We start from the raw sequence: 55,660 nt of genomic DNA, 5'->3' as shown, positions 1-55,660 counted from the left end.
CGCTCAGTGCCGGGTTGTGCGCAGCGTCGATCAGGCGCTGGTGAAACACCAGGTCGCAGCTGACATAGGCATCGACATCCCCGTGAAAATGCCCGGCGCTGCCCGCCAGTGCCGCGCGCAGGCCTTGCAGGTCCTCGTCGGTACGGCGCAGCGCCGCCAGGCCGATCGCCTCGGATTCGAGGATGTGCCGGGTTTCGCGGGCCTGCTCCAGCGTGCAGCGCGACATGGCCAGCACGGCCTGCAGCGGGTCTTGGCAGGTGCGCAGGTAGCTGCCGTCACCCTGGCGGATTTCCACCAGGCCGCTGAAGGCCAGCACGCGCATGGCTTCACGCACGGTATTGCGGCTGATGCCCAGCTCCAGTGCCAATTCCGGCTCGGTCGGCAGACGCTGCCCGACTTGCCAGTGCCCTTGCAGGATGCGTTCGCGCATGCGTTCGACTGCCAGTTCGACCAGGGAGCGCTTGGTCAATTCGCTGCTCATTTCATTCAACCAATCATCCGATGAATTTGCAGAGCTTAATGGAACGCCTTCCAGACATCAATTCAACTGGCATTTCTACCAGTTGTCAGCCATGGGCGTGATTGCAACGCTTGCCTGACCTACATCAAGGCAGCCATTCATGTCCATTTCCAAGGTAGTGCGCCTGTTTGCACTGATTGCAGCTGGCCTGTTACTGGGTCTGCTGTTCAAAGGCTGCGACTCCAGACAAGCGCCATTGCAACCCAAGACGCTCATCATCGGGATGGACGGTGTACAGCTGCAGCGTTACGAAGAACTGGGCGGTAAAACCAACCTGCGGCGCCTGTTCTACGGCAAAGCCTATACCGGGAGTGTTACCGGCCACGCCAGCGAACAAGCGACTAACAGTGGGCCCGGCTGGATGACCCTGCTCACCGGCGTATGGGCCAACAAGCATAGGGTGACTTCCAATGCCGAATCTTTGCGGGTCGATCCGCTGTTTCCAAGCCTGTTCAAACGGCTTCGTCATGCCCTGCCAAACGCGTACATCGCCAGTATCGTCAACTGGTCCCCGATCAACACGGCTTACCTGCTGGAGGACGCGCGAGGTAACAATGTGCGCGAAAGCGGCCTTAGCGATGAGCAAGTCACCACCCGGACCCTGGACATCCTCGAACACACACCAGCCGACTTCACCTTCATCCAACTCGACGAGCCAGTTGAAGCTGGCAACGCCAGTAGTTTCGGCTCGGCCTACCTGTTCGCGCTGCGTGAAGCAGACGACAGACTGGGGCGGCTTTTGGACAAGGTCGAGGCGCGGGCGTACAAGAATCCGCAGGAGGACTGGCTGGTGATCGTCTGCAGCAGCGACGGCAGTGATTATCAGGATTCAAGGTACGGCGAAGTGACAGAACAGGAGAAGGCGGCGCTCATTGCCAGCAACAAGCCCTGGAACGAGGAATGGATCCGCCCCGGCATTGCAGATGACACCCCGCGTCATGGCTCTGCCGCGCTGACGTCGGTCGCCCCGACTGTGCTCAGGCACATGGGGCTCGACCTGCTGCCAGAATGGGAGCTCGATGGCACTCCACTCCCAGACGTTAGTGGTGCACGCAACGCACGGGCTACTGAAGGCGATGCCAAGGCACGGTGATCACAGAGAAAAATCACCGCGCGTCGAGAAAGTGCTGCCCCACCAGCAGGAGCGGCGCAACCGCTCCTGCTGCTCACAGCAATCAGCCCAGCGCGTCGACCAGCGCCTGGTTCATCTCTGGCGTGCCGATGGTGATGCGCAGGAACTGGGCAATCCGCTCCTGCTTGAAGTGACGCACGATCACCCCTTGTTCACGCAGGCGCGCCGCCAACTGCGCGGCATCCTGCTGTGGGTGGCGGGCGAAGATGAAGTTGGCCGCCGATGGCAGCACCTCGAAGCCCTTTGCAACCAGCTGCTCGACCAACGTTTCACGGCTGTCGATCACTTTGCGGCAGGTTTCCTCGAAGTAGGCCTGATCTTCGAACGCCGCCGCCGCCCCCACGATGGCCATGCGGTCGAGCGGATAGGAGTTGAAGCTGTTCTTGATCCGCTCCAGTGCCTCGATCAGGTCCGGATGGCCGACGGCTAGGCCCACTCGTAGTCCGGCCAGCGATCGGGACTTGGACAAGGTCTGGGTCACCAGCAGGTTGTCGTAGCGGTCCACCAGGCTGATCGCGGTCTCGCCACCAAAGTCGATGTACGCCTCATCCACCACCACCACCGAATCACGGTTGGCTTGCAACAGTTGCTCGATCGCTTGCAGTGGCAGCAGGCAGCCGGTGGGTGCGTTAGGGTTGGGGAAAATGATCCCGGCATTGGGCTTGGCGTAGTCGGCGATGCGGATCTGGAACTGCTCATCCAGTGCCACCTGTTCGAAGGCAATGCCGTACAGGCCGCAATACACCGGATAGAAGCTGTAGCTGACATCCGGGAACAACAGTGGGCCGCGATCATGCTGGAACAGACCGTGGAAGATGTGCGCCAGCACCTCGTCCGAGCCGTTGCCAACGAACACCTGGGCCGGGGTGACGCCGTAATACTCGGCCACAGCCTGCTTGAGCCGGTCGCTGTTCGGGTCCGGATACAGACGCAGGTTATCGTTCAGCTCGTCGCGCATGGCCTCCAGCGCCTTGGGCGACGGGCCATAAGGGTTCTCATTGGTGTTCAGCTTGACCAGGCGGGCCAGCTTTGGCTGTTCGCCCGGCACGTAAGGCACCAGCGCCTTGACGAAGGGGCTCCAGAATCGACTCATGCTCAGTTCCCCTTGTCTTGGGTCAGGATACGGTATTCAGCGCTGCGGGCGTGGGCGGTCAGCGACTCGCCACGGGCCAGGACCGAGGCGGTGTGGCCAAGCTCGGATGCGCCCTGTTCGGAACAGAAGATGATCGACGAACGCTTCTGGAAGTCATATACCCCGAGCGGCGACGAGAAACGTGCGGTGCCTGAAGTCGGCAACACGTGGTTGGGGCCGGCGCAGTAATCGCCCAGCGCTTCGCTGGTGTGGCGGCCCATGAAGATCGCGCCCGCGTGGCGAATCTGTGGCAGCCAGGCCTGCGGGTCGGCAACCGACAGCTCCAGGTGCTCGGGAGCGATGCGGTTGGCCACTTCGATGGCCTGCTGCATGTCGCGCACCTGGATCAGCGCTCCACGGCCGTTGACCGACTTCTCGATGATCTCGGCGCGTTCCATGGTCGGCAGCAGCTTGTCGATGCTGGCGGCCACGCGGTCGAGGAAGGCAGCATCCGGGCTGACCAGGATGGCCTGGGCGTCTTCGTCGTGCTCAGCCTGGGAGAACAGGTCCATGGCGATCCAGTCCGGGTCGGTCTGGCCGTCGCACACCACGAGGATTTCCGACGGGCCGGCGATCATGTCGATACCGACCTGGCCGAACACGTGGCGCTTGGCGGTAGCCACATAAATGTTGCCAGGGCCGACGATCTTGTCTACCTGCGGCACGCTTTCGGTGCCATAGGCCAGGGCGGCCACGGCCTGGGCACCACCGACGGTGAACACCTGGTCGACTCCGGCGATGCAGGCAGCGGCCAGCACCAGTTCATTGACCTCACCACGCGGGGTCGGCACCACCATCACCACTTCGGTGACGCCCGCGACCTTGGCCGGAATCGCGTTCATCAACACCGACGAAGGGTACGACGCCTTGCCGCCGGGCACGTACAGGCCGGCACGGTCCAGCGGGGTGACCTTCTGGCCGAGCACGGTGCCGTCGGCTTCGGTGTACTGCCAGGAGTCCTGCTTCTGCCGTTCGTGGTACAGGCGTACGCGATTGGCGGCTTTCTCCAGGGCTTCACGCTGGCTGTCGGTGATACGGGTCAGGGCCAGTTCCAGGCGCTCGCGGCCAAGGATCAGGTCATCGATGCTTTTGGCGTCAACACCGTCGAAGCGCTGGGTGAACTCCACCAGCGCGGCGTCACCGCGCTCACGCACCGCCTTGATGATGTCGAGCACGCGCTGGTTGACCGCGTCATCGGACACACTTTCCCAGCTCAGCAGATGATCCAGATGTCGGGCGAAATCCGGATCAGCGGCGTTGAGACGGGCAATTGCAGTGGACACGGTCATGGCGAGGGCCTCGATTATTAGCGAATGCTCAGGCGCCCTAGGCTACCAGTCCATCCGCGCGGGCACCCGAGAAAAATGGCTATGACGCGGATAGACGGGCGCGACAGCCGAAGCCGCGCGCAGTAGGTAGAGAATTAGCCGCGGTGTCGCGATTCGACCGCTCCGCGCAGCGTGTCGATCAGGCTCTGGATGCGGGCGTGCTGCATCTTCATGGAAGCTTTGTTGACCACCAGGCGCGAGCTGATCGTGGCGATCAGTTCCTGAGGCTCCAGGCCGTTGGCTCGCAAGGTGTTGCCGGTGTCGACCACGTCGATGATCTTGTCGGCGAGGTTGATCAGCGGCGCCAGCTCCATCGAGCCGTAAAGCTTGATGATGTCGACCTGGCGGCCTTGCTCGGCGTAGTAACGCTTGGCCACGTTGACGAACTTGGTGGCGACGCGCAGACGGCCCTTCGGCTCGGGCGCACCGACCGCACCGGCGGTCATCAGCTTGCACTTGGCGATCTGCAGGTCCAGCGGCTCATACAGGCCCTGGCCGCCGTACTCCATCAGCACGTCCTTGCCAGCCACACCGAGGTCGGCGGCACCGTGCTCGACATAGGTCGGCACGTCGGTGGCACGCACGATCAGCAGGCGCACGTCGTCCTGCGTGGTGGGGATGATCAGCTTGCGGCTCTTGTCCGGGTTCTCGGTCGGCACGATACCGGCCTCGGCCAGCAACGGCAGGGTATCGTCGAGAATACGGCCTTTGGAAAGCGCGATGGTCAACATTGGAACGTCGGTCCTTAAGCGGCTACTGCCGGCCGGGCTGCGACAGCCCGACCGCATTCAATTCGTTGTGGGAGCGGGCTTGCCCCGCGAACACCGGCAAAGCCGGTGCCATGCAACGCGGTGGCTTCTTCGCGGGACAAGCCCGCTCCCACATGCAGACTATCAGCCCGGTACGCGGCGGATCTTGGCGCCGAGCATCTGCAGTTTTTCTTCGATGCACTCGTAACCACGGTCGATGTGGTAGATGCGGTCGATCAGGGTATCGCCTTCGGCGACCAGCGCCGACAGTACCAGGCTGGCGGATGCACGCAGGTCGGTGGCCATGACCGGAGCACCCTTGAGTGCCGGCACGCCGGTGACGATCGCGGTATTGCCTTCCACCTGGATCTGCGCGCCCATGCGGTGCATTTCATACACGTGCATGAAGCGGTTTTCGAAGATCGTCTCGATGACCGCGCCAGTGCCTTCGGCGATGGCGTTCAGCGAGATGAACTGCGCCTGCATGTCGGTCGGGAATGCCGGGTACGGCGCGGTGCGCAGGTTGACGGCCTTCGGCCGCTTGCCGTGCATGTCCAGCTCGATCCAGTCTTCACCGGTGGTGAGGTCGGCGCCCGCTTCCTTCAGCTTCTCCAGCACGGCTTCGAGGATGGTCGGGTCGGTGTCCTTGACCTTGACGCGACCGCCAGTCACGGCAGCGGCGACCAGGTAGGTGCCAGTCTCGATACGGTCCGGCATGACGCGGTAGTGTGCAGATGCCAGGCGCTCGACGCCATCGATGGTGATGGTGTCGGTGCCAGCGCCCTGGACCTTGCCGCCCATGGCATTGATGAAGTTGGCCAGGTCGACCACTTCAGGCTCACGCGCGGCGTTTTGCAGCACGCTGCGGCCTTTGGCCAGGGCAGCAGCCATCATGATGTTCTCGGTACCGGTCACGCTGACGGTGTCGAAGAAGAAATGCGCGCCGCGCAGGCCGCCTTCAGGCGCCTTGGCCTTGATGTAGCCGCCTTCGACTTCGATCTTCGCCCCCATGGCCTCGAGCCCGCGGATGTGCAGGTCGACCGGGCGCGAACCGATGGCGCAGCCACCTGGCAGGGCCACTTCGGCTTCACCGAAACGCGCCACCATGGGGCCGAGCACCAGGATCGAGGCGCGCATGGTCTTGACCAGCTCGTAAGGGGCTACCAGGGTCTTGATGGTACGCGGGTCGATTTCTACCGCGAGCTTTTCGTCGATCACAGGCTCGATGCCCATACGCCCGAACAGCTCGATCATGGTGGTGATGTCGTGCAGGTGCGGCAGGTTGCCCACGGTGACCGGGCCATCGGCAAGCAGGGTCGCCGCCAGGATCGGCAGGGCCGCGTTCTTCGCGCCGGAAATGCGGATCTCGCCGTCGAGACGAGCGCCGCCAGTAATAATCAGTTTGTCCATTGGTGTCTCGCCGCCACGTTGGCTCAGGTGCGCTCAGCCCAGGCTGCGCTGCTGAAAAATTTCATGGTTACCGCATGGATGCTGCCATTGGCGATCCACGGATTCAGGTGAGCATAGATCGCCTGCTGACGTTTGACCGGGCTCAGGCCAGCCAACTCGTCGCTGATCACGTTCAACTGGAAGTTGCAGCCTTCGCCTTCAACTTCGACCCGGGATCCCGGCAATTTCTCTTCAAGGAAGCTCTTAACTTCTACGGCCTGCATGCTCAACCTCAATCGGCGCCCGATGCGCACGGGTCGGCCATCATACAAAAAAGCCCCTCGCCTGCGAAGCCCAACGAAAGGGCACGCGACCGAGGGGCCTCTCATCACTGCCAAGCCATCAGCTTGCCAGCACCTCATCGAGGTCATAGACCCCGGCGATTTCCCGCATGTCGTCAGGCATGCCGCGCACCTCGACGGCCTTGCCGGCTGCCTGGGCGTCACGAATGAACGCCAGCAGCAGCGACAGGCCGACACTGGTGGAGCGCGCCACGGCCGAGCAGTCCAGCAGCAGACGCGATTCACGGCAGGCGCCGATCAGGGCCTTACCCTGCTTGCGCAGGGCCGGCCCGCTGCGGTAATCCAGTTCGCCGGCCAGGCATAGCACGCCCGGCTCGGCCATGGTTACAGCGGCCTCGCTCATTTGACGGTCTTCTCTGGCGAATTATCGGCAGCTTCCTTGGCCTTGGCCACTTCGCCAGCCCAGCCGTCGATGGTCTTGTCCAGGTCGTTGCCATTACGCTGCATGGCATCGGCGAACTGGTCGCGGAACAACTTGCCGATGTTGATGCCGTTGACGATGACGTTGCGCACCTTCCATTCGCCGCCAAGGTTCTCGAGGGTGTACTGCACCGGATAGACCGCACCGTTGTTGCCGGTCACCTTCATGCCCACGCTGGCGCGCTTGCCGTCATCAGCCTTGGCCGGGTCGACGCTGATGCCCTGGTTGTTGTATTCCAGCAGCGCATTGCCATAGAACTGGAACAGGCTGCGCTTGAAGTTGTCCTGGAAGCGCTGAATCTGCGCAGGGGTGGCCTTGCGTGAGTACTTGACGGTCATGATGCTTTTCGAGATGCCTTCCGCATCCACGACCGGACCGAGAATACGATTGAGCGCATCGTAGAAGGCATTCGGGTTGGACTTGTACTGCTCCTTGTTGGCCTTGAGGTCGCTGAGCAGCGCATCGGTGGTGCTCTGAACCACCTCATGCGGCGACTGCGCAGCCAGGGCAAACAGGGGGAAGGCCGCCAGCAGCACCAGCAGGCCACGTCGCAGGATCGAAATCATGGAAACTCCTTAATTAGCCGGTTGCGCTTCTTTAGGTTCCTTGCCAACGGAGTTGAGCAGGAACTTGCCAATCAGATCTTCCAGCACCAGCGCCGACTGGGTGTCATGGATGGTCGAGCCATCCTTGAGCACGTCTTCTTCACCGCCCACGCTGATACCGATGTACTTCTCGCCAAGCAAGCCGGCGGTCAGGATCGAAGCAGTGGAGTCGGTCGGCAAGTTGTTGACCGCCTTGTCCAGCTGCAGCGTCACCCGACCGGTGTAGGAATCACGGTCCAGATCGATGGCGGTGACCTTGCCGATGGTTACACCGGCCATGGTCACTTTAGCTCTGACCGTCAAACCCGCGATATTGTCGAAGTACGCATAAACTTTATAGGTATCGCTGCTCGGGCTGGCCGACAGCCCGCTGACACGCAGGGCCAGCAGCAGCAGCGCCAGGATCCCGGCCAGGAGGAACAGGCCGACACCGATTTCCAGGGTGCGGTTTTGCATCAGAAATCTCCAAACATCAAGGCGGTCAAAATAAAGTCCAGACCCAGTACGGCCAATGAGGCATAGACCACGGTCTTGGTGGTGGCGCGGCTGATCCCCTCTGAGGTGGGTTCGCAGTCGTACCCCTGGAATACGGCAATCCAGGTCGTGACGAAGGCGAACACCAGGCTCTTGATCAGCCCGTTGAGCACGTCGTCGGTAAAGGAAACACTGTTCTGCATGTTGCCCCAGAACGAGCCTTCGTAGACGCCCAGCCAGTCGACCGCGACCCACGAACCGCCCCAGATGCCGACCACGCTGAAGATCAGCGCCAGCAGCGGCAGCGAGATGAAACCGGCCCACAGGCGTGGCGCAACGATGTACTTGAGCGGGTCGACGCCGATCATTTCCAGGCTCGACAGCTGTTCGGTGGACTTCATGTTGCCGATTTCGGCGGTCAGCGCGGAACCGGCACGGCCCGCGAACAGCAGCGCGGTGACTACCGGGCCGAGCTCACGCAGCAGGGTCAGGGCGACCATTTGCCCGACCGCCTGTTCGGAACCGTACTTGGTCAGGATGCTGTAGCCCTGCAGGGCAAGTACCATGCCGATGAACACGCCGGAAACGACAATGATCGCCAGCGACAGCACACCCACCGAGTAGAGCTGCTTGGTCAGTAACTGGAAACCGCCACCAATGCCGCCACGGCCGATCAGTGCATGGAACAGGAACAGGCATGAGCGCCCGAGCACGGCCAGCACGTCGATCGCCGAGCGCCCGAGCAGGCGGATACGTTCGAGTAAGGATTTTCTGCGCATCACCGCGCTCCCAGCAGATCGGCGCGGTAGTCAGGCGCGGGAAAGTGGAATGGCACCGGGCCGTCCGGGTCGCCTTTCATGAACTGGCGAATGCGCGGATTGTCCGAGCCCATCAGCTCGTCGGGCGTCCCCTGGCCCAGCACCTGGCCATCACCGACCACATAGATGTAATCGGCGATACTGGCGGTTTCGGCGAGGTCATGGGAAACCACGATGCTGGTGATGCCCAGCGCATCATTGAGCAGACGGATCAAGCGCACGAGCACACCCATGGCGATCGGGTCCTGGCCGACGAATGGTTCGTCGTACATGAGGATCTGTGGGTCCAGGGCAATCGCCCGGGCCAGCGCCACCCGGCGCTTCATCCCGCCGGACAGTTCGTCCGGCATCAGGTCGATGGCACCGCGCAGGCCAACCGCCTGCAGCTTCATCAACACGATGTCACGGATCATTTCGTCTGAAAGCTGGGTATGCACGCGCAAAGGAAACGCGACGTTCTCGAACACATCGAGATCGGTGAACAACGCACCGCTCTGGAACAGTACGCCCATCTGCTTGCGGGCGTCGAACAGGTCGCTGCGCGAGAGGCTCGGCAGGTTCTGCCCGGCCACCCAGACTTCTCCGCTCGAGGGCCGTAGCTGCGCGCCCATCAGGCGCAGCAGCGTGGTCTTGCCGCAACCCGACGGCCCCATGATCCCGGTGACCTTGCCACGCGGGATACGGATGTCGACATTGCTGAAAATGCTGCGCGAACCGCGCTTGAAGGTGACTCCCTTCAACTCGACCGCGTAGGCGCTATCCACACTCATCTAGACTCCTTGCTAATGCAGCCTCGCACTAATGGACGCTGGCCCTCATCGTGAAGGCACACGCGCCCTTGGCAGGCCGAATAGCGGCGAACTATAGCACTGCTGACCTCCCGCCCCCAAGGGCATGGAACAGGTCGTTCAGGCCATCGACAGGCATAGACGAGATCTGAGGGGGCAATCGAAAGGATGAGGCTTTTTTATATTGCAGCTATAATCGCCGCCTTTTAATCAGGCATTGCTTTTCGACATGAGCCAAACCAGCGAGCTGATCCACTCCGCCCAGCGCACCCTGCGCCTGGAACTCGAGGCCGTTCAAGGCTTGGTGGCCCGCATCGACGCCAATTTCGTCAAGGCCTGCGAGCTGATCCTGGCGAGCAAGGGCCGGGTCGTGGTGGTCGGCATGGGCAAATCGGGGCATATCGGCAACAAGATCGCCGCCACCCTGGCCAGCACCGGCACGCCAGCGTTCTTCGTGCACCCGGCCGAAGCCAGCCATGGCGACATGGGCATGATCACCCGCGACGACGTCATCCTGGCCCTGTCCAACTCGGGCAGCACTGCCGAGATCGTGACCCTGCTGCCGCTGATCAAGCGCCTTGGAATCCAGTTGATCAGCATGACCGGCAACCCGAACTCGCCGCTGGCCCTGGCCGCCGAGGTCAATCTCGACGCCAGCGTCACTCAGGAAGCCTGCCCGCTGAACCTCGCCCCGACCTCCTCCACCACTGCCGCACTGGTGCTGGGTGATGCACTGGCCATCGCCCTGCTCGAAGCGCGTGGCTTCACCGCCGAGGACTTCGCCTTTTCGCACCCTGGCGGCGCCCTGGGCCGCCGCCTGCTGCTCAAGGTCGAGAACGTCATGCACGCAGGTGACGAATTGCCCCAGGTACGGCTCGGCACACTGCTCAAGGACGCGCTCCTTGAAATGTCCCGCAAAGGTTTGGGCATGACCGTGATCGTGGGCAACGATGGCAAGCTGGCCGGGATCTTCACCGATGGCGACCTGCGCCGCAGCCTGGACCGCAACATCGATGTGCACACCACGCTGATCGAGCAGGTCATGACCGTGCATGGCAAGACTGCTCGCGCCGAAATGCTCGCCGCAGAGGCCCTGAAGATCATGGAGGACCACAAGATCAGCGCCCTGGTGGTCGTGGACAAGGACGAGCGCCCGACTGGCGCCCTGAACATGCACGACCTGCTGCGCGCCGGCGTGATGTAAAGGAGAACGAACCGATGACTGTAGACCTCATGCAACGCGGCAAGGCGATCAAACTGGCCGTTTTCGACGTCGACGGCGTACTGACCGATGGCCGTCTGTACTTTCTCGAAGATGGCAGCGAATTCAAGACCTTCAATACCCTGGATGGCCAAGGTATCAAGATGCTGATGGCCTCGGGCGTAACCACGGCGATCATCAGCGGACGCAAGACCCCGGTGGTCGAGCGCCGGGCGAAAAACCTCGGCATCCCTCATCTTTACCAGGGCCGTGAAGACAAATTGGTCGTGCTCGACGGCCTGCTCGCCGAACTGGGCCTAAGCTATGAACAGGTCGCCTATCTGGGCGACGACCTGCCCGACCTGCCGGTAATCCGCCGGGTAGGCCTGGGTATTGCCGTAGCCAACGCCGCACCGTTCGTTCGCCAGCACGCCCACGGCGTAACCCAGGCACGCGGCGGCGAAGGTGCTGCACGCGAGTTCTGTGAACTGATCATGCAGGCCCAGGGCACCCTGGACGCTGCCAACGCCAACTACCTTTAAGGCTGCCCATGTTCAGCAAGAAAGCCCGCAATTTTGCGCTGCTCGCGGTGATTGCCGCCCTGCTGGCGGCAATCGGCTACTGGAATGTCAGCCCTGAGAGCTTCCTCGACAAGCCAGTGGCCCAGGTTGACGAAAGTGCCATCGACTACTACGCGATCAACGCGCATAGCGTGCAGTTCATGCCCGATGGCAAGCTGCAATATGAAATGACCGCCGACAAGGTCGAGCACCTCAGGGTCAGTGAAGTCACCCTGCTGACCACGCCCGACCTGCACATGTACCGGGGTACCGAATACCCTTGGCATGTGCAAAGCGAACGCGCAGAGGTCAACCCGGACGGCACCGAGGTCGAGCTGATCGAGAAAGTCCGCGTGCAACGCATCGACGAAAAGCAGCGTGAACTGATCGTTACCAGCTCGCGCATGACCGTATACCCGCAGAAGCAATATGCGCAGACCGAGCAAGCCGTTAGAATCGACGGCGCCGGTGGCACGACTACGGGTAAAGGAATGAAAGCGTATTTGAAAGAAGGCAAGATGGACTTGCTCTCTAACGTAAGAGGACAGTATGAGGCTCGTTAAAACCCTCCCCCTTTTGCTCAGCCTGAGCGCAGCACTGGGAAGCGCGAGCGCCTTCGCCCTGCCGACCGACCGTGACCAGCCTATCCGCATCCAGGCCGACAACGCGCACCTGGACGACAAGCAGGGCGTGGCCACCTATACCGGCGATGTGATCATCACCCAGGGTTCCATGATGATCAAAGGCAACACCGTGACCATGACCCGTGCCGCCAATGGCGACATCGATGTGGTGACCTCGGTGGGCAACCTGGCCTACTTCGAGCAACAGCAGAGCACAGCCAAGCCCGACAAGATGAAAGGCTGGGCGGTGACCATCCAGTACCAGGCGCAGAAAGACACGGTGATCCTCACCGACCGCGCCAAGGTCGAGAACGAAGGCAACACCACCGAAGGCGAGAAGATCGTCTACAACACCAAGACCCAGGTAGCGACCGCTGGTCGTGGTGGCAACGTGACTCAACCACGTCAGCGCATCGACATGGTGATCCAGCCGAAGAAGAAGGCCGAGTAAATGGCAACCCTCAAAGCCCAGCACCTGGCCAAGAGTTACAAGGGGCGGCAAGTCGTGCGTGATGTCAGCCTGTCGATCGACAGCGGCCAGATCGTCGGCCTGCTCGGCCCCAACGGCGCCGGCAAGACCACTTGCTTCTACATGATCGTTGGGCTGGTCCAGGCCGACCAGGGGCGCGTACTGATCGACAACCTCGATGTCAGTCACCAGCCCATGCATGGCCGCGCCCGCGCCGGTATCGGCTACCTGCCGCAGGAAGCCTCGATCTTCCGCAAGTTGTCGGTAGCCGACAACATCATGGCCATTCTCGAAACCCGCAAGGACATCGATCGCGAAGGCCGGCGCAAAGAGCTGGAAAGCCTGCTGCAGGAGTTCCACATCAGCCATATCCGCGACAACCTCGGCATGAGCCTTTCCGGCGGTGAACGCCGCCGCGTCGAAATTGCCCGCGCCCTGGCTACCGCGCCGAAGTTCATCCTGCTGGACGAACCGTTTGCCGGCGTCGACCCGATTTCCGTGGGCGACATCAAGCAGATCATCCACCACCTCAAGGCCAAGGGTATCGGTGTATTGATCACCGACCACAACGTCCGTGAAACCCTGGACATCTGCGAGACCGCCTATATCGTCAACGACGGCAGACTGATCGCTGAAGGGGACGCCGAGACCATTCTGGCCAACGACCTGGTCAAGGAAGTCTACCTGGGCCACGAGTTCCGGCTCTGACCCCAGGGACCAGCCTGGAGCACTGGCATTAATGCCCTGCAGGGGCTTAAGTTGTTACAGCGCTCTAGGCAAACGCTACAATTTGAGGCATAAATCTTGCTTGAATTTGGCGCTTCGGCGCCCTCGTGTAGTGGATGGCGCATGCGCGCCGGCGAACAAGGTATTAAGCCCCTGCCATGAAACCATCGCTCGTCCTAAAAATGGGCCAGCAACTGACGATGACCCCGCAGTTGCAACAGGCCATCCGCCTCCTTCAGCTGTCCACCCTGGACCTCCAGCAGGAAATCCAGGAAGCGCTGGAGTCCAACCCGATGCTCGAACGTCAGGAAGACGGCGACGACTTCGACAACAGCGATCCGATGGCGGATAACGTCGAGAACAAGCCGGTCGCCGAAGCCCAGGACAACAGCTTCCAGGAAAGCACCGTCAGTGCCGAAACCCTGGAAGACGGTGAGTGGAACGAGCGAATCCCCAACGAGCTACCGGTCGATACCGCCTGGGAAGACATCTACCAGACCAGCGCCAGCAGCCTGCCCAGCAACGATGATGACGAGTGGGACTTCACCACCCGCACATCGGCCGGCGAAAGCCTGCAGAGCCACCTGCTGTGGCAGCTGAACCTGGCACCGATGTCAGATACCGACCGCCTGATCGCCGTCACCCTGATCGACAGCATCAACGGCCAGGGATACCTGGAAGATACCCTCGAAGAAATCTGCGCAGGCTTCGACCCGGAGCTGGATATCGAGCTCGACGAGGTCGAGGCGGTGCTGCACCGCATCCAGCAGTTCGAGCCAGCAGGCGTCGGCGCCCGCAGCCTGGGCGAGTGCCTGCTGCTGCAATTGCGCCAGCTGCCCGCCAGTACGCCCTGGATGAGCGACGCCCAACGCCTGGTCACTGACTTCATCGACCTGCTTGGCGGCCGCGACTACAGCCAGCTGATGCGCCGTATGAAGCTCAAGGAAGACGAGCTGCGCCAAGTGATCGAGCTGGTGCAGAGCCTCAACCCGCGGCCCGGTTCACAGATCGAGTCGAGCGAACCGGAATACGTGGTTCCCGACGTGATCGTGCGCAAAGACAGTGACCGCTGGCTGGTCGAGCTGAACCAGGAAGCGATCCCGCGCCTGAGGGTCAACCCGCAGTACGCCGGCTTCGTCCGCCGCGCCGATACCAGCGCCGACAACACCTTCATGCGCAACCAGCTGCAAGAGGCGCGCTGGTTCATCAAGAGCCTGCAAAGCCGCAACGAAACGCTGATGAAGGTCGCCACGCAGATCGTCGAACACCAGCGCGGCTTCCTCGACCACGGTGATGAAGCGATGAAACCGCTGGTCCTGCATGACATTGCCGAAGCGGTGGGCATGCATGAGTCGACCATTTCGCGGGTGACGACACAAAAATACATGCACACCCCGCGTGGCATCTACGAACTGAAATACTTTTTCTCCAGCCACGTCAGCACCGCCGAAGGCGGAGAATGCTCGTCCACGGCGATCCGCGCGATCATCAAGAAACTGGTTGCTGCGGAAAATCAGAAAAAGCCATTGAGTGACAGCAAGATCGCTGGTTTACTGGAGGCACAAGGCATCCAGGTAGCCCGTCGCACCGTCGCCAAGTACCGCGAGTCCCTCGGCATCGCACCGTCGAGCGAGCGCAAGCGACTGATGTAGCCCCCGGATGTGCCACAGCGTTTGTGGGGCAGGTGCAATACCTGCCTCTTTATGCACGGGCAACAAAGGAGAAGCTGTATGCAAGTCAATATCAGTGGACAGCATGTAGAAGTCACCCAGCCACTGCGTGATTACGTGCTTGAAAAGCTCGCTCGGGTGGAAAGTCACTTCGACAAGATCACCAACGTGCAGGTCATCATGAAGGTCGAGAAACTGCAGCAGAAGGTCGAGGCGACCCTGCAGATTCCCGGCGGTGAAGTGGTTGCCAACGCGGAACACGAAGACATGTATGCAGCCATCGACGCCTTGGCCGACAAGCTCGACCGCCAACTGAAAAAACACAAGGAAAAACAGCAAAGCCTGCTGCAAGGTGCAGCCGCCCGCTGATCCCTCTCATCCATGATCCGACTTGAAACCATCCTGACCCCCGGCCGTTCCCTGGTGAACGTGCCGGGCGTCAGCAGTAAAAAACGTGCGCTGGAAACGATCGCCGCTGCGGTCCACCGCGAAGTCCCCGAGCTTGATGAGCAAGATCTCTTCGAGAAGCTGATCGCCCGCGAAAAACTGGGCTCAACTGGATTTGGCAATGGCATTGCAATTCCACATTGCCGTCTCAAGGGTTGCGAGAGCCCGGTAAGTGCCCTGCTCCACCTCGCCGCCCCCATTGATTTCGACGCCATCGACGGCGCACCTGTGGACTTGCTGTTTGTCCTGCTGGTGCCAGAAGCCGCCACCGATGCGCACCTTGAACTGCTCCGCCAGATCGCCAGCATGCTCGATCGCAAGGATGTTCGTGATCGCCTGCGTGCCGCCGGTAGCAGCGAGGCCCTGTACCAGGTTGTCCTGGACGCACAGAACGAGCACTGAACATGCGCCTGATCATCGTCAGCGGCCGGTCTGGCTCCGGCAAAAGCACCGCCCTCGATGTCCTGGAAGACAATGGCTTTTACGTCATCGACAACCTACCGGCCGGGCTTCTGCCACAGCTTGCCGAGAATGCGTTGATCAATACCGAACTGCTGCAACCCAAAGTGGCGGTTTCGATCGATGCACGCAACCTGCCCAGCCACCTGTCGCGCTTCCCCGAGCTATTGGAGGAGGCCCGCGGGCGGCACATTCAGTGTGATGTGCTGTTTCTCGATGCCGACGAAGACACCCTGCTCAAGCGCTTCTCGGAAACCCGCCGTCGCCATCCGCTGACCAACGCCGACCGCTCGCTGGCCGAAGCCATCCGCGTTGAAAGCGAGCTGCTGGGGCCGATTGCCGACCTCGCCGACCTGAAAATCGATACCACCAACCTCAACCTCTACCAACTGCGCGATTCGATCAAGCTGCGCCTGCTCAACCAGCCTGAGCCTGGCACCGCCTTCCTGGTCGAGTCGTTCGGCTTCAAGCGCGGCATGCCGGTCGATGCCGACCTGGTGTTCGACGTACGCTGCCTGCCCAACCCCTACTGGAAACCGGAGCTGCGTGAACATTCCGGCCTGGAGCAGCCAGTCATCGACTACCTTGCTGCACAGCCAGACGTCGAAGAAATGTTCAGCGACATCTCCAGCTACCTGCTCAAATGGTTGCCACGCTTTGCCGCCAGCAACCGCGCTTATGTCACCATCGCCATCGGCTGCACTGGAGGCCATCATCGTTCGGTCTACATCACCGAGCGCCTCGGCCAGCTGTTGCAGCAATCCCTGAAAAACGTCCAGGTCCGCCACCGCGACCTCTAGCCCACAGGATCCACCGCACGATGCCCGCCCGCGAAATCACCATCATCAACAAGCTGGGCCTGCATGCCCGGGCGGCAGCCAAGTTCGTCGGCGTGGCTGGCAAGTATCCCTGCCAGGTCCGCATCGGCCGCGCGCCCGACAAGCTTGTGGACGGCAAGAGCATCATGGCGGTGATGATGCTGGCTGCGGGGAAAGGTACGCAGGTGCACCTGATGACCGAAGGTGAGCAGGACAACGAAGCCCTGGACGCGCTGGTGGCGCTGATCAACAACTACTTCGACGAAGGCGAGTGAAGGCCTCTGGGGGACCGACGATCCCTCACAGGCACCACGAATCCGCCGGCGGCCCCAGGCCAAAATCACGACATTGCCGTATCCATCACCATCATCAGGCAAAAACCGACGCAAAGCCCCAGGCTGGCCAGCCGGTGATGCCCATTGCTGCGCGACTCAGGAATGATCTCCTGGGTTACCACCAGCAACATTGCCCCGGCCGCACAGGCCAGGCCCACCGGCAACAGCAACTGCGCCATGTTCACCAGCCAGGCGCAGAGCACAGCAGCCAGTGGTTCGACCAGGCCGGAGGCGGCACCGATCAGGAACGCCTTGAACCGGGGCATGCCCGCCCCTGCCAGCACCAATGCTATCACCAGCCCTTCAGGCACATCCTGCAAGGCTATGCCCATCGCCAGGCTGTCGGCGTCGGCCATGCCGCCACCGGCAGATACACCGATGGCCATGCCCTCGGGGATGTTGTGAGCGATGATGGCGATCACGAACAGCCAGATTCGTGCGGCAATCACTGGCTGGTTCTGCGTACCGACCAAGGCCTGCGGCGAAGCACCAGCGACCTTGAGGTCAACCAGAAACAGGCACAGGGCACCGAGCATCAGGCCGAAGCTGATCAGGCCACCGGCGCCCCATGGGCTGAAGCCGATGGCCTGAGCGGCATCCAGCCCGGGGAGGATCAGCGAGAACGCCGTGGCCGCCAGCATCACCCCTGCCCCGAAGCCCAGCAAGGTGTCGGCCAGGGCTACCGGCATATTGCGAAGCACCAGCACCGGTACCGCGCCCAGCGCCGTACCCAGTGCGCACAGAGCGCCGCCTTCCAGCGCGCGCACCATGCGCGGTTCCAGATCCAGCCAGGCGATGCCTCGAGCCAGCAGCAACGCCGTGCCCGCCAGCAACAGCAAGGTGCCCAGTGCCAGCCGGAACAGCCGCACACTGCTGACGGACATCACCTCAGCGCGCATACCCGGCCGACTCACTTCAGGGCTTCGTGATAGCGGCGATCCACTTCCGCCCAGTCGATCACGTTATAGAAAGCGCCAATGTATTCCGGGCGGCGGTTCTGATACTTCAGGTAATAGGCGTGTTCCCACACGTCCAGGCCTAGGATCGGCGTGTTGCCGTGCATCAGCGGGCTGTCCTGGTTGCCACTGCTTTCCACCACCAGCTTGTTCTGCGGGGTGACGCTGAGCCACGCCCAGCCGCTGCCGAAACGGGTCAGCGCCGCCTTGGTGAACGCCTCCTTGAATGCCTCGAAGCCACCCAGCTCGGCATCAATGGCTTTGGCCAGCGGGCCTAGTGGCTGACCACCGCCCTTGGGCGACATGACCAACCAGAACAGACTGTGGTTGGCGTGGCCGCCCCCGTGATTGGTGACCGCACCGCGCAGATTTTCGGGCAGTTGCTTGACTGCGCCGACCAGTTTCTCGACCGGCCATTCGGCCCACTCGGTGCCCTCGATGGCCGCATTCAGGCCATTGACGTAGGTCTGGTGGTGCTTGGTGTGGTGGATTTCCATGGTTTGCGCATCGATGTGCGGTTCCAGCGCATCGTAGGCGTAAGTCAGAGCAGGCAAGGTATGCGGCATATCAATGGATTCCGTAGGCATGGGTTCTGGGCGCCACGTCCGGCTGGGCAGCAAGTTCGCTGGCCTCGGCGCCGTGGCGGTTGAGCAGGCGTTCGGTACGCGGATACTGGCCGTACTCGGCGATGAAACTCAGCAGTTCGGTGTAGGTGCGCCCGCTATGGCGCAGTGCGGCATCACGCAGCGCCTGCGGCAAGCGCGCTTGCTGGCTGGCCTGGAGCAAGCGCTGATGGGCGGCGCACAGGTAGTCGGCGCTCTCGTGCGGCTGGTTCAGGCGCAGATGCAGGTCGGCCAGGTTGTGATGGGCGATGACCATGGCGACCACCGCCTCGTCGACGTCATGCCAGCGCTCGAACAGCACTTGTGCCAAAGCCAGTGCTTGCAGGTAATGCTCTCGGGCGTCGACCAGCTCGCCCTGTTCGAACAGGCGATTAGCCGTCTCGGTCGTGCGTTTCCAGTGCTGCATGACGTTGTTTCCTCTGGGCGCTACGGCGTGTCAGATGCCGCCTGCGGTGAGCTTCTCCGGATCCAGCAGTGCTTCGAGCTGGTCGCGCGACAGGTCGGTGTGCTCCAGTGCCACATCAATGATCGGACGGCCCTGTTTGTAGGCGGTCTTGGCAATTTCGGCGGCCTTGAGGTAACCGATGATCGGGTTCAGCGCGGTGACCAGGATCGGGTTGCGCGCCAGGGCCTCCTTGAGCTTGCCCTCGTTGACCTTGAAGCCGGCAATGGCCTTGTCCGCCAGCAGGCGGCTGGCATTGGCCATCAGTTCGATGCTCTCCAGCAGGTTGCGGGCGATCACCGGCAGCATCACGTTCAGCTCGAAGTTGCCCGATTGCCCCGCCACAGCGATGGTGGCGTCATTGCCGATGACCTGGGCGGCGACCATGGCAGTGGCTTCCGGGATGACCGGGTTGACCTTGCCCGGCATGATCGACGAACCCGGCTGCAGGCCCTGCAGCTCGATTTCACCCAGGCCGGCCAAGGGGCCCGAGTTCATCCAGCGCAGGTCGTTGGCAATCTTCATCAGCGCCACGGCGGTGGTCTTGAGCTGGCCAGACAGCGCCACGGCAGTGTCCTGGGAGCCGATAAGGGCGAACAGGTTATGGCCGGGGGTGAACTCGACCTTGGTGAGACTGCTCAGTTGGCGGGCGAAGCCGGCAGCAAACTGCGGGTGGGCGTTGATCCCGGTGCCCACGGCGGTGCCGCCCTGGGCCAGTGCCTGGAGGCTCGGCAGGGTCGCTTCGAGGTGTGCCTTGGCGCCATTGATCTGCGCAGCCCAGCCATCGAGCACCTGGCTCATGCGCACTGGCATGGCATCCATCAGGTGGGTGCGGCCGGTCTTCACATACTGATGCACCTGGCGCGACTTGGCCTCGATCACCTGAACGAGGTGGCTCAACGCCGGCAGCAGTTGCTCGTGCAGCCCCAGCGCGGCGCTGACATGAATGGTGGTGGGGATGATGTCGTTGCTGCTCTGGCCACAATTGACGTGGTCATTGGCATTGACCGGCTCACCGAGCACGCGGCTGGCCAAGGTGGCGATCACCTCGTTGGCGTTCATGTTCGAGCTGGTCCCCGAGCCGGTCTGGAACACATCAACCGGAAAGTGCTGGATGAAATCCTCGGCCAGCATTTGCTCCACCGCCTTAACGATGGCCTGGCCCTGCCCTGGCGACAGCTGCTCCAGCTCGATGTTGGCCTTGGCCGCAGCGGCCTTGGCCAGTAACAAGGCGCGGATGAACTGGGCCGGCATGCGCTGGCCGCTGATCGGGAAGTTATCAACCGCGCGCTGGGTCTGGGCGCCATACAGGGCCTTGGCCGGCACCTGCAGCTCGCCCATGCTGTCTCGCTCGATACGGGTATCACTCATCTTCAAATCCTTGCATCAGTTCTTCGGGAGAAATCGAGGGCAGCAGCCGGCAGTTGGCCAGCTGCAAAGCGAAGGGCTGCCAGCGCTGGTTCCGCTCGCGACGATCGAGGTTGCGCAGGTCGAGCAGCGGTCGCCAGGCCTGGTCCAGGCACAGGCAGCGCCAGTGCCACGGCAACATGCGGTCGCAGGCGGTATCCAGCAGCAGGCGGAAGGAAGTCAGCGCCACGGTCCATGGCGAGGTTTCGGTGCAGCACACCAGATAGCGGCCTTCGGCCAGGTAGTGCTCGATCAGACGCGGCTCATCGGGTTCGAGAGCGCAGCGGATGCGTCGGCTGAGCCAGCGCCAGTTTTCCAGGTAGGGCAGTTCGCGCAGGACGGGTTTCATGAACATCATCGCCAGGTTGCCGGATAATGATATTCATTATTAATTGATAAATAGAATCACTTCAAGCACCAGGCAAGGAAAGAAAAACCCGGCACGATGGCCGGGCTTCATTGACGCTGGGCATTGCTGACCGCTGTCAGCTGCCAGCGACCGTCATCCGCTCGATCAGAACCGAACCCGTGTGGATATTGCTACGGGTTTCAAGATCACAGCCAACTGCCACGATTTGCTGGAACATGTCCTTCATATTGCCGGCAATTGTCACTTCCTGTACGGCATGCTGAATCTCGCCATGCTCGATCCAGAAGCCCGCCGCACCCCGCGAGTAATCGCCGGTCACCATGTTCAGACCATGGCCCATCAGCTCGGTCACCAGCAGGCCCCGGCCCATGCGCCGGATCAGCGCCGCCTGGTCTTCGACGCCATGAGTGACATACAGGTTGTGCACGCCCCCGGCGTTGGCAGTGCTCGGCAAGCCCAGTTTGCGCCCGGAGTAGGTACCCAGCAGGTACGACACCAGCTCGCCTTTGTCGACGAACGGCTTCGCGTAGGTCGCCAGGCCGTCACCGTCGAATGCGGCGCTGCCCAGCGCGCGAGGAATGTGGGGGCGCTCGTCGAGTGTCAGCCAAGACGGGAACAGGCGCTGACCGATAGCGCCATCCAGGAACGACGACTTGCGGTACAGGTTGCCACCCGAAATCGCCGACAGGAAACTGCCGAACAGGCCACCCGCCAGCTCGGCGGAAAACAGCACGGGGACTTCACAGGTCGGCACCGGCCGCGCACCCAGGCGGCTGGCTGCGCGCTGCGCGGCGCGCACGCCAATGCTGCGCGGGTCGGCCAGCAGGTGGCCCTGGCGGTTCACGTCATACCAGTAGTCACGCTGCATCTGGCCTTCGCCTTCAGCGATCATCACGCAGCTCAGGCTGTGCCGGGTCGAGGCGTAGCCACCGATGAAGCCGTGGCTGTTGCCATACACGCGGCAACCCTGGTGAGTATTCAGGGTGGTGCCATCGGCGTTGAGGATACGCTTGTCAGCGTCGAATGCCGCCGCCTCGCAGGCCAGCGCCATCTCGATGGCCTTCTCCGGCTCGATGTCCCAGTCGTGATAGAGGTCCAGATCGGGAATTTCGCGGGCCATCAGCGCGGCATCAGCCAGCCCTGAACACTCGTCCTCGGAAGTGTGTTTGGCAATCGCCAAAGCAGCGGCCACGGTTTCCCGGATGGCATCCGGGCCACTGGCCGAAGTGCTGGCCGAGCCCTTGCGCTGGCCTACATAGAGGGTGATGCCGAAGCCCTGGTCGCGGTTGAATTCGACCGTTTCGACCTCGCGCTGACGCACCGTGGTGGACAAGCCCTGCTCCAGCGACACCGCCACTTCGCAGGCACTGGCGCCTTGCTTGCGTGCTTCTGCAATGATCGCCTCGACCTGCTCTTGCAACGCTGGCAGGTCCTTGGGGCCTACGCTCTGGACTGCACTCATGGTTTTCTCCACTCAAATTCTGCGTTCGGCGAGGGTCATTCTACGACCGGGCACGGACAAGCGGCCCCCGACTGGTTATCATGGCGGCGATTTCTAGCGGACTGCCACCATGGTTGATTCATACGACGACGCCTTCGACGGCGAAAAAAGCAAAACCCAGATCAAGCGCGAACTGCATGCGCTGGTCGAACTCGGCGAACGCCTGACCACGGTCAAGGCCGACACCCTGGCGCGCCTGCCGCTTACCGACGAGCTGCGCAAGGCTCTGGCCGACGCCAGCAAGCACACCGCCCACGGCGCACGCAAACGCCACATGTCGTTCGTCGGCAAGCTGATGCGCGACCAGGACCTGGACGCCATCCACGCCGTGCTGGAGCAGATCGACAGCTCCAGCCGCCAGTACAACGAGCGCTTCCACAACCTGGAACGCTGGCGCGACCGTCTGATCGACGGTAACGACGAAGACCTCGAGCGTTTCGTCAACGAATACCCCGAGACCGATCGCCAGCAACTGCGTTCGCTGATCCGTCATGCCCAGCACGAAAAGGCGCGGAACAAACCGCCTGCCGCTGCGCGCAAGGTGTTCAAGTACATCCGCGACCTCGACGAGATGCAGCGCGGGCTGCGATAAAGACTGACGCGGTGCTCTTGTAGGAGCGGCCTTGCGCCGCGAATGGGCTGCGCAGCAGCCCCAGCTATTTCTGCAGTGTCGCTGAAACCCTGGGGCCGCTTTGCGGCCCTTTCGCGACACAAGGCCGCTCCTACAGGCAGCGCGCATCATCACGCGCCTGTACCGCCCACGGTAATCGCATCGAGCTTCAAGGTCGGCTGCCCGACGCCTACCGGCACCGATTGCCCGTCTTTGCCGCACGTCCCCACGCCACTGTCCAGCGCCAGGTCGTTACCGACCATCGACACCCGGCTCATGGCCTCCGGCCCGTTGCCGATCAGGGTCGCGCCTTTCACCGGGGCAGTGATCCTGCCGTCTTCGATCAGGTAGGCTTCGCTGGTCGAGAACACGAACTTGCCACTGGTGATATCGACCTGGCCACCGCCGAGGTTGGCGCAGTAGATACCCTTCTTCACCGAAGCGATGATTTCTTGCGGATCGCTGTTGCCGGCCCGCATGTAGGTGTTGGTCATGCGCGGCATCGGCAGGTGTGCATAAGACTCGCGGCGACCGTTGCCGGTAACCGCCATGCCCATCAGGCGTGCATTGAGCTTGTCCTGCATGTAGCCCTTGAGGATGCCGTTCTCGATCAACGTGGTGCATTCGGTTGGCGTGCCTTCGTCATCGACACTCAACGAGCCGCGGCGACCTTCGAGGGTGCCGTCGTCGACGATGGTGCACAGGCTCGAGGCGACCTTCTCGCCGATCCGCCCGCTGAATGCCGAGCTGCCCTTGCGGTTGAAGTCGCCTTCCAGGCCATGGCCGACCGCTTCATGCAGCAGCACGCCCGACCAGCCGGACCCCAGTACCACCGGCAAGGTGCCGGCTGGGGCCGGGACGGCTTCGAGGTTCACCAGCGCTTGGCGCAGTGCTTCGCGGGCATAGCCCATGACGCGGTCTTCAGTGAAGAAGCGGTAGTCGGTACGCCCGCCACCGCCCTGCCCGCCACGCTCGCGGCGGCCATTCTGCTCGACGATGACGCTGACGTTGAAACGCACCAGCGGGCGCACATCTGCGGCTAGGCTACCGTCGGCGGCGGCAATCAGGATGCGCTCCCAGACCCCGGCCATGCTTACGCTGACCTGCTGGATACGCGGATCGAGGGCGCGCGTGGCAGCATCCACACGCTTGAGCAGCTCGACCTTCTCGGCACGGCTGAGCACGTCCAGCGGGTTGTCCGGCGCATACAGCGCCGTCACGTCCTGGCTGCGGAACGCCTGGACCGTGCCGTTCTGGCCGGCGCGGGAAATCGAGCGGGCCGCACGGGCCGCCGAGGTCAGCGCCTCGAGGTTGATCGCGTTGCTGTAAGCAAAGCCGGTCTTCTCGCCGGACTGGGCACGCACACCGACACCCTGGTCCAGGTTGAAGCTACCCTCTTTGACGATGCCGTCCTCCAGCGCCCAGGTTTCCGAAATCTGGCCCTGGAAATACAGGTCCGCCGCATCGATGCCGGGGCCTGCCAGTTCGCCCAGCACGCTTTGCAGGCTGTCGAGGGTGAGTCCGCCCGGGGCCAGGAGTTGCTCGCTGACGGTGGATAACATCTGGCTCATAGTCACTCCGAGGTGTGCGCAGGCCGCAAGGCGTCCTGCGAGAAAAAGCGCCGGTGCGTGGTGACCGGCATGCGCGCCCGGATGGACGCCTGTTCATCAATGTCACGCTCGGCGAGCAAAACCGCTTCGCCTTGCGCCTGTTCTGCGACGATCCGCCCCCAAGCGTCGACGATCGCCGCGTGGCCGTGGGTTTCCCGCGGCCCTGGATGGGTACCGCCTTGAGCCGCCGCCAGTACATAACACTGGGTTTCAATGGCCCGGGCGCGGATCAGCACTTCCCAATGCGCTGCGCCTGTGACTGCAGTAAAGGCAGCCGGTGCCGTGATCAATTCCGCGCCTGCGCTGCGCAAGGCGCTGTACAGCTCGGGGAAGCGCAGGTCGTAACACACGCTGAGCCCCAATCGGCCTAGCGGCGTATCGGCCACCACCACCTGCGCACCATGGGCATAGTCATCCGACTCGCGGTAACGGCCACGGTTGTCAGCCACATCCACGTCGAACAGATGCAGCTTGTCATAGCGCGCCACCACTTCACCGTGTTCGTCGATCAGCAGCGAACAGGCATGGGCCTTGGCTTCAGGCTGGCCTTGTGGTGGCAGCGGCAAGGTACCGGCAACAATCCATAATCTGAGGTCGCGGGCGGTACGTTTCAACCACGGCAGGATCGGCCCTGCGCCCATGGCTTCGGCGCGACCGATGGCGGCGGCATCCTTGCGGCCCATTGCCGCGAAGTTTTCCGGCAGTACCGCCAACCGAGCGCCGCCCATGGCTGCCTGTTCGAGCAGGGCGCCCGCACGCTGCAGGTTGGCCAGCACATCGTCCTGGCTGACCATCTGGATGACCGCTGCCTTCATGGGCACTCCCGCAATTATTTATCGAACGGTTTCACAAACGTGATTTTAGGCTCTTTCACCGGGCCTTCGACGCGATAGTGCACGCTGGCAAAACGCGACACACGGTCGCCGATCAGTCGATCGACCAGGAACAGCGCGCCCCCGACCGCAGGCGCACCGACGATCAGCGCGGCCAGTGGCAGGTTGTTGGTCACCGGCAGGGTCACCTGCAGGTTGGCAGCGACCCGATCGCGCACCAGGTCGAGGGTGCCATCGAGTTCAAAGTTGCTCGAAGGCCCGGTCACGGCGATTGGCTCGCGGGTCACGTAGACGCCGCTGCTGGCCACCAGCAGGCCCTTGACCCGGTCATAGGCCAGGCCCTTGTCGAACAGGTCGGAGAAGTCCAGGCGCAAGCGCCGGCCAATCGAGTTGAAGTTGAGCAGGCCGAACACACGCAGGGCCTGAGCGCCACCTTCCACCTCGACGAACTGACCGCTGCGCAAGGCCGCATCCATGCTGCCAGAGAAGCGCTTGAGGCCGACCCAGGCGGGCGAACCCGGCCAGCGGCCATCGACATCCAGGCGGAAATCGCGACTGGTCACGGTCGGGGCGAACCCCCAGGCCTTGAGCACATCGGCCAGGTTCTTGCCGTCGAGCCGACCTTTGTACCAGCTGCTGGTAGCCCCCGTTTCGCCTTCCCAAGCGCCGCTGCCATCGACATGCAAGCCTTTGAAGTCGAGGTCGATATCCTGCGCAGCCACGCCCCGTGCGGTGGGGCGCAACTTCAGCGCGAGGTTGCCGAACAAGTCGTCGCCGCGGTACAGCTTGTCGATGCTCAGATCCAAGGCCGGCACCTTGCGCGGGTCGAACGAGGCCAACGGGTCGGGGCCCTCTTCCGATTGTGTTTCAGCGGGGTCGGCAGGCGGCAGGCGCAGTGTCTGCAGGCGCACCACCATCGGCGCAGCCTTGGCATCTGGCAGGCGCGCGTTACCGATGACTTCCTTGCTGTCCAGGCGCAGGTCCCAGGCAGGGCCGCCACGGGCCAGGCGCACAACGGCCTGGTTCAGGTTCATGCCGAAAGCCTTCAGCTGGCCGATGCTCAGGTCGACGCTCTGCAAGTTCTGCCGGGCATTGCCACCGGGGTCGTCACCGGCAAAGCGTGCGGCCTGTTGCTGCCAGGGGCCCAGGTCCAGGCTTTCCAGCCGCCCCTTGACCCGCAGCCCCTGAGCCGCTGGCAACTGCGCCTGCCCGGCGCCAAGCAACAGTTCGCCACGGCCCTGGCCCAGCTTGTCGGCCGGTGCGGCGTAGGCGAAACGGGCCAGGTCGGCGTAAGCCGCATCGAAGCGCCGCTCAGGCCCTTGCAGGCTCATGCTGAAACGACTGTCGCGGGTCTCCGCCGCCGCCTTGCCGAACGGAGCCGGCAGGTCGATGGTCAGGCCCTTGAGCGAAGAGCTGACGTTCAAGCTGTTATCACGGCTGCCCAGGCTGACCTGCAATTGGTATGGCAGGTCGCCTGAGGCGGGCAGGGCTTGCCTGAACTGCAACCAGTCGGTCAGAGACTTCAGCGAAGCCTGGCCACTGGCGTTGATGCGCGTCTGCATCTGCCCGGGCTGGCCCTCGGCGGTGATCTGCGCAGTGACCGGCTTGCCGAACACCTGCAAGCTGATGTTCTTGCCGCTCAGCCCCTTGTCGAAGTCAAAGCTGAAGTCGCCCTTGAGGCGCGTCAGGTCCAGGCTGGGCGGGGTCACCTTAAGGCGTGCATCGGCAGTGGCGAAGTCCACCAGCACTTTTGGCCGCTCGCCATGGGCCAAGGGTACGTCGAGCTTCACATTGCCCTTGAGTGGGCCCTCGCCTTCCCAGCCAGCGAAGATCTCGCCCGTTCCGATCGGGGCTTCCTTGAGGATTTTCAAGCCATCGCCAAGGCTACCGTCGAAATTGCCGTCGAGATACAGATGGCTGTGCTGGCCGCTGTCGACATGGGGAATATTCACGCTGACGTCGCTGACCTGAGTGTCGAGCAGCAGGCCCTTGCTGGCCCTGATGCGCACGCCGCTGTCTTCGATCAGCACATCGCCGTCCACCTGCTGCACCTGCGGCCAGCCTGGCTGGAAGTCGAGCGCGGCGTCATGCACCTTGAAGAACAGGCTGATGCTGCGAGCCTCCGGCGCGGCGCCGTGGTTCAACGAACCTTGGTACTGGAAGTAGCCCTGATCGACGTTGCCCTTGACGATGGCGCTGCGCAGCCATTCGTCGAGGGCCGGGCTCAGCACTTCGGGCAAGTACTTGGCGGTGTAGCGGCCATCGCCTTCGGTAAGGCCGACGCGCAGGTCCATGTAGCTTTCGGTGCCTTCATCGAAAAGCAGGCGAATCAGGAAGTCGCCGGCAATCTTGCCCTCCTCGCCCAGTACCTTCAGGTAGGGTGCGATCAGGGTGAAGCCGTGCTTGTCGAGCGCCCAGGTCAGGCGTGCATTAGCCTTTTGGTAATGCCAGGGTTTGGCGAAGATCGGGTACAGGTGCAGCATGAATGCGTCAGTATCCAGACGCAGCTCGCCATGCCCGAGGTCGCCGCTGATGCTGCCGCTGACATTGCCGGCCGCCGGTGCACCATGATAGGCATCGAAACCGACCCTCTCCAGGTTGGCGGCGAACTGCAGGCGCTGGTCGCCCTCGGCTTTTGGCCGTGCTTCCAGGCGAACGTTGCGCAGCGCCCCGGTGACGTTCAGCGCATCGACCACGGCCATGAACTTGTCCGGCAAGGGGGCCAGGCCATTGATCAGCGGGGTCAACGGGGTGAGGTCAAGGCGGTCGGCCTGCACCTGCCAGGTTTCATCCGCCGGGTCGTCGCCCAGGCGCTGGTTCACTTGCAGGTGCGATTCCCAACGGTTCTTGCCGATGCTGGCAGCGAGCGAATCCACGACTACATCAAAACCCTGATCGCGGCGCTGGAACCAGGCGTTCAAAGCGAGGTTGTCCAGGGTCACCGCCTTGCGCTCGGCGTAGGCCCCGCGCAGTTGCGGTGCATTGAGACGCACCACTGCCTGCTGCAACTGCCCCTTGCTCCAGTCGACCCAGAACTCGCCACCGGCCTTCAGCGCTTGCGCCCGCCACTGGCCCAGCAATGCAGGCGGCAACCACCGCGCCCAGTCGCTTTGCGGCAGGCTCAGGTAAGCCTCGACCTCGCCATCGCGCCAGGCCTTGGCATTTGCCCGGCTGCGCAGATTGACTGCCAGTGGCTGGCCGTCGGGCAAGGTCGCCCGCAGGTCCAGGGCCTGGCGTGAAGCGCCGGCCTGCAGGCCGACACTGACATAGGTAAGGGTCAACGGGTCACGCTGCCAGGGCTGCAGGGTGACCTGGCTGTCGAACACATCGATGCGGCCCAATTGACGCAGGCGCTGCAGGAGCTCGGCAGGGTCCAGCGGCGCGTCGTCCTTTTTTGGCAACCCTTCAAGGGCCCAGCCACCCTGCTCATCCTCACGCAGAATCAGTTGCAAGCCGCCGAGTTCGATGCGCGCCAGGCGCACCTCACGGGAAGTCAGGCTGGCCCACAGGTCGGGTACCACCTTGACGTCATCCAGGCGCAGGGCCGATGCGCCCTCGCCCAGTTGCAGGTCACGCACGCGCAATACCGGCGCCAGGCCGCTCCAGCGCCCTTCCAGAGCCCCTACATGCACGGGCAAACCAAGCGCCTGTTCGGCCTTGCTCTCGACGTCGCCACGGTATTCGGCAACCAGCGGCACCAGCTCGCGGCCGAGGCTGACATACAGTGCCACCAGTACCGCGAGCAGGGCACAGATGCCCAGCCCCCAACGGGTCAAGGCGACCAGAACGCGGTTCAGACGTCCCATGGCCATGGCCCTCCAGGTCGTTTATCCATGATGGCCCGGCGTGCCGTTTTTGCCAGCCAGCGCCATGCGGGGCGGGTATCAGAAAGCCTCAGAGCAGCACCACATCGTATTGTTCCTGCGAATACATCGACTCGACCTGAAAGCGAATGGTTCGGCCGATGAAGGTCTCCAGTTCGGCAACGTTGCCGGACTCTTCGTCCAGCAGGCGATCGACCACCTTTTGGTTGGCCAGCACGCGATAACCTTCAGCCTGGTAGGCACGGGCTTCGCGGAGGATCTCGCGGAAAATCTCGTAACAAATGGTCTCGGGGGTCTTCAACTTGCCACGCCCCTGACAGGCGATGCATGGCTCGCAGAGGACCTGTTCGAGGCTCTCACGGGTGCGCTTGCGGGTCATCTGCACCAGGCCCAGTTCGGTGATGCCGATGATGTTGGTCTTGGCATGATCACGCTCCAGCTGCTTTTCCAGTGTGCGCAGCACCTGGCGCTGGTGCTCTTCGTCTTCCATGTCGATGAAGTCGATGATGATGATCCCGCCGATGTTGCGCAGGCGCAGCTGCCGGGCGATGGCCGTGGCGGCTTCGAGGTTGGTCTTGAAGATGGTTTCTTCCAGGTTGCGGTGACCGACGAACGCACCGGTATTGACGTCAATGGTGGTCATCGCCTCGGCCGGGTCGACCACCAGGTACCCTCCGGACTTGAGCGGCACCTTGCGCTCCAGGGCGCGCTGGATTTCGTCCTCGACCCCGTACAGGTCGAAGATCGGCCGCTCGCCTGGGTAATGTTCCAGGCGATCAGCGATCTCTGGCATGAGTTCGACGACGAACTGCGTGGTTTTCTGGAAGGTTTCCCGCGAGTCGATACGAATCTTCTCGATTTTCGGGTTTACCAGGTCGCGCAGCGTGCGCAGGGCCAGGCCGAGGTCTTCATAAATGACCGTGGGCGCGCCGCAGGTCTGGATCTGGCTGCCGATCTGTTCCCACAGGCGGCGCAGGTAACGGATGTCCTGGAGGATTTCTTCAGCCCGCGCCCCCTCGGCAGCGGTACGCAGGATGAAGCCCCCGGCGTCCTTGATGTTCTCGCTGTTCATACAGTCGCTGACCACCTGCTTGAGGCGCTCGCGTTCGGCTTCGTCTTCGATCTTCAGGGAAATGCCGACATGGCTGCTGCGAGGCATGTACACCAGGTAACGCGAGGGGATCGACAGCTGCGTGGTCAGGCGTGCACCCTTGGTGCCGATCGGATCTTTGGTTACCTGCACCACCAGGGCCTGGCCCTCGTGCACCAGTGCGGTGATGTTCTCCACCGCCGAGCCTTCACGCTGGGATATTTCCGACGCATGGATGAACGCCGCGCGCTCCAGGCCGATGTCGACGAATGCCGCCTGCATGCCCGGCAGCACCCGCACGACCTTGCCCTTGTAGATATTGCCGACGATGCCGCGGCGCTGGGTGCGCTCGACGTGCACTTCCTGCAGCACCCCGTTTTCCACCACCGCCACGCGTGATTCCATCGGGGTGATGTTGATCAGGATCTCTTCACTCATGGCAGGCTCTCGTCAAAGGTCTTCGGTAATGATGGATCGCGCGTGCTGGGCTGGCTACCGCTGGTTTGTTACCTCTGGCAAAAGTGCCGGTATCTGCCAGCAGGCGATACCGAACCGGGCGAGCATTTCGGCCGTTTCGCTCAAAGGCAGGCCAACCACCGCCGAGTAGCTGCCGTCGAGCCCGGTGACGAATACCGCGCCCAGGCCCTGGATGGCGTAGCCCCCCGCCTTGTCCGCAGGTTCCCCGCTGGCCCAGTAGCGCTCGGCTTCTGTGGCATCGACAGGGCGAAAACGCACGACACTGCTGACACACCGGCTTTCGCAGTGCTGGCCATCGCTCAAGGCTACGGCGGTCAGGACCTGGTGCTCGCGGCCAGCCAGGTCGGCCAGCATCGTCAAGGCATGTTCACGGTTTTCAGGCTTGCCCAGGATACGGCCATCGAGCACCACCGCCGTGTCGGCGCCAAGCACCACGGCAGGGCCTTGAAGCGTGGCCAGGCCAGCTTCGGCCTTGGCCCGGGCCAGGCGCTCGACATAGGCCTCGGCGCTTTCGCCCGGCAGCGGGGTTTCATCGATGGGGGCACTGATGACGGTGAACGGCACGCCGATCTGGCCGAGCAGTTCACGCCGGCGCGGTGAGCCGGAGGCGAGGTAGAGTGGTTTCATCTGGACATCTCCCTGTCAGTGGCAGCGCCGTCAGTTGATACGCAAACGCCGGCGCAGGTCGCGCAGGGCGAAGCTGATCCATGGCCAGAGCAACGCACTGATCACGGCTGGCCAGACCAGCGCCAGGGTCGGCAGGCGATTGCCGGTGAGCGCACTGAGCCACAGCTGGATCAGCTGGGCGATACCGAAGATCACCAGGATCACCAGGCTCTGCTGCCACAGCGGGAACATGCGCAGGCGCTGCTGCAGCGACAGCACGAGGAACGTGATCAGGGTAAGGATCAGCGCGTTCTGCCCGAGCAAGGTGCCGTACAGCACGTCCTCGGCCAGCCCCAGAATGAACGCGGTGGTCATGCCCACCTTGCCTGGCACGTTCAAGGTCCAGAACGACACCAGCATCGCCAGCCACATGGGCCGGAACACTTCAAGGAACTGTGGCATGGGTGAAACGCTGAGCAGCAGGCCGATGGCGAACGTCAGCCAGATGACCCAACCGTGGTTACGACGCGACTTGGCCATCATTGCCTCCGGGGATGGGCAGGGGCCGCAGGTGCGGCGGCAGGGCTGGCGGGCGCTGCAGCCGGGGCCGCAGGCGCCTGACCTGCAGCGGCCGGGGCCGCTGGCTGTGCCGGGGCCGGGGCCGGGGCAACCGCCGGCTGCTCGGCATTGGCGGCGGGTTGGCCAGTGCCCTTGCGATCGGCCTCTTCCTGGGCGATGGCTGCTTCGGTGGCGCGCTGCTCCGGAGTCCGGCGGTCACTGAATACCAGCAACATGTAGCGGCTGCGGTTGAGCGCGGCGGTTGGAATGGCGCGGACGATGGCAAACGGCTGACCGGAATCGTGGATCACTTCATTGACCGTGGCCACCGGGTAGCCGGCCGGGAAGCGCTGGCCCATGCCAGAGCTCACCAACAGGTCACCCTCCTTGATGTCGGCGGTGTCGGCGACATGGCGCAACTCGAGGCGCTCCGGGTTGCCGGTGCCGCTGGCGATTGCGCGCAGGCCGTTGCGGTTGACCTGCACCGGAATGCTGTGAGTCGTGTCGGTCAACAGCAGGACACGCGAGGTATACGGCATGAGCTCGACCACCTGGCCCATCAGGCCACGGGCATCGAGTACCGGCTGCCCCAGAAACACACCATCGCGCTCACCCTTGTTGATCAGGATACGGTGGGTGAACGGATTGGGGTCGACGCCGATCAGCTCGGCCACTTCGACCTTTTCGTTGACCAATGCCGAAGAGTTGAGCAACTCACGCAGGCGCACGTTCTGCTCCGTCAGGGCCGCCAGCTTCTGCAGGCGCCCTTGAAGCAGCAGGGCTTCGGTCTTGAGTTTTTCGTTTTCAGCGATCAGCTCGGTGCGGCTGCCGAACTGGCCGGCGACGCCTTGCCACATCCGCTGCGGCAGGTCGGTGATCCAGTACGACTCCATGAGCACCAGGCCCATCTGGCTGCGCACCGGCTTGAGCACGTCGAAGCGCGCGTCGACAACCATCAGCGCGACCGACAGCACTACCAGTACCAGCAGGCGAACGCCCAGCGAAGGGCCCTTGGAGAAAAGCGGTTTAATGGGCCGTTCCTCGTGGACGACTCAGGAGGTCATTGGACATGGGACAACGCACCAGCCTGGTTGCGGGTTGACGGAAACGACGCCGCGATGGACGCCAGCCAGCGCATACAGGTAGCACTGCGCGTGCTACCTGTAAACCGGGCTTTCGAAAGCAGCGGGGATCACTCGCTGGAGAGCAGGTCCATCGCGTGCTTGTCCATCATCTCCAGGGCGCGACCACCGCCGCGGGCGACGCAGGTCAGCGGGTCTTCGGCGACGATCACTGGCAGGCCGGTTTCCTGCGCCAGCAGCTTGTCGAGGTCACGCAGCAGCGCGCCACCACCGGTCAGCACCAGGCCGCGCTCGGCGATGTCGGAGGCCAGCTCCGGCGGCGATTGCTCCAGGGCGCTCTTGACCGCCTGGACGATGGTCGCCAGGGATTCCTGCAGGGCTTCCAGGACTTCGTTGGAGTTCAGGGTAAAGGCGCGTGGTACACCCTCGGCCAGGTTACGGCCGCGCACGTCGACTTCGCGCACCTCGCCGCCCGGGTAGGCGGTGCCGATTTCCTGCTTGATGCGCTCGGCGGTGGATTCGCCGATCAGGCTGCCATAGTTGCGGCGCACATAGGTGACGATGGCTTCGTCGAAGCGGTCGCCGCCAACCCGGACGGACTCGGCATAGACCACACCGTTCAGCGAGATCAGGGCGATTTCGGTGGTACCGCCACCGATATCGACGACCATCGAGCCACGGGCTTCTTCGACCGGCAGGCCGGCACCGATGGCAGCGGCCATCGGCTCTTCGATCAGGAACACTTCACGGGCACCGGCACCCAGGGCCGACTCGCGAATGGCGCGGCGCTCTACCTGGGTCGACTTGCACGGCACGCAGATCAGCACGCGCGGGCTGGGCTGCAGGAAGCTGTTTTCGTGAACCTTGTTGATGAAGTACTGCAACATTTTTTCACAAACGCTGAAGTCGGCGATGACGCCGTCCTTCATCGGACGAATGGCAGCAATGTTGCCAGGCGTGCGGCCCAGCATGCGCTTGGCTTCGGTACCGACGGCGACGACGCTTTTCTGGTTGCCGTGGGTACGGATGGCAACAACCGAGGGCTCATTCAGGACGATACCGCGCTCACGCACGTAAATAAGGGTGTTGGCAGTCCCCAGGTCGATGGAAAGATCGCTGGAAAACATGCCACGCAGTTTCTTGAACATGGGAAAGTGACCCTGGGGAAAGCGTGGGTAAAAAAGTGCGGCAAACTCTAACAATGGCAGGGATTTTGGGCAAGGAGCCAATATGTTAAATTGGCTGTTTTTCCGAGCACGCCAGCAGATGATCGCGGCCGTTGGACCGCCAAAATGCTGACATGTTCCTCACCGCGGACCCTATTCGGTTCTTTGTTTCCCCTGGAGATCACCATGGCGCTTGAACGCAGCGACGTGGAAAAGATTGCCCATCTGGCCCGTCTGGGCCTGAATGAAGGCGAACTGCCACGCATTACTGACGCCCTGAACAGCATTCTCGGCCTGGTCGACCAGATGCAAGCGGTCGACACCAACGGCATCGAGCCCCTGGCCCACCCCCTGGAGGCCAGCCAGCGCCTGCGTCCCGACCAGGTCACCGAAAGCAACCAGCGCGACGCCTACCAGGCCATCGCACCCTCGACCGAAAGCGGTCTGTACCTGGTTCCGAAAGTCATCGAGTAAGGGATAGAGCCTGCCATGCATGAATTGACCCTGGCCGAGATCGCCCGCGGACTCGCCGACAAGTCGTTTTCCTCCGAAGAGCTGACCGCCGCCCTGCTGGCGCGCGTCAAGCAGATCGACCCGCAGATCAACAGCTTCATCAGCGTCACCGAAGAGCTGGCCCTGGGCCAGGCGCGTGCTGCCGACGCCCGTCGCGCCGCTGGCGAGACCGGTGCACTGCTAGGCGCACCGATCGCCCACAAGGACCTGTTCTGCACCCTCGGCGTGCGCACCAGCTGCGGCTCGAAGATGCTCGACAACTTCAAGGCACCGTACGATGCCACCGTGGTCGCCAAGCTGGCCGAAGCCGGCATGGTCACCCTGGGCAAGACCAACATGGACGAGTTCGCCATGGGTTCGGCCAACGAATCCAGCCACTACGGCGCGGTGAAGAACCCGTGGAACCTCGAGCACGTACCGGGCGGTTCGTCGGGTGGTTCGGCCGCTGCCGTGGCCGCGCGCCTGCTGCCGGCCACCACGGGTACCGACACGGGTGGCTCGATCCGCCAGCCGGCGGCACTGACCAACCTCACCGGCCTCAAGCCGACCTATGGTCGCGTGTCGCGCTGGGGCATGATTGCCTACGCCTCCAGCCTCGACCAGGGTGGCCCGCTGGCGCGTACCGCCGAAGACTGCGCCCTGCTGCTGCAAGGCATGGCCGGCTTCGACGCCAAGGACTCCACCAGCATCGACGAGCCAGTGCCAGACTACAGCGCCGCCCTCAACGGCTCGCTGCAGGGCCTGCGCATCGGCCTGCCGAAGGAGTATTTCGGTGCAGGCCTCGACCCACGCATTGCAGAGCTGGTCCAGGCCAGCGTCAAGGAGCTGGAAAAGCTCGGTGCAGTGGTCAAGGAAATCAGCCTGCCGAACATGCAGCACGCCATTCCGGCGTACTACGTGATCGCACCGGCAGAAGCCTCCTCCAACCTGTCGCGCTTCGACGGCGTGCGCTTCGGCTACCGCTGCGAAGAGCCGAAAGACCTGACCGACCTGTACAAGCGCTCCCGCGGCGAAGGCTTCGGTACCGAAGTGCAGCGCCGCATCATGGTCGGCACCTACGCTCTGTCGGCCGGCTACTACGACGCCTACTACGTCAAGGCGCAGCAGATCCGCCGCCTGATCAAGAACGACTTCATGGCCGCCTTCACCGAGGTCGACCTGATCCTCGGCCCGACCACGCCCAACCCGGCCTGGAAGCTTGGCGCCAAGAGCAGCGACCCGGTCGCCGCCTACCTGGAAGACGTCTACACCATCACCGCCAACCTGGCGGGCCTGCCAGGCCTGTCGATGCCAGCCGGCTTCGTCGACGGCCTGCCGGTCGGCGTGCAGCTGCTGGCACCGTACTTCCAGGAAGGCCGCTTGCTCAACGTCGCGCACCGTTACCAGCAAGTCACCGACTGGCACACCCGCGCCCCTAACGGCTTCTGAGGAATTCACACATGCAATGGGAAGTTGTGATCGGGCTGGAGATTCATACCCAGCTGGCCACCCAGTCGAAGATCTTCTCCGGCAGCGCCACTACCTTCGGTTCCGAGCCGAACACCCAGGCCAGCCTGGTTGACCTGGGGATGCCCGGCGTATTGCCGGTGCTGAACCAGGAAGCCGTGCGCATGGCCTGCATGTTCGGCCTGGCGATCGATGCCGAAATCGGCAAGCGCAACGTGTTCGCGCGCAAAAACTACTTCTACCCGGACCTGCCCAAGGGTTACCAGATCAGCCAGATGGACCTGCCGATCGTCGGCAAGGGCCACCTGGACATCGCCCTGGAAGACGGCACCATCAAGCGCATCGGCGTCACCCGCGCCCACCTTGAGGAAGATGCCGGCAAAAGCCTGCACGAAGACTTCAGCGGCTCCACCGGCATCGACCTGAACCGCGCCGGCACGCCGCTGCTGGAAATCGTCTCCGAGCCGGACATGCGCAGCGCCAAGGAAGCGGTGGCCTACGTCAAGGCCATCCACGCACTGGTGCGCTACCTGGGTATCTGCGACGGCAACATGGCCGAAGGCTCGCTGCGCTGCGACTGCAACGTGTCGATCCGCCCGAAAGGCCAGGCTGAGTTCGGAACCCGCTGCGAGATCAAGAACGTCAACTCGTTCCGCTTCATCGAACGTGCGATCAACAGCGAGATCCAGCGCCAGATCGACCTGATCGAGGACGGCGGCAAAGTGGTCCAGGAAACCCGCCTGTACGACCCGAACAAGGACGAGACCCGCTCCATGCGCAGCAAGGAGGAGGCCAACGACTACCGTTACTTCCCCGACCCGGACCTGCTGCCGGTGGTGATCGAGGACAGCTTCCTCGAAACCGTCCGCGCCGGCCTGCCGGAGCTGCCACCGCAAAAGGTCGAGCGCTTCCAGAGCCAGTACGGTCTGTCGGCCTATGACGCCAACGTGCTGGCTTCCAGCCGCGAGCAGGCGGATTACTTCGAAGAAGTGGTGAAAATTGGTGGCGACGCCAAACTGGCCGCCAACTGGGTCATGGTCGAACTGGGCAGCCTGCTGAACAAGCTGGGCATCGAGATCGACCAGGCGCCGGTCAGCGCCGCACACCTGGGTGGCATGCTGCTGCGCATTCGCGACAACACCATCAGCGGCAAAATTGCCAAGACCGTGTTCGAGGCCATGGCCGCGGGTGAAGGCGATGCCGACAGTATCATCGAGAGTAAAGGCCTCAAGCAGGTCACCGACACCGGTGCGATCGACAAGATGCTCGACGAGGTGCTCGCAGCCAACGCCGAACAGGTCGATCAATACCGTGCCGCTGACGAGGCCAAGCGCGGCAAGATGTTCGGCTTCTTCGTCGGTCAGGCGATGAAGGCGTCCAAAGGCAAGGCCAACCCGGGGCAGGTGAACCAATTGCTCAAGGCCAAGCTCGAAGGGTGATTGTTTTACCCCTGTAATGTTGCGAGGGCTTCGCCCTCGTTCGCGGCTAAAGCCGCTCCCACAGGTACGGCGTTGCTCTCACGGGCAGCGCCGTACCTGTGGGAGCGGCTTTAGCCGCGAATGGCCGCACTAGGAGAGCACCTGACTTGCTGAAACGATCCCTCGGCACCCTGGCCCTTTTCTCTTTCCTGGCCGGCTGTGCCAGCCATGACATCGACCCGCGCGGTTACAACGAAACCGGCACCGCTTCCTATTACGGCTCGCGCCATCACGGCAAACGCACTGCCAGCGGCGAACCGTTCAACCAGCACGGCCTCACCGCCGCCCACCGCAGCCTGCCGTTCGGCAGCCGGGTGCTGGTCACCAACCTGGCCAACGATCGCAGCGTCGTGGTCCGCATCAACGACCGCGGCCCGCATACCCGAGGCCGACTGATCGACCTGTCACGTGCTGCAGCAGAAAAAATCGGCATGCTCCGTAGCGGAACGGCGCGCGTCCGGGTACAAGGTCTGAGCGATTGACCTGTCACCTGCCCTGACTGGAGCACCACCATTTTCGACCTGGCCACCCTCCCCACCTTCAGCCTGCTGCTAATGGGCGTTGCCCTGCTGCTGCTGATCGCCGGTGCCGAACTGCTGGTGCGTGCGGCGCTGCGCCTGGCAGAGCGCCTGCGCGTGCGCCCGTTGATCATCGGCCTTAGCCTGGTGGCCTTCGGCAGTACCGCGCCGCAGCTGACCGTGAGCCTGCAAGCCGCCTATCAAGGGGCGCCCGACGTGGCCGTGGGCAGCGTGATCGGCAGCAACATCTTCAACGTACTGGTCATCCTCGGCCTGGCCGCGCTGATCATTCCACTGCGGGTCTCACGCCAACTGGTGCGCCTGGACATCCCGCTGATGATTGCCGCCAGCGGCCTGGTCTACGCGCTCTGTTCAAATGGCCACCTGGGCCGGGCCGAAGGGTTGCTGTTACTGCTCGCCCTGGTGGGCTACCTGGCCATGCTGTGGCACCAATCGCGCAACCATGCCCGCACCTATCCGGCCCAGGATACCGCTGCAGCCAGCGCTGGGCGCTTCTGGTCCGGGGCGCTGCTACAGGTGCTGTTCGGCCTTGGCCTGTTGAGCCTGGCCGGCCACCTGCTGCTGGAGGCGGCCATTGAAGTGGCCACCGATCTGGGACTGTCCGAGCGGGTCATCGGCCTGACGGTGGTCGCCGTGTGCACATCCCTGCCCGAGCTTGCCGCCGCGCTGATTGCCGCCATTCGAGGCGAGCGGGAGATTGCCGTCGGCACGGTAATCGGCAGTAATCTGTTGAACTTGCTGGGCGTGCTCGGCCTGACTGCACTGATCACACCCGAGCCGCTGACCATCTCGCCCAATGCGTTGGCATTCGACCTGCCGGTGATGCTGGGTGTCGCGGCCCTGAGCCTGCCGGTGTTCTATTCGGGCTACCGGATCACCCGCAGCGAGGGGCTGGTGTTCCTCTGCCTGTACCTGGTCTATGGCCTGCATGTGGCAGCCTTCACCATGGGCATGCCACTGGCCGGGCGGCTGGAGCGGTTGATGCTGTTCTATGTGCTGCCGGTGCTGGGCTTGGTGCTGTTGTTCACCACGATCCGTGCCTGGCGCCGGCAGCACTGAGAGATAAAAGAGGCCGAGCCTGCTTTACTTATCTCCCCTGCCGAGCCTTCTTCAGCTTGAAGGCCACCCACAGCACCGCAATCCATGCCGGGATCAGGATCACCGAGATGCGGATCGGCGGGGTCAGGTACATCACCACCAGGATCAGCACAATGAACGCCAGGCACAGGTAGTTGGTCAGCGGGTGCCCCCAGCTCTGGTAGAACGGGTTGATCCCGGCCGCCAGCTTGGCCTTGCGGAACTTCAGGTGGGTGATGCTGATGCTGGCCCAGTTGATCACCAGCGCCGACACCGCCAACGCCATCAGCAGGCCGAACGCCTCGCCAGGCATCAGGTAGTTGATCAGCACACACATGCCGGTCGCAAAGGCTGAAACAGCCAACGCCGTCAGGGGCACGCCGCTGCGGCTGACCTTGAGCAACTGACGCGGCGCATCACCCTGGCTGGCCAGGCCGAACAGCATGCGACTGTTGGCGTACACGCAGCTGTTGTACACCGACAACGCAGCGGTCAACACCACGATGTTGAGGATGGTCGCCACCAGGTCGCTGTCCAGTTCGTGGAAGATCATCACGAACGGGCTGCCGCCTTGCACCACCTTCTGCCAAGGGTACAGCGACAGCAGCACGGCCAGGGCGCCGATGTAGAAGATCAGGATGCGATAGACAACCTGGTTGGTCGCCTTGGGGATGCTCTGGCGCGGGTTGTCGGCCTCGGCGGCGGTAATGCCGACCAGCTCCAGGCCACCGAAGGAGAACATGATCACCGCCAGCGCCATCACCAGCCCGGTCACGCCATTGGGGAAGAACCCGCCGTATTGCCACAGGTTGGCCACGCTGGCATCCGGGCCGCCGTGGCCACTGGCGAGCATCCAGGCGCCGAAACCGATCATGCTGACGATCGCTGCCACCTTGACCAAGGCGAACCAGAACTCCATTTCGCCATAGACCTTCACCTGGGTGAGGTTGATCAGGTTGATCACCACGAAGAAGATCGCCGCCGTGGCCCAGGTCGGGAACCCCGGCCACCAGTACTGCACATAGATACCCACGGCCGTGAGTTCGGCCATGCCGACCAGCACGTACACCACCCAGTAGTTCCAACCGGAAACGAACCCGGCGAACTCGCTCCAGTACTGGTGGGCGAAGTGGCTGAAGCTGCCGGCGACAGGCTCCTCGACCACCATCTCTCCCAATTGGCGCATGATGAAGAAGGCCATCAGGCCGGCGATGGCGTAGCCCAGCAAAACGGCGGGCCCCGCCAGCTGGATGGTCTGGGCGATGCCCAGAAACAGCCCGGTACCGACGGCACCACCCAGCGCGATCAGCTGGATATGGCGATTCTTCAGCCCGCGCTTCAGCGGCTCGGGCGTGCTCTGGTCTTGCATGAAGTGTCCTTTGGCTCAGTGAGGCAGTGTTGTTGCTGTTGTTTTGCAGTCAAGGATCTAGATCCATCCGCCCCACTGCAAGATGAAAATACCAATATTGGTGGTGATCGCCGCCATTAACGTGGTTATCACGATGATCGAGGCCGCCAGTTCATGGTTGCCGTTCGCAGCGCGGGCCATGACGTAGCTGGCCGCTGCCGTCGGGCTGCCGATGTAGAGGAACAGGATGCCCAGCTCGGCGCCCCGGAAGCCGCACAACCAGGCACCCCAGGTGCCGAGCAGCGGCAGCAGGACCATCTTCACCATGCTCGCATCGATGGCCAGCTTGCCGCTGTCGCGCAGGGCCGCCAACGACAGGGTGCCGCCGATGCAGATCAGCGCCAGCGGCAAGGTCATCTGCGCCAGGTAGTCGCCCGAGGTCAGCAGCCAGTTCGGCAGCGGCACCTGGCCGTAGGCCAAGGGCGTGGCGACCAGCACACTGATGATCAGCGGATTGCTCAGGATGCTCTTGCAGATGCTCCACGGGTCGGACTTGAGGTCCGGGCTGTACACCGCCAGCACTACCGACGACAGGGAGTTGTACATGAGGATCACCAGGCCGGCGAGCACCGCACCCAGGGAGATGCCGTAATCGCCATAGAGGCTGGCAGCCAGGGCCAGGCCGATCACGCCGTTGTTGCCGCGAAACGCACCCTGGGTGTAGATGCCACGGTCGGCCAAAGGGCTGCGCCAGACGGCCATGCCCCAGGCCACAGCGAAGCTGACCAGGGTGGCGACTACGAAATAGAGGATTACCCTGGGCTGTACCGCGGTGGCCAGGTCGGCATGGTAGATGCCCAGGAACAGCAACGCTGGCATGCAGACGTTGAACACCAGTTGCGAGGCGACGCGATTGAAGTTGTCGTCGATCAGGCGAATACGTTTGAGCAGCACGCCCATGAACAGCATGGCGAAGACCGGGGCCGTGATGTTCAGCGTCTGAATAAGAAGGGCGAGCATGCGCAAGCGGTCCTGATGGGGTTGCCGTTAGGCGGCTAATGATACGCCAACGCGTCAGGAAATGCGGGGATCGAGCAGGACTTTAAACAAGCTTCTGTCTGTGCCGGCCTCTTCGCGGTTAAACCCGCTCCTACAGGGATCGCATATACCCTGTGGGAGCGGGTTCACCCGCGAAAGGGCCGGTACAGGCAGCAGAAGGTCAGCGGCGGACGGGGCGCTTCTGCAATTTGCGCTGCAGGGTACGACGGTGCATGCCCAGCGCCCGCGCCGTGGCGGAGATATTGCCCTCGTGCTCATTCAGCACGCGCTGGATGTGCTCCCACTGCAGACGGTCTACCGACATCGGGTTTTCCGGCACCAGCGAGTCCAGGTCGGCATGCTCCGACAGCAGTGCTGCCAGTACGTCGTCGGCGTCGGCCGGCTTGCACAGGTAATTGCAGGCGCCGCGCTTGACTGCCTCGACGGCGGTGGCGATGCTCGAGTAACCGGTCAGGATCACCACGCGCATCTCCGGGTCAAGCTGCAGCAGCTTGGGCAGCAGTACCAGGCCCGAGTCGCCCTCCATCTTGAGATCCAGCGTGGCGTAGTCCGGCAGGTCCTGCTGGGCCAGGATCAGGCCTTCCTCGGCAGAGCTGGCAGTGCTCACGCGGAAACCGCGGCGGCTCATGGCGCGGGCCATGACCCGGGTAAAGGTGGCGTCATCGTCCACCAGCAACAGGTGCGGCAGCTCTTCGCCTTCGACCTGGTTTTCTTCGCTCATCATTCATCTCCTCGCTTGCCATGGGGCAGGCGCAGTTCGGTCAGGGTGCCACCCTGTTCATGACTATAGAGTTTCACCGAACCGCCCGCACGGGTCACGCTGGCCTTGCTCAAGAACAGGCCCAGGCCGAAGCCTTTGCCTTTGGTGGTAATGAAGGGTTTGCCGATTGCTTCGGCGATGGCCGGCGGTACACCGGGGCCATGGTCGCGGATGCTGATCAGGATGTCCTGGGCGTCCCAGTCAAGGGTCACCTGCAGGTCATCGGGGCAGGCATCGGCGGCATTGTTCAACAGGTTCAGCAGCGCCTGGGTCAGGTCCGGCGGTGGCGTCAGGCGCGGCACCTGGCCGTCGCGCAGGCGCTGGAAGCGGTAGCTGGCCTCCGGGCGCATCAGGTGCCAGCGGTTCAACGCTTCGTCGAGCCAGGCAGTGACGTCCTGTTCGACCACCGCCAGACGGCGGTTGGCCTCGGCGGCGCGCACCAGTTGCTGCAGGGTTTCCTTGCACAGCTTGACCTGGTCCTGAAGGATTTGCAGGTCTTCCTGGAGCAGTGGGTCGGTGTGGTCCTGGCGCATTTCATTGAGCAGCACGCTCATGGTTGCCAAGGGTGTGCCCAGTTCGTGGGCCGCGCCGGCAGCCTGGGTGGCCACGGCCAGCAACTGTTCGTCACGCAGGCTTTCTTCGCGGCGCTCGGAGCGCAGTTGCTCCTGACGGCGCAGTTCCTCGGCCATGCGTGCGGCAAAGAAGGTGATCACGGCGGCGGCCAGGGCGATACTCAGCCACATGCCGTAGACCTGCATCTTGTCCCGCGCCATCGGCAGCCCCTCCAGCGGGTAGAACTGCACCAGCAGCAGGCTGTAGGCGGTCAGGGCGATCCCCGAGAGGATCAGCGAATACAGCCACGGCAAGGTCACCGCAGCGATGGCCAGCGGCACCAGGTAATAGGACACGAACGGGTTGGTCGAGCCACCCGAGTAGTACAGCAAGGCACTGTGGATCAGCAGGTCGCAGGCCAGCTGCAAGGCATATTCGGTCTCGGTGACCGGCAGCGACAGACGCAGGCGCAAGGCGGTGAAGGCGCAGAGCAGCGACGACAGGGCCAGGGTCGCAGCCAGCGAAAGCCACGGCAGTGGCAGCAGGTCGGTCCAGTAGGCGACGCCCACGGAGCCTGCCTGGGCGGCCAGGACCAGAACGCGAATGACAGTCAGGCGCCAGAGGTTCTGGCGTGTTGCGGACAACGGTTGTGCGGCGGCGAGCATGCGCTCTCCCGATGTGAGCTCCAGTAAAATCGGCTGGAGTATACCGAAGCCGGGCGCCCCACTGCAGCGATGCGGCAAAGCGCCACACTTTGTCACAGGTTCATGGTGGCACTTTTGAACCCACTACGCGGAGCCCGGTCTGATGGGCCATGCGTGGAAAGGATGACCTCGACCCACGCTCATTATTGCCAAGGAGTAACACATGCACATTCCACGTCGCGGCGCGGCCCTGATCCTGTCCTGTGGCCTGCTCGCCAGCCTGCCGGCCCTGGCGGCCGACGAACCGCGCTACAACCAGGTATCGCTGCGCGCTGAAGTCAGCAAGGAAGTGGCACGCGACCTGATGGTCGTGACCCTCTACAGCGAAGCGCAGAATACCGACCCCGGCAAGCTCGCCAAGCAAATCACCGAAACCATGAACAAGGCCGTGCAGCAGGCGCGCCAGATCAAGGACGTGAAGATCAGCCAGGGCAGCCGCAACAGCTACCCGGTGTATGACAGCAAAGGGCAGAAGATCACCGGCTGGCGTGAACGCGCCGAGCTGCGCCTGGAGGGTGCCGACTTCCCGGCCCTGTCCCAGCTCACCGCCGACCTGCTGCAGGACCTGAAGATGGGCAGCATGGACTTCTCCATCGCCCCGGCCACGCGCAAGGCCAGCGAAGACGAGCTGCTCAAGGATGCGGTCAATGCGTTCAAGGCGCGCGCACAGCTGGCCACCGAAGCATTGGGCGGCAAGGGCTATAAAGTGGTCAGCCTGAACCTGAACAGCTCCGGTTACCCGCGCCCTTACCTGCGCAGCGCGCCGATGGCGATGAAGGCCATGGGGGCTGACGAGGCCGCGCCAGCGCCGGATATCGAAGCCGGGACCAGTGAAGTCAGCATGAACGCCGATGGGCTGATCGAAGTGCAGATGCCTTAAGTACCTGCACAGCACCTGTGGGAGCGGGTTCACCCGCGAAGCAAGCGACCCGGTGCATGGCACCGGCTTCGCCCGTGTTCGCGGGCAAGCCCGCCCCGCAGGGATCGCGTCAAATTCAAGATTTTCAGAAATTTCCTACGCACCATAGAAGTGCGTCCTACACTCTTCCTCGCACCGAAACATCCCGCAAAAAGCCATCATTTCGCCCGCGCAAACGTTCAACTTCGCTGAAAGTTATACGAATGCGACATCCATGTACGCTCGTACTACTTTTCTGGCGCCAACTATCCTTCTCCCTGTTGCATTGGGAATACCCCCTGCATAAGTATCCGCAGGTCGGCTCACGAGGCCACCTCAACCCCAAAAATGACAACAATGAGGCCACCATGCTCAAACACGCAGTCATTCCGTTCCTGCTAGGTGCAGGCTTGCTCGCCGGTGCTCCACTGGCCCAGGCCGCGTCCAACCTGGTGTTCTGCTCCGAAGGCAGCCCGGCTGGCTTCGACCCGGGGCAATACACCACCGGAACCGACTTCGACGCCTCGGCCGAGACCGTGTTCAACCGCCTGTCCCAGTTCGAACGCGGCGGTACCGCGGTAATCCCGGGCCTGGCTACCAAATGGGACGTGGCCGACGACGGCAAGACCTACACCTTCCACCTGCGCGAAGGGGTGAAGTTCCACACCACCGACTACTTCAAGCCGACCCGCGAATTCAACGCCGACGACGTGCTGTTCACCTTCAACCGCATGCTCGACAAGAATCACCCGTTCCGTAAGGCCTACCCCACCGAGTTCCCTTACTTCACCGACATGGGCATGGACAAGAACATCGCCAAGGTGGAGAAGCTTGACGACCACACGGTGAAGTTCACCCTCAATGAAGTGGATGCCGCGTTCATCCAGAACCTGGCCATGAGCTTCGCCTCCATCCAGTCCGCCGAGTACGCCGAGCAGTTGCTCAAGGACGGCAAGGCCGCCGACATCAACCAGAAGCCGATCGGCACCGGCCCGTTCGTGTTCAGCAAGTACCAGAAGGACGCGCAGATCCGCTTCAAGGGCAACAAGGACTACTGGAAGCCCGAAGATGTGAAGATCGACAACCTGATCTTCGCCATCTCCACCGACGCCTCCGTGCGCATGCAGAAGCTGAAGAAGAACGAGTGCCAGGTCACCCTGTTCCCGCGACCGGCCGACATCGAGCCGCTGAAGGCCGACAAGAACCTGCAGATGCCCCAGCAGGCCGGCTTCAACCTCGGCTACATCGCTTACAACGTGATGGACAAGATCAAGGGCAGCACCGCGCCCAATCCGATGGCCCAGTTGCAGGTCCGCCAGGCGCTGGACATGGCCGTCGACAAGAAGAAGATCATCGAATCGGTCTACCAGGGCGCGGGCCAGCTGGCGGTCAATGCCATGCCGCCCACCCAGTGGTCGTATGACACCAGCATCAAGGACGCACCGTACGACCCCGAGAAAGCCAAGCAACTGCTCACGCAAGCCGGCATCAAGGAAGGCACCGAGATCACCCTGTGGGCCATGCCCGTGCAACGCCCCTATAACCCCAACGCCAAGCTGATGGCCGAGATGCTGCAGTCCGACTGGGCCAAGATCGGTATCAAAGCGAAGATTGTCAGCTACGAATGGGGCGAGTACATCAAGCGCTCCAAAGGTGGCGAACAGGGCGCCATGCTGATCGGCTGGAGCGGTGACAACGGTGACCCGGACAACTGGCTCGGCACTCTGTACGGCTGCGACGCCATCGACGGCAACAACTTCTCCAAGTGGTGCTACAAGCCCTACGACGACCTGATCAAGCAGGCCAAGGCGACGTCCGACCAGGCCAAGCGCACCGAGCTGTACCAGAAGGCCCAGCACATCCTCAAGGAACAGGTGCCGATCACGCCGATCGCCCACTCCACGGTCTACCAACCGATGAGCGCCAAGGTGAAGGACTTCAAGATCAGCCCGTTCGGGTTGAACAGCTTCTACGGCGTCAGCGTGGATAAGTAGGGTAGATCCCCCGCACCCGCCGCTCGACGGCGGGTGCGCCTCACCACCAAGCATTTCGTGCCTCCTCCGACGCTACCCGCGACGGAGTCGGGAAACTGTTGCCGCCATTCACACCCTGAAGCGGCTTGAACAGCTGGAAAAGGAATCGCCATGCGCCACGTCACTCGTCTTTCGACCCTGCTCGCCCTCGGGCTGCTGAGCCAGGCCCCTGCCCTTCAGGCCAAGAACCTGGTGTTCTGCTCCGAAGGCAGCCCGGCCGGCTTCGACACCGCCCAGTACACCAGTGCCACCGACAACGACGCCGCCGAGCCGATCTACAATCGCCTGGTGGAGTTCGAACGCGGCGGCACCGCCGTGCATCCGGCGCTGGCGACCGAATGGGAAATTTCCGAAGACGGCCTGCGCTACACCTTCCACTTGCGCCCCGGCGTGAAGTTCCACGCCAACAAGGCCTTCACGCCAAGCCGCGATTTCAATGCCGATGACGTGCTGTTCACCTTCAACCGCATGCTCGACAAGGACCAGCCGTTCCGTAAGGCCTACCCCACCGAATTCCCGTACTTCGTCAGCATGGGGCTGGACAAGAACATCACCCGGGTCGAGAAGACCGGCCCAATGACCGTGGTGTTCACCTTGAACAAGGTCGATGCCGCGTTCATCCAGAACCTGGCCATGAGCTTCGCCTCGATACTCTCGGCCGAGTACGCTGAAACGTTGCTGGCCAGTGGGCGCCCCAGCGACATCAACCAGCAACCGATCGGCACCGGGCCGTTCGTGTTCCAGCGCTACCAGAAGGATTCGCAGATCCGCTTCAAGGGCAACCGGGATTACTGGGCGCCTGATGAAGTGAAAATCGACAACCTGGTGTTTTCGATCAACACCGACCCATCGGTGCGCATCCAGAAGCTGCGCCGCAACGAATGCCAGGTCACCCTCCACCCGCGCCCGGCCGACCTGCCGGCGCTCAAGGCCGACAGCAAGCTGCAGGTCATGCAACAGCCAGGCTTCAACCTCGGCTACATCGCCTATAACACCCAGCACCCACCTTTCGACCGCCTCGAAGTGCGCCAGGCCATGGACATGGCGGTGAACAAGCAGGCCATCCTCCAGGCGGTGTATCAGGATTCCGGCCAACTGGCGGTCAACGCCATGCCGCCGACCCAGTGGTCCTACGACAACACCCTCAAGGACGCACCGTTCGACCCGGAAAAAGCCAGGCAGTTACTGCAACAGGCAGGGGTCAAGCCGGGCACCGAGATCACCCTGTGGGCCATGCCGGTACAGCGCCCTTACAACCCCAACGCCAAGCTGATGGCCGAGATGCTCCAGGCCGACTGGAGCAAGCTCGGCTTCAAGGTGCGCATCGTCAGCTACGAATGGGGCGAATACCTCAAGCGCATGAAGAGTGGCGAACACGACATCGCCCTGATCGGCTGGACCGGCGACAACGGAGACCCGGACAACTGGCTCGGCACCCTCTACAACTGCGACGCCATTGGCAGCAACAACTATTCGCTGTGGTGCGACCCGCAATACGACCGCCTGGTCAAGCAGGCCAAGCAGGTGACCGACCGCGAGCAACGCACGGCGCTTTATCAGCAGGCCCAGCAGCGCCTTAAACAGCAGGTGCCGATTACCCCGGTTGCGCATTCCACGGTGAACCAGCCGTTGAGCATCAAGGTGGCCGATTTCAAGGTCAGCCCGTTCGGGCGCAATGACTTTTCCGGTGTGAGTGTTGATTAGGCGATAGCCAGGACCGGCCTCTTCGCGGGCTCGCCCGCGAAAGGGCCGGCACAGCCAACACAACTCCCCCGACTTGGCCCGGCAACCCCGGGCAACCCTGGCAACACTGCAGCAAGCAACCCGGCCCACAAGGCCAGGTGATAACTAAAAGAACAGAAAGGGAGCTTTAACTTTGAGACTATTCACCTTGACCGCTTTGGCCTTATCCATCGGCACCTTTTCCGCCGTTGCAGAGGCCGACCCCCAGAGCCAGGACTACATCCCGTTCAGCCTGAAATCCAGCAGCGAACAGGACCAGGCCAGCGGCTTCATCGACGGCCAGAGCCTGTCCGGAAGCACCCGCAACTGGTACGCCCGCGAACGCGCCACCCGCGCACCGCTGTGGAAGTACTACAAGAGCGACGGCACCCGCCACGACACCCACAGCCGCGACAACTGGGTGCAGGGCACCATCCTCAACTACAGCTCGGGCTTCACCCAGGGCACCGTCGGCTTTGCCGTCGAGGCGGCCGGCTACAACGCAATCGCTCTGGAACAGGGCCGCGCCGCGATCGCCGGGCCGAACAACCGTACCTTGACCCACAGCGACGGCGACCCGGTCGGCCAGTGGAGCAAGATGGGCCTGGCCAACGTCAAGGCGCGTGTGTCCAATACCACTCTCACCGTCGGCCGCCAGTCAGTGGACACGCCGATGATCGCCTACATCGGCAACCGTGCATTGCCTTCGAGCTTCCAGGGCGCATTCCTGCACAGCGCCGAGTTCGACAACCTGTCGCTCGACCTGGGTACCTTCGACCGCGTTTCGCCACGCACCGAACAGAGCCTGAGCAAGTTCCGCAGCGAATACGGCGCTACCGGCGTCGAGACCGACCGCGCCAGCACCGCCGGGGTCAACTACCAGCCGTTCAAGAGCCTGACCACCAGCCTGTACGCCACCAAGGTCGACGACTTCTGGAACCAGTACTACTTCGGCGCCAGCCATGTACTCGGCGACAACGCCGTGCTCGCCCTGACCACCGGCCTGAACTACTACAAGACGGTGGACGAAGGCAGCAAGAAGATGGGTGAGATCGACAACGACACCTACAGCCTGTCGTTCGGCCTGACGCACCAGGCGCACACCCTCACCGCGTCGTGGCAGCAAGTCAACGGCAACGAGTATTTCGACTACCTGCACGAAACCAACGGCATCTACCTGGCCAACTCGCTGCTGTCGGACTTCAACGGCCCCAACGAGAAATCCCTGCAGATCTCCTACGTGCTGAACATGGCGCCATACGGCGTACCGGGCCTCAAGTTCAACCTGTACAACGCCCGTGGCTGGGGCATCGACGGCACCCATTACCGGGGCACCGCCTATGACGTCAACGGCCTGGATGGCGAAACCCACTACGAGTGGGGCATCGGCACCAGCTATGCCGTGCAGAGCGGGCCGTTCAAGGACACCAGCATTCGCGCCACCTACACCGCCCACCGCGCCAGCAAGGCGCAGGCCGATGGCAGCCTCGACGAGTTCCGCGTGGTGACCACCATTCCATTCAACATTCTTTGACCGATGGCGCCATGGCCTGCTTCAACCCGGGCCGTGGCGGCTACGCTGGAATCATTGCAAGCAGGGAGTTTCCATGACATCGCTACCGCTCCGCGCTGCCCTGGCAGCGGTCATCCTGGGCGCCGCCGGCAACCTCGCGGCCAAGCCGCTGGTGGTGTGCACCGAAGCCAGCCCGGAAGGCTTCGACATCGTCCAGTACACCACGGCAGTCACCGCCGATGCCTCGGCCGAGACGGTGTTCAACCGCCTGGTCGACTTCAAGCCTGGCACCACCGACATCCAGCCGGCACTGGCCGAACGCTGGGACATCTCACCGGACGGGCTGACCTACACCTTCCACCTGCGTGAAGGGGTGAAGTTCCACACCACCGACTACTTCAAGCCAACCCGCGAGTTCAACGCCGATGACGTGCTGTGGAGTCTGAATCGACAGCTCGACCCAAGCCATCCGTGGCACGACAAGACCAGCGTCGGCTACCCCTATTTCGAGAGCATGGCCTTCAAGGAATTGCTCAAGTCGGTGACCAAGACCGACGACCACACCGTGGTGATCACCCTGACCCGCCCGGAAGCCCCCTTCCTGCGCGACATGGCCATGGCCTTCACCTCGATCTACTCCGCCGAATACGGTGACCAGTTGCTCAAGGCCGGCAAGACCGGCGACCTCAACAGCAAGCCGATCGGCACCGGCCCATTCATCTTCCAGCGTTACAACAAGGACGCCCAGGTCCGCTACAAGCCCAACCCGGACTATTTCCGCGGCAAACCGCCGGCCGATGCGCTGGTGTTCGCCATCGCCACCGACAGCAACGTGCGCCTGCAGAAGCTGCGCGCCAACGAATGCCAGGTGGCGCTGTACCCCAAGCCCGATGACGTACCGCTGATCAAGAACGACCCGACACTCAAGGTCGACGAAATCGAAGCTCTGGTCACCGGCTACATTTCGATGAACACCGAACACAAGTACCTCAGCGACGTGCGCGTGCGCAAAGCCATCAACATGGCCTTCGACCGCCAGACCCACGTCGACCAGCTGTTCGGCAAGGGCAACGCACTGGTCGGCGTTAACCCCTACCCACCCACCATGATTGGCTACAACACCGAGAACAGGAACCCGCCACGCGACCTGGCCAAGGCCCGCGAACTGCTCAAGGAGGCTGGCGTGCCGGAGGGCACGGTGATCACCCTGTTCACCCGCAACGGTGGAGGCCCGACCAACCCCAACCCGCGGCTTTCCGCAGAAATGCTCCAGGCAGACCTCAAACAGATCGGCCTGAAGCTGGACATCCGCGTGATGGAATGGGCCGAGATGCTGCGCCGCGCCAAGAAGGGTGAGGCGGACCTGGTATCCACCGGCTGGGCCGGCGACAACGGCGACCCGGACAACTTCCTCAGCCCGCTGCTCAGTTGCGATGCCGCCAAAAGCGGCGAGAACTATGCACGCTGGTGCAACCCTAAGTTCCAGGAACTGATCACCCGCGCCCGCGAAGTGATCGACAACGACCAACGCGCCAGGCTCTATGCCGAGGCTTTGAAGGTGTACGATGACGATCAACCCTGGATCAGCATGGCCCATCCGAAGATGTTCACCGCCATGCGTGACAACGTGGAGGGCTACGTGATCAACCCTCTGACCAACAACAACTTCGCCACCACCCGGGTGAAGTAGAACAACAACGATCGCCGGGACCCCACACGGGCACCGGCGGCACTGCGTGACCCGTTGATGAGGTAACCCCGACAATGTTGAGTTTTATTGCCCGGCGCCTGGGCCTGCTGATACCGACCTTCTTCGGTATCACCTTGCTGACCTTCGCGCTCATACGCCTGATCCCCGGCGACCCGGTGGAAGTCATGATGGGCGAGCGCAGGGTCGACCCCGAAATGCACGCCCAGGCCATGGAGCGCCTGGGCCTGAACAAGCCACTGCCAGTCCAGTACCTGGACTACGTCGGCAAGCTGGCCCAGGGCGACCTCGGTGAATCGCTGCGCACCCGCGAGAGCGTGTGGACCGAGTTCCTCACCCTGTTCCCCGCCACCCTGGAGCTGGCCATGGCCGCCCTGCTGTTCGCCGGCATCGTCGGCCTGCTGGCCGGGGTGATCGCCGCGCTCAAGCGCGGTTCGCTGTTCGACCACGGGGTGATGGGGGTTTCCCTGGCTGGCTATTCCATGCCGATCTTCTGGTGGGGCCTGATCCTGATCATGTTCTTCTCGGTAAGCCTGGGCTGGACCCCGGTGTCGGGGCGTATCGACCTGCTTTACGACATCGAGCCGAAGACCGGCTTCATGCTCATCGACACGCTGCTCAGCGACGAGGAAGGCGCCTTCAAGGACGCGGTGATGCACCTGATCCTGCCGGCCATCGTGCTCGGCACCATCCCCTTGGCGGTGATCGCCCGCATGACCCGCTCGTCGATGCTCGAAGTGCTGCGCGAGGACTACATCCGCACCGCCCGCGCCAAGGGCCTGTCGCCGGCCCGCGTGGTGTTCGTGCATGGCCTGCGCAACGCGCTGATCCCGGTACTGACCGTGTTCGGCCTGCAGGTCGGCACGCTGCTGGCCGGCGCCGTGCTGACCGAAACCATCTTCTCCTGGCCGGGCATCGGCAAATGGCTGATCGAAGCCATCGGCGCCCGTGACTACCCCGTGGTCCAGAACGGCATCCTGTTGATTGCCTGCCTGGTGATCCTGGTCAACTTCGTCGTGGATATCCTCTACGGCCTGGCCAACCCACGCATCCGTCATCAGCGCTGAGGCCTTCCATGACTAGCCCGATTCCGAAATCCGTCGCACCGGCCAGCCCGGTGGACCAGAGCCTGCTCTACCCTTCACCGTACAAAGAGTTCTGGCATGCCTTCTCGCGCAACAAGGGCGCAGTAATGGGCCTGGCCTTCATGTGCCTGGTGGTGTTCTGCGCGTTGTTCGCACCGTGGGTCGCCCCCCATGACCCGAGCGAGCAGTACCGCGACTTCCTGCTGACCCCGCCGGTGTGGCTCGAAGGCGGCAGCTGGCAGTTCATCCTCGGCACCGACGAACTCGGCCGTGACCTGTTGTCGCGCCTCATCCAGGGCGCGCGGCTGTCGCTGCTGATCGGCCTGTCGTCGGTGGTGATGTCGCTGATCCCGGGGATCCTGCTGGGCCTGCTGGCCGGGTTCTTCCCGCAGGTCCTCGGCCCATCGATCATGCGCCTGATGGACGTGATGCTGGCCCTGCCGTCGTTGCTGCTGGCCGTGGCCATCGTCGCCATCCTCGGCCCAGGCCTGATCAACACGGTAATCGCCATCGCCATCGTGTCCTTGCCGTCCTACGTGCGCCTGACCCGCGCCGCGGTGATGGGCGAACTGAGCCGCGACTACGTGACCGCCGCTCGCCTGGCCGGTGCCGGGCTGCCACGGTTGATGTTCGTCACCGTACTGCCCAACTGCATGGCACCGCTGATCGTGCAGGCGACCTTGAGCTTCTCCTCGGCAATCCTCGACGCCGCCGCGCTGGGTTTCCTCGGCCTGGGCGTGCAACCGCCAACGCCCGAGTGGGGCACCATGCTGGCCTCGGCCCGTGACTACATCGAGCGCGCCTGGTGGGTGGTGAGCCTGCCCGGCCTGACCATTCTGCTCAGTGTGCTGGCAATCAACCTGATGGGCGACGGCCTGCGCGATGCGCTGGACCCGAAACTCAAGAACGCCGCCTGAGGAGAACGCCATGTCACTGTTGCAGATCAACAACCTGAACGTGCGCTTCGGCGACGCCAATGCCGTCCCCGTGGTCGATGGCCTGGACCTGGCGGTGGACGCCGGCGAGATCCTGGCCATTGTCGGTGAGTCCGGCTCGGGCAAATCGGTCACCATGATGGCCCTGATGGGCCTGATAGACGCCCCCGGGCGCATCACCGCCGATTCGCTGACCTTCGACGGCACCGATATGCTCAAGCTCAGCGGTCGCCAGCGGCGCAAGGTGGTGGGCAAGGACATCGCCATGGTCTTCCAGGACCCGATGACCGCACTCAACCCCAGCTACACCGTGGGCTACCAGATCGAGGAAGTGCTGCGCCAGCACCTTGGCCTGAAGGGCAAGGCTGCGCGTCAGCGCGCTTTGGAGCTATTGAAGAAAGTCGAGATCCCGGCCGCCGAAAGCCGCCTGGACGCCTACCCGCACCAGCTCTCCGGCGGCATGAGCCAGCGCGTGGCAATCGCCATGGCGATTGCCGGCGAACCCAAACTGCTGATCGCTGACGAACCGACCACCGCGCTGGACGTGACGATCCAGGCGCAGATCATGGAGCTGCTGGTCAACCTGCAGAAGGAGCGCAACATGGCGCTCATCCTGATCACCCACGACCTGGCCGTGGTCGCCGAAACCGCCAGGCGCGTGTGCGTGATGTACGCCGGCCAGGCCGTGGAAGTGGGCCAGGTACCGGAGCTGTTCGACGTACCCGCCCACCCGTACAGCGAAGCGCTGCTGGCGGCGATCCCCGAGCACAGCATCGGCGCCGAGCGCCTGGCCACCCTGCCCGGCATCGTCCCCGGCCGTTATGACCGCCCGGCTGGCTGCCTGTTGTCGCCGCGCTGCCCTTACGTGCAGGACAACTGCCGCCAACAACGCCCGCCCCTCGACCCGCAGGCCCACAGCCTGGTGCGTTGCTTCTATCCGCTGAACCAGGAGGTGGCGTGATGGCCGTCGTTCTCACTGCCCGGGAGCTGACCCGGCATTACGAAGTTTCCCGCGGGCTGTTCAAGGGCCACGCCCTGGTGCGCGCGCTCAATGGCGTGTCGTTCGAACTGGAGGCCGGCAAGACCCTGGCCGTGGTCGGTGAGTCCGGCTGCGGCAAGTCGACCCTGGCCCGCGCCCTGACGCTGATCGAAGAGCCCTCCTCCGGCTCGCTGCAGATCGCCGGCACCGAGGTGAAGGGCGCCAGCAAGTCCGAGCGCAAGCAACTGCGCCGCGACGTGCAGATGGTGTTCCAGAGCCCCTATGCTTCGCTCAACCCGCGGCAGAAAATCGGTGACCAGCTGGCCGAGCCGCTGTTGATCAACACCTCGCTGAGCAAAGCCGAGCGGCGCGAGAAAGTGCAGAAGATGATGGAACAGGTCGGCTTGCGCCCCGAGCATTACCAGCGCTACCCGCACATGTTCTCCGGTGGCCAGCGCCAGCGCATTGCCCTGGCCCGGGCGATGATGCTGCAACCGAAGGTGCTGGTGGCGGATGAGCCGACCTCGGCGCTGGACGTGTCGATCCAGGCGCAGGTGCTGAACCTGTTCATGGACCTGCAGAAGGAGTTCAACACCGCCTACGTGTTCATCTCGCACAACCTAGCGGTGGTGCGGCATGTAGCCGACCAAGTGCTGGTGATGTACCTGGGGCGCCCGGCAGAGATGGGGCCGAAGGAGGACATCTACGAGAAGCCGCTGCATCCGTATACCCAGGCACTGCTGTCGGCGACGCCGGCGATTCACCCGGACCCGCTGAAGCCGAAGATCCGCATTGCCGGGGAGCTGCCCAACCCGCTCAATCCGCCGGATGGGTGTGCGTTCCACAAGCGTTGCCCGTATGCGACCGAGCGCTGTGCCAAGGAGGTGCCGGCGTTGCGGCAGGTGAGTACGCGGCAGGTGGCTTGCCATTATGCCGAGCAGTTTCTCTAGATCACTGTGAAATCCATCGCGGATAAATCCGCTCCTACATCGGTACCTTTGTAGGAGCGGATTCATCCGCGAGGGGCCGCAAAGCGGCCCCGACAATTTCAATGCATAAAGAACCAGATCAGGATAATCACGGGGATTGGCACCCCAATCATCCAAAGCAGTATCGAGCGCATGGCGTTT

At 63.1% G+C, this 55,660-nt stretch carries 54 protein-coding genes and 1 pseudogene (1 of these 55 only partly in view); 26 read left to right on the top strand and 29 right to left on the bottom strand.

Annotated elements, in window-relative coordinates; all coding sequences use genetic code 11:
* Nucleotides 1-481, bottom strand: partial view of a FadR/GntR family transcriptional regulator gene (locus ACQKPS_RS09070; protein ID WP_254483388.1) — the 5' portion only. 170 nt of this gene lie to the left of the window's left edge; the window shows 481 of its 651 coding nt (coding positions 1-481); its start codon is at nt 479-481; its stop codon lies off the left edge, out of view.
* Between the two features lie 157 nt (nt 482-638).
* Between ACQKPS_RS09070 and ACQKPS_RS09065 the strand changes: the two are divergent.
* Nucleotides 639-1,610 (top strand): annotated as a pseudogene (locus tag ACQKPS_RS09065) (alkaline phosphatase family protein); the annotation flags it as partial.
* 85 nt (nt 1,611-1,695) lie between these two features.
* Here ACQKPS_RS09065 and hisC read toward each other — a convergent pair.
* The 10 genes from hisC to ACQKPS_RS09015 all read right to left on the bottom strand — a co-directional run bounded on the left by hisC (nt 1,696) and on the right by ACQKPS_RS09015 (nt 9,700).
* A complete protein-coding gene (hisC, locus tag ACQKPS_RS09060; RefSeq protein WP_254483386.1) occupies nt 1,696-2,745 on the bottom strand; it encodes a histidinol-phosphate transaminase in 1,050 nt (349 codons plus the stop codon).
* 2 nt (nt 2,746-2,747) lie between these two features.
* Nucleotides 2,748-4,073 carry a histidinol dehydrogenase gene (gene hisD, locus ACQKPS_RS09055; RefSeq protein ID WP_254483385.1) on the bottom strand — a complete coding sequence of 442 codons (1,326 nt, stop codon included), beginning with the start codon at nt 4,071-4,073 and terminating at the stop codon, nt 2,748-2,750.
* A 134-nt stretch (nt 4,074-4,207) separates the two neighbouring features.
* Nucleotides 4,208-4,843 carry an ATP phosphoribosyltransferase gene (hisG, locus tag ACQKPS_RS09050; protein WP_054885960.1) on the bottom strand — a complete coding sequence of 212 codons (636 nt, stop codon included), beginning with the start codon at nt 4,841-4,843 and terminating at the stop codon, nt 4,208-4,210.
* A 162-nt stretch (nt 4,844-5,005) separates the two neighbouring features.
* Nucleotides 5,006-6,271: a UDP-N-acetylglucosamine 1-carboxyvinyltransferase gene (gene murA, locus ACQKPS_RS09045; protein ID WP_054885959.1), complete on the bottom strand. Its 1,266-nt coding sequence runs from the start codon at nt 6,269-6,271 to the stop codon at nt 5,006-5,008.
* Between the two features lie 23 nt (nt 6,272-6,294).
* Complete coding sequence (locus tag ACQKPS_RS09040) at nt 6,295-6,534, bottom strand: BolA family protein (RefSeq protein ID WP_003255121.1); 240 nt, start codon at nt 6,532-6,534, stop codon at nt 6,295-6,297.
* A 118-nt stretch (nt 6,535-6,652) separates the two neighbouring features.
* Nucleotides 6,653-6,955, bottom strand: a complete 303-nt coding sequence (locus ACQKPS_RS09035) for an STAS domain-containing protein (RefSeq protein WP_176508693.1) — start codon at nt 6,953-6,955, stop codon at nt 6,653-6,655.
* Complete coding sequence (locus ACQKPS_RS09030; protein WP_254483384.1) at nt 6,952-7,599, bottom strand: MlaC/ttg2D family ABC transporter substrate-binding protein; 648 nt, start codon at nt 7,597-7,599, stop codon at nt 6,952-6,954. Before ACQKPS_RS09030 ends, ACQKPS_RS09035 begins: the two co-directional genes overlap by 4 nt.
* A 9-nt stretch (nt 7,600-7,608) precedes the next feature.
* Complete coding sequence (gene mlaD, locus ACQKPS_RS09025; protein ID WP_054885956.1) at nt 7,609-8,094, bottom strand: outer membrane lipid asymmetry maintenance protein MlaD; 486 nt, start codon at nt 8,092-8,094, stop codon at nt 7,609-7,611.
* The gene (mlaE, locus tag ACQKPS_RS09020; RefSeq protein WP_054885955.1) at nt 8,094-8,891 is read right to left on the bottom strand and encodes a lipid asymmetry maintenance ABC transporter permease subunit MlaE; all 798 of its coding nucleotides are present in this window, start codon (nt 8,889-8,891) and stop codon (nt 8,094-8,096) included. Before mlaE ends, mlaD begins: the two co-directional genes overlap by 1 nt.
* A complete protein-coding gene (locus tag ACQKPS_RS09015; protein ID WP_043213285.1) occupies nt 8,891-9,700 on the bottom strand; it encodes an ATP-binding cassette domain-containing protein in 810 nt (269 codons plus the stop codon). Before ACQKPS_RS09015 ends, mlaE begins: the two co-directional genes overlap by 1 nt.
* A gap of 247 nt (nt 9,701-9,947) precedes the next feature.
* Here ACQKPS_RS09015 and ACQKPS_RS09010 point away from each other — a divergent pair, with 247 nt between their 5' ends.
* The 10 genes from ACQKPS_RS09010 to ACQKPS_RS08965 all read left to right on the top strand — a co-directional run bounded on the left by ACQKPS_RS09010 (nt 9,948) and on the right by ACQKPS_RS08965 (nt 16,966).
* Entirely contained in the window at nt 9,948-10,922 is a 975-nt protein-coding gene (locus ACQKPS_RS09010) for a KpsF/GutQ family sugar-phosphate isomerase (protein WP_254483383.1), read from the top strand.
* A 14-nt stretch (nt 10,923-10,936) separates the two neighbouring features.
* Nucleotides 10,937-11,461 carry a KdsC family phosphatase gene (locus tag ACQKPS_RS09005; protein ID WP_254483382.1) on the top strand — a complete coding sequence of 175 codons (525 nt, stop codon included), beginning with the start codon at nt 10,937-10,939 and terminating at the stop codon, nt 11,459-11,461.
* An 8-nt stretch (nt 11,462-11,469) separates the two neighbouring features.
* Complete coding sequence (gene lptC, locus ACQKPS_RS09000; protein WP_427603695.1) at nt 11,470-12,042, top strand: LPS export ABC transporter periplasmic protein LptC; 573 nt, start codon at nt 11,470-11,472, stop codon at nt 12,040-12,042.
* On the top strand, nt 12,029-12,553 hold the full coding sequence (gene lptA, locus ACQKPS_RS08995; RefSeq protein WP_027595608.1) for a lipopolysaccharide transport periplasmic protein LptA: 525 nt from the start codon (nt 12,029-12,031) through the stop codon (nt 12,551-12,553). Before lptC ends, lptA begins: the two co-directional genes overlap by 14 nt.
* Nucleotides 12,554-13,279, top strand: coding sequence for an LPS export ABC transporter ATP-binding protein (lptB, locus tag ACQKPS_RS08990; protein WP_060511298.1), 726 nt, complete (start codon nt 12,554-12,556; stop codon nt 13,277-13,279). It begins immediately after the preceding gene.
* Between the two features lie 176 nt (nt 13,280-13,455).
* Nucleotides 13,456-14,949 carry an RNA polymerase factor sigma-54 gene (locus tag ACQKPS_RS08985; RefSeq protein WP_254483380.1) on the top strand — a complete coding sequence of 498 codons (1,494 nt, stop codon included), beginning with the start codon at nt 13,456-13,458 and terminating at the stop codon, nt 14,947-14,949.
* 78 nt (nt 14,950-15,027) lie between these two features.
* On the top strand, nt 15,028-15,336 hold the full coding sequence (gene hpf, locus ACQKPS_RS08980; protein WP_003255135.1) for a ribosome hibernation-promoting factor, HPF/YfiA family: 309 nt from the start codon (nt 15,028-15,030) through the stop codon (nt 15,334-15,336).
* 12 nt (nt 15,337-15,348) lie between these two features.
* Complete coding sequence (gene ptsN / locus ACQKPS_RS08975) at nt 15,349-15,816, top strand: PTS IIA-like nitrogen regulatory protein PtsN (RefSeq protein ID WP_254483379.1); 468 nt, start codon at nt 15,349-15,351, stop codon at nt 15,814-15,816.
* Between the two features lie 2 nt (nt 15,817-15,818).
* A complete protein-coding gene (gene rapZ / locus ACQKPS_RS08970) occupies nt 15,819-16,673 on the top strand; it encodes an RNase adapter RapZ (RefSeq protein WP_254483378.1) in 855 nt (284 codons plus the stop codon).
* 20 nt (nt 16,674-16,693) lie between these two features.
* Nucleotides 16,694-16,966: an HPr family phosphocarrier protein gene (locus tag ACQKPS_RS08965; RefSeq protein WP_176508700.1), complete on the top strand. Its 273-nt coding sequence runs from the start codon at nt 16,694-16,696 to the stop codon at nt 16,964-16,966.
* A 65-nt stretch (nt 16,967-17,031) separates the two neighbouring features.
* On the opposite strand, the gene ACQKPS_RS08960 is transcribed toward ACQKPS_RS08965, so the two are convergent.
* From ACQKPS_RS08960 to pmbA, 6 genes are all read right to left on the bottom strand, one after another.
* Nucleotides 17,032-17,925: a ZIP family metal transporter gene (locus ACQKPS_RS08960; protein ID WP_254483376.1), complete on the bottom strand. Its 894-nt coding sequence runs from the start codon at nt 17,923-17,925 to the stop codon at nt 17,032-17,034.
* Between the two features lie 11 nt (nt 17,926-17,936).
* Nucleotides 17,937-18,548, bottom strand: a complete 612-nt coding sequence (locus ACQKPS_RS08955) for a superoxide dismutase (RefSeq protein WP_254483374.1) — start codon at nt 18,546-18,548, stop codon at nt 17,937-17,939.
* 1 nt (nt 18,549) lies between these two features.
* On the bottom strand, nt 18,550-19,011 hold the full coding sequence (locus ACQKPS_RS08950) for a DUF2753 family protein (RefSeq protein ID WP_254483372.1): 462 nt from the start codon (nt 19,009-19,011) through the stop codon (nt 18,550-18,552).
* Between the two features lie 30 nt (nt 19,012-19,041).
* Nucleotides 19,042-20,418, bottom strand: coding sequence for a class II fumarate hydratase (locus ACQKPS_RS08945; protein WP_427603691.1), 1,377 nt, complete (start codon nt 20,416-20,418; stop codon nt 19,042-19,044).
* Entirely contained in the window at nt 20,411-20,812 is a 402-nt protein-coding gene (locus tag ACQKPS_RS08940) for a FagA protein (protein ID WP_254483368.1), read from the bottom strand. The genes ACQKPS_RS08945 and ACQKPS_RS08940 overlap by 8 nt, the downstream gene beginning before the upstream one ends.
* Nucleotides 20,813-20,939: 127 nt before the next feature.
* Nucleotides 20,940-22,286: a metalloprotease PmbA gene (pmbA, locus tag ACQKPS_RS08935; protein WP_427603689.1), complete on the bottom strand. Its 1,347-nt coding sequence runs from the start codon at nt 22,284-22,286 to the stop codon at nt 20,940-20,942.
* 109 nt (nt 22,287-22,395) lie between these two features.
* On the opposite strand from pmbA, the gene yjgA reads away from it, so the two are divergent.
* The gene (yjgA, locus tag ACQKPS_RS08930) at nt 22,396-22,917 is read left to right on the top strand and encodes a ribosome biogenesis factor YjgA (RefSeq protein WP_027920225.1); all 522 of its coding nucleotides are present in this window, start codon (nt 22,396-22,398) and stop codon (nt 22,915-22,917) included.
* A 149-nt stretch (nt 22,918-23,066) separates the two neighbouring features.
* On the opposite strand, the gene tldD is transcribed toward yjgA, so the two are convergent.
* The 8 genes from tldD to mreB all read right to left on the bottom strand — a co-directional run bounded on the left by tldD (nt 23,067) and on the right by mreB (nt 34,163).
* Nucleotides 23,067-24,506, bottom strand: a complete 1,440-nt coding sequence (tldD, locus tag ACQKPS_RS08925; RefSeq protein ID WP_427603687.1) for a metalloprotease TldD — start codon at nt 24,504-24,506, stop codon at nt 23,067-23,069.
* Nucleotides 24,507-24,508: 2 nt separating this feature from the next.
* Entirely contained in the window at nt 24,509-25,360 is an 852-nt protein-coding gene (locus tag ACQKPS_RS08920) for a carbon-nitrogen hydrolase family protein (RefSeq protein ID WP_254483363.1), read from the bottom strand.
* 14 nt (nt 25,361-25,374) lie between these two features.
* The gene (locus ACQKPS_RS08915; protein ID WP_427603684.1) at nt 25,375-29,190 is read right to left on the bottom strand and encodes a YhdP family protein; all 3,816 of its coding nucleotides are present in this window, start codon (nt 29,188-29,190) and stop codon (nt 25,375-25,377) included.
* Between the two features lie 82 nt (nt 29,191-29,272).
* Nucleotides 29,273-30,730, bottom strand: coding sequence for a ribonuclease G (gene rng, locus ACQKPS_RS08910; protein WP_254483361.1), 1,458 nt, complete (start codon nt 30,728-30,730; stop codon nt 29,273-29,275).
* Nucleotides 30,731-30,784: 54 nt separating this feature from the next.
* Complete coding sequence (locus ACQKPS_RS08905; RefSeq protein ID WP_254483360.1) at nt 30,785-31,396, bottom strand: Maf family protein; 612 nt, start codon at nt 31,394-31,396, stop codon at nt 30,785-30,787.
* Nucleotides 31,397-31,426: 30 nt separating this feature from the next.
* Nucleotides 31,427-31,915: a rod shape-determining protein MreD gene (gene mreD / locus ACQKPS_RS08900; RefSeq protein WP_054887193.1), complete on the bottom strand. Its 489-nt coding sequence runs from the start codon at nt 31,913-31,915 to the stop codon at nt 31,427-31,429.
* Nucleotides 31,915-32,964, bottom strand: coding sequence for a rod shape-determining protein MreC (gene mreC / locus ACQKPS_RS08895; protein WP_427603845.1), 1,050 nt, complete (start codon nt 32,962-32,964; stop codon nt 31,915-31,917). The genes mreD and mreC overlap by 1 nt, the downstream gene beginning before the upstream one ends.
* Nucleotides 32,965-33,125: 161 nt before the next feature.
* On the bottom strand, nt 33,126-34,163 hold the full coding sequence (gene mreB, locus ACQKPS_RS08890) for a rod shape-determining protein MreB (protein ID WP_003255163.1): 1,038 nt from the start codon (nt 34,161-34,163) through the stop codon (nt 33,126-33,128).
* A gap of 204 nt (nt 34,164-34,367) precedes the next feature.
* Between mreB and gatC the strand changes: the two genes are divergently transcribed.
* From gatC to ACQKPS_RS08865, 5 genes are all read left to right on the top strand, one after another.
* Nucleotides 34,368-34,655: an Asp-tRNA(Asn)/Glu-tRNA(Gln) amidotransferase subunit GatC gene (gene gatC, locus ACQKPS_RS08885; RefSeq protein WP_313201347.1), complete on the top strand. Its 288-nt coding sequence runs from the start codon at nt 34,368-34,370 to the stop codon at nt 34,653-34,655.
* Nucleotides 34,656-34,670: 15 nt separating this feature from the next.
* Nucleotides 34,671-36,122, top strand: a complete 1,452-nt coding sequence (gatA, locus tag ACQKPS_RS08880) for an Asp-tRNA(Asn)/Glu-tRNA(Gln) amidotransferase subunit GatA (RefSeq protein WP_254483358.1) — start codon at nt 34,671-34,673, stop codon at nt 36,120-36,122.
* A gap of 11 nt (nt 36,123-36,133) precedes the next feature.
* Nucleotides 36,134-37,579, top strand: coding sequence for an Asp-tRNA(Asn)/Glu-tRNA(Gln) amidotransferase subunit GatB (gene gatB / locus ACQKPS_RS08875; RefSeq protein ID WP_254483357.1), 1,446 nt, complete (start codon nt 36,134-36,136; stop codon nt 37,577-37,579).
* A 146-nt stretch (nt 37,580-37,725) separates the two neighbouring features.
* On the top strand, nt 37,726-38,100 hold the full coding sequence (locus tag ACQKPS_RS08870; RefSeq protein ID WP_082433675.1) for a septal ring lytic transglycosylase RlpA family protein: 375 nt from the start codon (nt 37,726-37,728) through the stop codon (nt 38,098-38,100).
* A gap of 72 nt (nt 38,101-38,172) precedes the next feature.
* Nucleotides 38,173-39,216 (top strand): calcium/sodium antiporter, encoded by a 1,044-nt coding sequence (locus ACQKPS_RS08865; RefSeq protein ID WP_427603680.1) that lies wholly within the window; start codon nt 38,173-38,175, stop codon nt 39,214-39,216.
* A 28-nt stretch (nt 39,217-39,244) separates the two neighbouring features.
* Here ACQKPS_RS08865 and ACQKPS_RS08860 read toward each other — a convergent pair whose 3' ends face one another.
* From ACQKPS_RS08860 to ACQKPS_RS08845, 4 genes are all read right to left on the bottom strand, one after another.
* The gene (locus tag ACQKPS_RS08860; RefSeq protein WP_254483354.1) at nt 39,245-40,603 is read right to left on the bottom strand and encodes an amino acid permease; all 1,359 of its coding nucleotides are present in this window, start codon (nt 40,601-40,603) and stop codon (nt 39,245-39,247) included.
* Between the two features lie 57 nt (nt 40,604-40,660).
* Nucleotides 40,661-41,602, bottom strand: coding sequence for an AEC family transporter (locus ACQKPS_RS08855; RefSeq protein WP_427603678.1), 942 nt, complete (start codon nt 41,600-41,602; stop codon nt 40,661-40,663).
* 199 nt (nt 41,603-41,801) lie between these two features.
* A complete protein-coding gene (locus ACQKPS_RS08850) occupies nt 41,802-42,362 on the bottom strand; it encodes a response regulator transcription factor (protein ID WP_254483352.1) in 561 nt (186 codons plus the stop codon).
* Nucleotides 42,362-43,618, bottom strand: coding sequence for an ATP-binding protein (locus ACQKPS_RS08845; protein WP_027920241.1), 1,257 nt, complete (start codon nt 43,616-43,618; stop codon nt 42,362-42,364). Before ACQKPS_RS08845 ends, ACQKPS_RS08850 begins: the two co-directional genes overlap by 1 nt.
* 202 nt (nt 43,619-43,820) lie before the next feature.
* Here ACQKPS_RS08845 and ACQKPS_RS08840 point away from each other — a divergent pair, with 202 nt between their 5' ends.
* The 9 genes from ACQKPS_RS08840 (at nt 43,821) to ACQKPS_RS08800 (ending at nt 55,480) form a co-directional block, all read left to right on the top strand.
* Nucleotides 43,821-44,537: an SIMPL domain-containing protein gene (locus ACQKPS_RS08840; protein WP_427603675.1), complete on the top strand. Its 717-nt coding sequence runs from the start codon at nt 43,821-43,823 to the stop codon at nt 44,535-44,537.
* A 386-nt stretch (nt 44,538-44,923) separates the two neighbouring features.
* A complete protein-coding gene (locus tag ACQKPS_RS08835; RefSeq protein ID WP_254483350.1) occupies nt 44,924-46,549 on the top strand; it encodes an ABC transporter substrate-binding protein in 1,626 nt (541 codons plus the stop codon).
* Between the two features lie 150 nt (nt 46,550-46,699).
* Entirely contained in the window at nt 46,700-48,292 is a 1,593-nt protein-coding gene (locus tag ACQKPS_RS08830; protein ID WP_427603672.1) for an ABC transporter substrate-binding protein, read from the top strand.
* Nucleotides 48,293-48,464: 172 nt separating this feature from the next.
* Nucleotides 48,465-49,844 carry an OprD family porin gene (locus ACQKPS_RS08825; protein WP_254483349.1) on the top strand — a complete coding sequence of 460 codons (1,380 nt, stop codon included), beginning with the start codon at nt 48,465-48,467 and terminating at the stop codon, nt 49,842-49,844.
* Between the two features lie 73 nt (nt 49,845-49,917).
* The gene (locus ACQKPS_RS08820) at nt 49,918-51,513 is read left to right on the top strand and encodes an ABC transporter substrate-binding protein (protein ID WP_254483348.1); all 1,596 of its coding nucleotides are present in this window, start codon (nt 49,918-49,920) and stop codon (nt 51,511-51,513) included.
* Between the two features lie 74 nt (nt 51,514-51,587).
* A complete protein-coding gene (locus ACQKPS_RS08815) occupies nt 51,588-52,598 on the top strand; it encodes an ABC transporter permease subunit (RefSeq protein WP_254483347.1) in 1,011 nt (336 codons plus the stop codon).
* A gap of 8 nt (nt 52,599-52,606) precedes the next feature.
* Nucleotides 52,607-53,533: an ABC transporter permease subunit gene (locus ACQKPS_RS08810; RefSeq protein WP_254483346.1), complete on the top strand. Its 927-nt coding sequence runs from the start codon at nt 52,607-52,609 to the stop codon at nt 53,531-53,533.
* Between the two features lie 10 nt (nt 53,534-53,543).
* Nucleotides 53,544-54,512 (top strand): ABC transporter ATP-binding protein, encoded by a 969-nt coding sequence (locus tag ACQKPS_RS08805; RefSeq protein ID WP_254483345.1) that lies wholly within the window; start codon nt 53,544-53,546, stop codon nt 54,510-54,512.
* Nucleotides 54,512-55,480 carry a peptide ABC transporter ATP-binding protein gene (locus ACQKPS_RS08800; protein ID WP_054886978.1) on the top strand — a complete coding sequence of 323 codons (969 nt, stop codon included), beginning with the start codon at nt 54,512-54,514 and terminating at the stop codon, nt 55,478-55,480. The genes ACQKPS_RS08805 and ACQKPS_RS08800 overlap by 1 nt, the downstream gene beginning before the upstream one ends.
* Nucleotides 55,481-55,660 lie beyond the last annotated feature (180 nt).

The sequence above is a fragment of the Pseudomonas sp. NPDC086566 genome, from assembly GCF_050280885.1.
GTDB classification, from domain to species: Bacteria; Pseudomonadota; Gammaproteobacteria; order Pseudomonadales; family Pseudomonadaceae; genus Aquipseudomonas; species Aquipseudomonas vlassakiae.
The sequence above is the reverse complement of the archived record's forward strand: the minus strand, read 5'-3'. Positions and strand labels throughout refer to the sequence as shown.

What these genes read in the sequence shown, in the direction of transcription:
- ACQKPS_RS08920 (WP_254483363.1), bottom strand. Translation starts at nt 25,360, where the DNA reads ATGAAGGCAGCGGTCATCCAGATGGTCAGCCAGGACGATGTGCTGGCC.
- ACQKPS_RS08860 (WP_254483354.1), bottom strand. Translation starts at nt 40,603, where the DNA reads ATGCAAGACCAGAGCACGCCCGAGCCGCTGAAGCGCGGGCTGAAGAAT.
- ACQKPS_RS09030 (WP_254483384.1), bottom strand. Translation starts at nt 7,599, where the DNA reads ATGATTTCGATCCTGCGACGTGGCCTGCTGGTGCTGCTGGCGGCCTTC.
- mreB (WP_003255163.1), bottom strand. Translation starts at nt 34,163, where the DNA reads ATGTTCAAGAAACTGCGTGGCATGTTTTCCAGCGATCTTTCCATCGAC.
- ACQKPS_RS08845 (WP_027920241.1), bottom strand. Translation starts at nt 43,618, where the DNA reads ATGCTCGCCGCCGCACAACCGTTGTCCGCAACACGCCAGAACCTCTGG.
- ACQKPS_RS09035 (WP_176508693.1), bottom strand. Translation starts at nt 6,955, where the DNA reads ATGAGCGAGGCCGCTGTAACCATGGCCGAGCCGGGCGTGCTATGCCTG.
- ACQKPS_RS08855 (WP_427603678.1), bottom strand. Translation starts at nt 41,602, where the DNA reads ATGCTCGCCCTTCTTATTCAGACGCTGAACATCACGGCCCCGGTCTTC.
- ACQKPS_RS08940 (WP_254483368.1), bottom strand. Translation starts at nt 20,812, where the DNA reads ATGATGTTCATGAAACCCGTCCTGCGCGAACTGCCCTACCTGGAAAAC.
- ACQKPS_RS08815 (WP_254483347.1), top strand. Translation starts at nt 51,588, where the DNA reads ATGTTGAGTTTTATTGCCCGGCGCCTGGGCCTGCTGATACCGACCTTC.
- pmbA (WP_427603689.1), bottom strand. Translation starts at nt 22,286, where the DNA reads ATGAGTGCAGTCCAGAGCGTAGGCCCCAAGGACCTGCCAGCGTTGCAA.
- ACQKPS_RS08915 (WP_427603684.1), bottom strand. Translation starts at nt 29,190, where the DNA reads ATGGCCATGGGACGTCTGAACCGCGTTCTGGTCGCCTTGACCCGTTGG.
- mlaE (WP_054885955.1), bottom strand. Translation starts at nt 8,891, where the DNA reads ATGCGCAGAAAATCCTTACTCGAACGTATCCGCCTGCTCGGGCGCTCG.
- hisD (WP_254483385.1), bottom strand. Translation starts at nt 4,073, where the DNA reads ATGACCGTGTCCACTGCAATTGCCCGTCTCAACGCCGCTGATCCGGAT.
- lptB (WP_060511298.1), top strand. Translation starts at nt 12,554, where the DNA reads ATGGCAACCCTCAAAGCCCAGCACCTGGCCAAGAGTTACAAGGGGCGG.
- gatB (WP_254483357.1), top strand. Translation starts at nt 36,134, where the DNA reads ATGCAATGGGAAGTTGTGATCGGGCTGGAGATTCATACCCAGCTGGCC.
- tldD (WP_427603687.1), bottom strand. Translation starts at nt 24,506, where the DNA reads ATGAGCCAGATGTTATCCACCGTCAGCGAGCAACTCCTGGCCCCGGGC.
- ACQKPS_RS09040 (WP_003255121.1), bottom strand. Translation starts at nt 6,534, where the DNA reads ATGCAGGCCGTAGAAGTTAAGAGCTTCCTTGAAGAGAAATTGCCGGGA.
- lptC (WP_427603695.1), top strand. Translation starts at nt 11,470, where the DNA reads ATGTTCAGCAAGAAAGCCCGCAATTTTGCGCTGCTCGCGGTGATTGCC.
- ACQKPS_RS08945 (WP_427603691.1), bottom strand. Translation starts at nt 20,418, where the DNA reads ATGAGTGATACCCGTATCGAGCGAGACAGCATGGGCGAGCTGCAGGTG.
- ACQKPS_RS08835 (WP_254483350.1), top strand. Translation starts at nt 44,924, where the DNA reads ATGCTCAAACACGCAGTCATTCCGTTCCTGCTAGGTGCAGGCTTGCTC.
- ACQKPS_RS08905 (WP_254483360.1), bottom strand. Translation starts at nt 31,396, where the DNA reads ATGAAACCACTCTACCTCGCCTCCGGCTCACCGCGCCGGCGTGAACTG.
- ACQKPS_RS08960 (WP_254483376.1), bottom strand. Translation starts at nt 17,925, where the DNA reads ATGCGCGCTGAGGTGATGTCCGTCAGCAGTGTGCGGCTGTTCCGGCTG.
- ACQKPS_RS08850 (WP_254483352.1), bottom strand. Translation starts at nt 42,362, where the DNA reads ATGAGCGAAGAAAACCAGGTCGAAGGCGAAGAGCTGCCGCACCTGTTG.
- yjgA (WP_027920225.1), top strand. Translation starts at nt 22,396, where the DNA reads ATGGTTGATTCATACGACGACGCCTTCGACGGCGAAAAAAGCAAAACC.
- ptsN (WP_254483379.1), top strand. Translation starts at nt 15,349, where the DNA reads ATGATCCGACTTGAAACCATCCTGACCCCCGGCCGTTCCCTGGTGAAC.
- hisG (WP_054885960.1), bottom strand. Translation starts at nt 4,843, where the DNA reads ATGTTGACCATCGCGCTTTCCAAAGGCCGTATTCTCGACGATACCCTG.
- murA (WP_054885959.1), bottom strand. Translation starts at nt 6,271, where the DNA reads ATGGACAAACTGATTATTACTGGCGGCGCTCGTCTCGACGGCGAGATC.
- ACQKPS_RS08800 (WP_054886978.1), top strand. Translation starts at nt 54,512, where the DNA reads ATGGCCGTCGTTCTCACTGCCCGGGAGCTGACCCGGCATTACGAAGTT.
- rng (WP_254483361.1), bottom strand. Translation starts at nt 30,730, where the DNA reads ATGAGTGAAGAGATCCTGATCAACATCACCCCGATGGAATCACGCGTG.
- gatA (WP_254483358.1), top strand. Translation starts at nt 34,671, where the DNA reads ATGCATGAATTGACCCTGGCCGAGATCGCCCGCGGACTCGCCGACAAG.
- rapZ (WP_254483378.1), top strand. Translation starts at nt 15,819, where the DNA reads ATGCGCCTGATCATCGTCAGCGGCCGGTCTGGCTCCGGCAAAAGCACC.
- hisC (WP_254483386.1), bottom strand. Translation starts at nt 2,745, where the DNA reads ATGAGTCGATTCTGGAGCCCCTTCGTCAAGGCGCTGGTGCCTTACGTG.
- lptA (WP_027595608.1), top strand. Translation starts at nt 12,029, where the DNA reads ATGAGGCTCGTTAAAACCCTCCCCCTTTTGCTCAGCCTGAGCGCAGCA.
- ACQKPS_RS08810 (WP_254483346.1), top strand. Translation starts at nt 52,607, where the DNA reads ATGACTAGCCCGATTCCGAAATCCGTCGCACCGGCCAGCCCGGTGGAC.
- ACQKPS_RS08865 (WP_427603680.1), top strand. Translation starts at nt 38,173, where the DNA reads ATGGGCGTTGCCCTGCTGCTGCTGATCGCCGGTGCCGAACTGCTGGTG.
- ACQKPS_RS08830 (WP_427603672.1), top strand. Translation starts at nt 46,700, where the DNA reads ATGCGCCACGTCACTCGTCTTTCGACCCTGCTCGCCCTCGGGCTGCTG.
- ACQKPS_RS08985 (WP_254483380.1), top strand. Translation starts at nt 13,456, where the DNA reads ATGAAACCATCGCTCGTCCTAAAAATGGGCCAGCAACTGACGATGACC.
- mreD (WP_054887193.1), bottom strand. Translation starts at nt 31,915, where the DNA reads ATGGCCAAGTCGCGTCGTAACCACGGTTGGGTCATCTGGCTGACGTTC.
- ACQKPS_RS09015 (WP_043213285.1), bottom strand. Translation starts at nt 9,700, where the DNA reads ATGAGTGTGGATAGCGCCTACGCGGTCGAGTTGAAGGGAGTCACCTTC.
- ACQKPS_RS09010 (WP_254483383.1), top strand. Translation starts at nt 9,948, where the DNA reads ATGAGCCAAACCAGCGAGCTGATCCACTCCGCCCAGCGCACCCTGCGC.
- hpf (WP_003255135.1), top strand. Translation starts at nt 15,028, where the DNA reads ATGCAAGTCAATATCAGTGGACAGCATGTAGAAGTCACCCAGCCACTG.
- ACQKPS_RS08820 (WP_254483348.1), top strand. Translation starts at nt 49,918, where the DNA reads ATGACATCGCTACCGCTCCGCGCTGCCCTGGCAGCGGTCATCCTGGGC.
- ACQKPS_RS08805 (WP_254483345.1), top strand. Translation starts at nt 53,544, where the DNA reads ATGTCACTGTTGCAGATCAACAACCTGAACGTGCGCTTCGGCGACGCC.
- gatC (WP_313201347.1), top strand. Translation starts at nt 34,368, where the DNA reads ATGGCGCTTGAACGCAGCGACGTGGAAAAGATTGCCCATCTGGCCCGT.
- ACQKPS_RS08965 (WP_176508700.1), top strand. Translation starts at nt 16,694, where the DNA reads ATGCCCGCCCGCGAAATCACCATCATCAACAAGCTGGGCCTGCATGCC.
- mlaD (WP_054885956.1), bottom strand. Translation starts at nt 8,094, where the DNA reads ATGCAAAACCGCACCCTGGAAATCGGTGTCGGCCTGTTCCTCCTGGCC.
- ACQKPS_RS08955 (WP_254483374.1), bottom strand. Translation starts at nt 18,548, where the DNA reads ATGCCGCATACCTTGCCTGCTCTGACTTACGCCTACGATGCGCTGGAA.
- ACQKPS_RS08950 (WP_254483372.1), bottom strand. Translation starts at nt 19,011, where the DNA reads ATGCAGCACTGGAAACGCACGACCGAGACGGCTAATCGCCTGTTCGAA.
- ACQKPS_RS08840 (WP_427603675.1), top strand. Translation starts at nt 43,821, where the DNA reads ATGCACATTCCACGTCGCGGCGCGGCCCTGATCCTGTCCTGTGGCCTG.
- ACQKPS_RS09005 (WP_254483382.1), top strand. Translation starts at nt 10,937, where the DNA reads ATGACTGTAGACCTCATGCAACGCGGCAAGGCGATCAAACTGGCCGTT.